This window comes from Kistimonas scapharcae (assembly GCF_039540975.1).
Lineage (GTDB): Bacteria > Pseudomonadota > Gammaproteobacteria > Pseudomonadales > Endozoicomonadaceae > Kistimonas > Kistimonas scapharcae.
In genome coordinates this window covers 1-57,671 of sequence record NZ_BAABFL010000074.1, presented here as the reverse complement: position 1 = coordinate 57,671, position 57,671 = coordinate 1, and the positions used below count along the sequence as shown (strand labels likewise).

At 52.4% G+C, this 57,671-nt stretch carries 54 protein-coding genes (1 of these 54 running past the window's edge); 38 read left to right on the top strand and 16 right to left on the bottom strand.

The features are described 5' to 3' along the window. Positions 1-922 carry the 5' portion of an LPS O-antigen chain length determinant protein WzzB gene (locus ABD892_RS04215; RefSeq protein WP_345194111.1) on the bottom strand. The gene continues 308 nt to the left of window position 1, outside the view, so 922 of the gene's 1,230 nt are visible here — the first part of the coding sequence; its start codon is at positions 920-922; its stop codon lies off the left edge, out of view. Positions 923-1,065: 143 nt separating this feature from the next. On the opposite strand from ABD892_RS04215, the gene ABD892_RS04210 reads away from it, so the two are divergent. From ABD892_RS04210 to ABD892_RS04160, 11 genes are all read left to right on the top strand, one after another. Further along, positions 1,066-1,449, top strand: coding sequence for a gamma-butyrobetaine hydroxylase family protein (locus ABD892_RS04210; RefSeq protein ID WP_345194134.1), 384 nt, complete (start codon positions 1,066-1,068; stop codon positions 1,447-1,449). 99 nt (positions 1,450-1,548) lie between these two features. Further along, positions 1,549-2,307 carry a bifunctional demethylmenaquinone methyltransferase/2-methoxy-6-polyprenyl-1,4-benzoquinol methylase UbiE gene (gene ubiE / locus ABD892_RS04205; RefSeq protein ID WP_345194110.1) on the top strand — a complete coding sequence of 253 codons (759 nt, stop codon included), beginning with the start codon at positions 1,549-1,551 and terminating at the stop codon, positions 2,305-2,307. Then, positions 2,304-2,951, top strand: coding sequence for a ubiquinone biosynthesis accessory factor UbiJ (locus ABD892_RS04200; RefSeq protein WP_345194109.1), 648 nt, complete (start codon positions 2,304-2,306; stop codon positions 2,949-2,951). Before ubiE ends, ABD892_RS04200 begins: the two co-directional genes overlap by 4 nt. Positions 2,952-2,954: 3 nt before the next feature. Then, the gene (gene ubiB, locus ABD892_RS04195) at positions 2,955-4,568 is read left to right on the top strand and encodes a ubiquinone biosynthesis regulatory protein kinase UbiB (protein WP_345194107.1); all 1,614 of its coding nucleotides are present in this window, start codon (positions 2,955-2,957) and stop codon (positions 4,566-4,568) included. 2 nt (positions 4,569-4,570) lie between these two features. Further along, the gene (gene hisI / locus ABD892_RS04190; protein ID WP_425559168.1) at positions 4,571-4,969 is read left to right on the top strand and encodes a phosphoribosyl-AMP cyclohydrolase; all 399 of its coding nucleotides are present in this window, start codon (positions 4,571-4,573) and stop codon (positions 4,967-4,969) included. A 13-nt stretch (positions 4,970-4,982) separates the two neighbouring features. Further along, positions 4,983-5,312, top strand: a complete 330-nt coding sequence (locus tag ABD892_RS04185) for a phosphoribosyl-ATP diphosphatase (protein ID WP_345194105.1) — start codon at positions 4,983-4,985, stop codon at positions 5,310-5,312. A gap of 38 nt (positions 5,313-5,350) precedes the next feature. Further along, entirely contained in the window at positions 5,351-5,686 is a 336-nt protein-coding gene (locus ABD892_RS04180) for a histidine triad nucleotide-binding protein (RefSeq protein WP_345194104.1), read from the top strand. A gap of 53 nt (positions 5,687-5,739) precedes the next feature. Then, complete coding sequence (gene tatA, locus ABD892_RS04175; RefSeq protein ID WP_345194103.1) at positions 5,740-6,003, top strand: Sec-independent protein translocase subunit TatA; 264 nt, start codon at positions 5,740-5,742, stop codon at positions 6,001-6,003. Between the two features lie 14 nt (positions 6,004-6,017). Next, positions 6,018-6,383, top strand: a complete 366-nt coding sequence (tatB, locus tag ABD892_RS04170; protein WP_345194101.1) for a Sec-independent protein translocase protein TatB — start codon at positions 6,018-6,020, stop codon at positions 6,381-6,383. Then, positions 6,380-7,141, top strand: coding sequence for a twin-arginine translocase subunit TatC (gene tatC / locus ABD892_RS04165; RefSeq protein WP_345194100.1), 762 nt, complete (start codon positions 6,380-6,382; stop codon positions 7,139-7,141). Before tatB ends, tatC begins: the two co-directional genes overlap by 4 nt. 36 nt (positions 7,142-7,177) lie before the next feature. Beyond that, positions 7,178-7,891 carry a 16S rRNA (uracil(1498)-N(3))-methyltransferase gene (locus tag ABD892_RS04160; RefSeq protein WP_345194099.1) on the top strand — a complete coding sequence of 238 codons (714 nt, stop codon included), beginning with the start codon at positions 7,178-7,180 and terminating at the stop codon, positions 7,889-7,891. Positions 7,892-7,994: 103 nt separating this feature from the next. Here ABD892_RS04160 and ABD892_RS04155 read toward each other — a convergent pair whose 3' ends face one another. After that, entirely contained in the window at positions 7,995-10,250 is a 2,256-nt protein-coding gene (locus ABD892_RS04155) for a primosomal protein N' (RefSeq protein ID WP_345194097.1), read from the bottom strand. Positions 10,251-10,474: 224 nt separating this feature from the next. Between ABD892_RS04155 and rpmE the strand changes: the two genes are divergently transcribed. Next, complete coding sequence (gene rpmE / locus ABD892_RS04150) at positions 10,475-10,690, top strand: 50S ribosomal protein L31 (RefSeq protein ID WP_345194096.1); 216 nt, start codon at positions 10,475-10,477, stop codon at positions 10,688-10,690. 203 nt (positions 10,691-10,893) lie between these two features. Beyond that, positions 10,894-12,156, top strand: coding sequence for a malic enzyme-like NAD(P)-binding protein (locus tag ABD892_RS04145; RefSeq protein ID WP_345194094.1), 1,263 nt, complete (start codon positions 10,894-10,896; stop codon positions 12,154-12,156). A gap of 78 nt (positions 12,157-12,234) precedes the next feature. On the opposite strand, the gene ABD892_RS04140 is transcribed toward ABD892_RS04145, so the two are convergent. After that, positions 12,235-14,715, bottom strand: coding sequence for a penicillin-binding protein 1A (locus ABD892_RS04140; protein ID WP_345194093.1), 2,481 nt, complete (start codon positions 14,713-14,715; stop codon positions 12,235-12,237). Between the two features lie 186 nt (positions 14,716-14,901). Between ABD892_RS04140 and ABD892_RS04135 the strand changes: the two genes are divergently transcribed. The 10 genes from ABD892_RS04135 to ABD892_RS04090 all read left to right on the top strand — a co-directional run bounded on the left by ABD892_RS04135 (position 14,902) and on the right by ABD892_RS04090 (position 28,575). Next, complete coding sequence (locus ABD892_RS04135; RefSeq protein WP_345194092.1) at positions 14,902-15,966, top strand: pilus assembly protein PilM; 1,065 nt, start codon at positions 14,902-14,904, stop codon at positions 15,964-15,966. Then, positions 15,966-16,520, top strand: a complete 555-nt coding sequence (locus ABD892_RS04130; RefSeq protein WP_345194090.1) for a PilN domain-containing protein — start codon at positions 15,966-15,968, stop codon at positions 16,518-16,520. Before ABD892_RS04135 ends, ABD892_RS04130 begins: the two co-directional genes overlap by 1 nt. Further along, entirely contained in the window at positions 16,517-17,131 is a 615-nt protein-coding gene (locus tag ABD892_RS04125; RefSeq protein ID WP_345194089.1) for a type IV pilus inner membrane component PilO, read from the top strand. Before ABD892_RS04130 ends, ABD892_RS04125 begins: the two co-directional genes overlap by 4 nt. Beyond that, positions 17,131-17,658, top strand: a complete 528-nt coding sequence (locus ABD892_RS04120; RefSeq protein ID WP_345194088.1) for a pilus assembly protein PilP — start codon at positions 17,131-17,133, stop codon at positions 17,656-17,658. Before ABD892_RS04125 ends, ABD892_RS04120 begins: the two co-directional genes overlap by 1 nt. 71 nt (positions 17,659-17,729) lie before the next feature. Beyond that, complete coding sequence (locus ABD892_RS04115) at positions 17,730-19,742, top strand: type IV pilus secretin PilQ (RefSeq protein ID WP_345194086.1); 2,013 nt, start codon at positions 17,730-17,732, stop codon at positions 19,740-19,742. Positions 19,743-19,750: 8 nt separating this feature from the next. Further along, on the top strand, positions 19,751-20,263 hold the full coding sequence (gene aroK / locus ABD892_RS04110; protein WP_345194085.1) for a shikimate kinase AroK: 513 nt from the start codon (positions 19,751-19,753) through the stop codon (positions 20,261-20,263). Positions 20,264-20,278: 15 nt separating this feature from the next. Next, the gene (aroB, locus tag ABD892_RS04105) at positions 20,279-21,358 is read left to right on the top strand and encodes a 3-dehydroquinate synthase (RefSeq protein ID WP_345194084.1); all 1,080 of its coding nucleotides are present in this window, start codon (positions 20,279-20,281) and stop codon (positions 21,356-21,358) included. A 447-nt stretch (positions 21,359-21,805) separates the two neighbouring features. Then, positions 21,806-26,263, top strand: a complete 4,458-nt coding sequence (gene gltB / locus ABD892_RS04100) for a glutamate synthase large subunit (RefSeq protein ID WP_345194083.1) — start codon at positions 21,806-21,808, stop codon at positions 26,261-26,263. Positions 26,264-26,421: 158 nt separating this feature from the next. After that, positions 26,422-27,840 (top strand): FAD-dependent oxidoreductase, encoded by a 1,419-nt coding sequence (locus ABD892_RS04095; protein WP_345194082.1) that lies wholly within the window; start codon positions 26,422-26,424, stop codon positions 27,838-27,840. A gap of 234 nt (positions 27,841-28,074) precedes the next feature. Then, complete coding sequence (locus ABD892_RS04090; RefSeq protein ID WP_345194081.1) at positions 28,075-28,575, top strand: hypothetical protein; 501 nt, start codon at positions 28,075-28,077, stop codon at positions 28,573-28,575. 53 nt (positions 28,576-28,628) lie between these two features. Here ABD892_RS04090 and ABD892_RS04085 read toward each other — a convergent pair whose 3' ends face one another. Then, positions 28,629-29,003 carry a RidA family protein gene (locus ABD892_RS04085; protein WP_345194080.1) on the bottom strand — a complete coding sequence of 125 codons (375 nt, stop codon included), beginning with the start codon at positions 29,001-29,003 and terminating at the stop codon, positions 28,629-28,631. 230 nt (positions 29,004-29,233) lie between these two features. Here ABD892_RS04085 and hemE point away from each other — a divergent pair, with 230 nt between their 5' ends. Continuing rightward, the gene (hemE, locus tag ABD892_RS04080; protein WP_345194079.1) at positions 29,234-30,313 is read left to right on the top strand and encodes a uroporphyrinogen decarboxylase; all 1,080 of its coding nucleotides are present in this window, start codon (positions 29,234-29,236) and stop codon (positions 30,311-30,313) included. 20 nt (positions 30,314-30,333) lie between these two features. Here hemE and ABD892_RS04075 read toward each other — a convergent pair whose 3' ends face one another. The 12 genes from ABD892_RS04075 to ppa all read right to left on the bottom strand — a co-directional run bounded on the left by ABD892_RS04075 (position 30,334) and on the right by ppa (position 44,931). Beyond that, positions 30,334-32,727: a response regulator gene (locus ABD892_RS04075; RefSeq protein ID WP_345194078.1), complete on the bottom strand. Its 2,394-nt coding sequence runs from the start codon at positions 32,725-32,727 to the stop codon at positions 30,334-30,336. A gap of 104 nt (positions 32,728-32,831) precedes the next feature. Next, the gene (gene purD, locus ABD892_RS04070) at positions 32,832-34,118 is read right to left on the bottom strand and encodes a phosphoribosylamine--glycine ligase (protein ID WP_345194077.1); all 1,287 of its coding nucleotides are present in this window, start codon (positions 34,116-34,118) and stop codon (positions 32,832-32,834) included. A 134-nt stretch (positions 34,119-34,252) separates the two neighbouring features. Further along, positions 34,253-35,839, bottom strand: coding sequence for a bifunctional phosphoribosylaminoimidazolecarboxamide formyltransferase/IMP cyclohydrolase (purH, locus tag ABD892_RS04065; RefSeq protein ID WP_345194133.1), 1,587 nt, complete (start codon positions 35,837-35,839; stop codon positions 34,253-34,255). Positions 35,840-35,998: 159 nt separating this feature from the next. Beyond that, entirely contained in the window at positions 35,999-36,307 is a 309-nt protein-coding gene (gene fis, locus ABD892_RS04060) for a DNA-binding transcriptional regulator Fis (protein ID WP_345194076.1), read from the bottom strand. Further along, positions 36,304-37,293, bottom strand: a complete 990-nt coding sequence (gene dusB / locus ABD892_RS04055) for a tRNA dihydrouridine synthase DusB (protein WP_345194075.1) — start codon at positions 37,291-37,293, stop codon at positions 36,304-36,306. The genes fis and dusB overlap by 4 nt, the downstream gene beginning before the upstream one ends. Before the next feature lie 200 nt (positions 37,294-37,493). Beyond that, entirely contained in the window at positions 37,494-38,579 is a 1,086-nt protein-coding gene (locus ABD892_RS04050) for a DUF3426 domain-containing protein (protein ID WP_345194074.1), read from the bottom strand. 78 nt (positions 38,580-38,657) lie between these two features. Beyond that, entirely contained in the window at positions 38,658-39,536 is an 879-nt protein-coding gene (prmA, locus tag ABD892_RS04045) for a 50S ribosomal protein L11 methyltransferase (RefSeq protein ID WP_345194073.1), read from the bottom strand. Between the two features lie 159 nt (positions 39,537-39,695). Then, a complete protein-coding gene (gene accC, locus ABD892_RS04040; RefSeq protein WP_345194072.1) occupies positions 39,696-41,036 on the bottom strand; it encodes an acetyl-CoA carboxylase biotin carboxylase subunit in 1,341 nt (446 codons plus the stop codon). Between the two features lie 17 nt (positions 41,037-41,053). Beyond that, positions 41,054-41,533: an acetyl-CoA carboxylase biotin carboxyl carrier protein gene (gene accB / locus ABD892_RS04035; RefSeq protein WP_345194071.1), complete on the bottom strand. Its 480-nt coding sequence runs from the start codon at positions 41,531-41,533 to the stop codon at positions 41,054-41,056. A gap of 165 nt (positions 41,534-41,698) precedes the next feature. After that, complete coding sequence (gene aroQ, locus ABD892_RS04030; protein WP_345194070.1) at positions 41,699-42,139, bottom strand: type II 3-dehydroquinate dehydratase; 441 nt, start codon at positions 42,137-42,139, stop codon at positions 41,699-41,701. A gap of 252 nt (positions 42,140-42,391) precedes the next feature. After that, entirely contained in the window at positions 42,392-44,230 is a 1,839-nt protein-coding gene (gene dsbD, locus ABD892_RS04025) for a protein-disulfide reductase DsbD (protein WP_345194069.1), read from the bottom strand. A 170-nt stretch (positions 44,231-44,400) separates the two neighbouring features. Further along, the gene (ppa, locus tag ABD892_RS04020) at positions 44,401-44,931 is read right to left on the bottom strand and encodes an inorganic diphosphatase (protein ID WP_345194068.1); all 531 of its coding nucleotides are present in this window, start codon (positions 44,929-44,931) and stop codon (positions 44,401-44,403) included. Between the two features lie 158 nt (positions 44,932-45,089). On the opposite strand from ppa, the gene ABD892_RS04015 reads away from it, so the two are divergent. From ABD892_RS04015 to ABD892_RS03950, 14 genes are all read left to right on the top strand, one after another. Next, positions 45,090-45,503 (top strand): CBS domain-containing protein, encoded by a 414-nt coding sequence (locus tag ABD892_RS04015; RefSeq protein ID WP_345194067.1) that lies wholly within the window; start codon positions 45,090-45,092, stop codon positions 45,501-45,503. A 239-nt stretch (positions 45,504-45,742) separates the two neighbouring features. Continuing rightward, entirely contained in the window at positions 45,743-47,986 is a 2,244-nt protein-coding gene (locus ABD892_RS04010; protein ID WP_345194066.1) for a hypothetical protein, read from the top strand. Positions 47,987-48,063: 77 nt separating this feature from the next. Next, a complete protein-coding gene (locus ABD892_RS04005; protein WP_345194065.1) occupies positions 48,064-48,690 on the top strand; it encodes a hypothetical protein in 627 nt (208 codons plus the stop codon). Between the two features lie 27 nt (positions 48,691-48,717). After that, entirely contained in the window at positions 48,718-49,200 is a 483-nt protein-coding gene (locus ABD892_RS04000) for a SycD/LcrH family type III secretion system chaperone (RefSeq protein ID WP_345194064.1), read from the top strand. Positions 49,201-49,205: 5 nt separating this feature from the next. After that, positions 49,206-51,044: a type III secretion system translocon subunit SseC family protein gene (sctE, locus tag ABD892_RS03995; protein WP_345194062.1), complete on the top strand. Its 1,839-nt coding sequence runs from the start codon at positions 49,206-49,208 to the stop codon at positions 51,042-51,044. Positions 51,045-51,069: 25 nt separating this feature from the next. Next, positions 51,070-52,509, top strand: a complete 1,440-nt coding sequence (locus ABD892_RS03990; protein WP_345194061.1) for a hypothetical protein — start codon at positions 51,070-51,072, stop codon at positions 52,507-52,509. Between the two features lie 27 nt (positions 52,510-52,536). Beyond that, positions 52,537-53,529, top strand: coding sequence for a hypothetical protein (locus ABD892_RS03985; protein WP_345194060.1), 993 nt, complete (start codon positions 52,537-52,539; stop codon positions 53,527-53,529). A gap of 67 nt (positions 53,530-53,596) precedes the next feature. Continuing rightward, the gene (locus tag ABD892_RS03980; RefSeq protein WP_345194059.1) at positions 53,597-54,061 is read left to right on the top strand and encodes a TyeA family type III secretion system gatekeeper subunit; all 465 of its coding nucleotides are present in this window, start codon (positions 53,597-53,599) and stop codon (positions 54,059-54,061) included. Positions 54,062-54,073: 12 nt separating this feature from the next. Further along, positions 54,074-54,451, top strand: a complete 378-nt coding sequence (locus tag ABD892_RS03975) for a type III secretion system chaperone family protein (RefSeq protein WP_345194058.1) — start codon at positions 54,074-54,076, stop codon at positions 54,449-54,451. A 123-nt stretch (positions 54,452-54,574) separates the two neighbouring features. Further along, positions 54,575-55,003 (top strand): type III secretion system inner rod subunit SctI, encoded by a 429-nt coding sequence (gene sctI / locus ABD892_RS03970; RefSeq protein WP_345194056.1) that lies wholly within the window; start codon positions 54,575-54,577, stop codon positions 55,001-55,003. Positions 55,004-55,053: 50 nt separating this feature from the next. Next, positions 55,054-55,869: a type III secretion system inner membrane ring lipoprotein SctJ gene (gene sctJ, locus ABD892_RS03965; RefSeq protein WP_345194055.1), complete on the top strand. Its 816-nt coding sequence runs from the start codon at positions 55,054-55,056 to the stop codon at positions 55,867-55,869. 6 nt (positions 55,870-55,875) lie between these two features. Continuing rightward, positions 55,876-56,529, top strand: coding sequence for a SctK family type III secretion system sorting platform protein (locus ABD892_RS03960; protein ID WP_345194054.1), 654 nt, complete (start codon positions 55,876-55,878; stop codon positions 56,527-56,529). After that, positions 56,526-57,182 (top strand): HrpE/YscL family type III secretion apparatus protein, encoded by a 657-nt coding sequence (locus ABD892_RS03955; RefSeq protein WP_345194052.1) that lies wholly within the window; start codon positions 56,526-56,528, stop codon positions 57,180-57,182. Before ABD892_RS03960 ends, ABD892_RS03955 begins: the two co-directional genes overlap by 4 nt. A 187-nt stretch (positions 57,183-57,369) precedes the next feature. After that, positions 57,370-57,609, top strand: a complete 240-nt coding sequence (locus ABD892_RS03950) for a hypothetical protein (RefSeq protein WP_345194051.1) — start codon at positions 57,370-57,372, stop codon at positions 57,607-57,609. Positions 57,610-57,671: the final 62 nt, after the last annotated feature.

Here is a 57,671-nt window from a genome sequence, read left to right as displayed (position 1 = left end):
GCCCTGTACGAGTAATGCTGCGGTAGTGGTTGAGTGTGGATTGAGTCTGAGCCAGTTCTGCGCGGAGTGTATCGGTACCGAGCAGAAAGAGGTATTGCGGGCTGTCATTACCTGAAATGTTGTTCAATTGTGGCTTGGTGATGCTACCGGCTTCGGCCATGGCAATTGCCTGCTTCAGTTGATTCTGTCGGTTCAGGTTGGTGTTGATATAGCGCTGCTCGATCACCTGGATGTCGTTCATTAATGTGATTTTCTCACGGTTCAGTTCTGCTGTGATGGCCTGCTCTTCATCTTCAATGACCTTTTGTGTGGCAAGGGGTATCAGGTAGTCATTGATAATGGTGGCAGCCATCGCCGGGTCATGGCTTGTCAGAGTGACACTGATGCGAGGGACGTCTGATTTTATCAGCTTAATCTTGATGTTATTGCGCAACTCGTCGTAAAGCGCTGCAGTGTTTTGTTCGCCCAGGCTGTTAGCACCAGAACGCATTTGGACATAGTTGCTATCCCTGAAAACTGCTTCGATTGTGTCTGCGGACGTCAGCGCCTTGTAGAAGAGCTTGAAACTTTTTTCTGGTGTCAGGCTGTCGTCTTCCAGGTAGACCGCGTAGATGTTGTGGGTGGGTTGTATCTGCTGACTTGAACTATTTTGATCGGATTGCTCTTGTTGTGTTCCGGAAATGGTGTAAGAGGGAGTTTGAGAGGCGCTGAATCGATTAATGGGCGCTAATGCCGCTGCACTGGTCTCGGAGATGATAGCCTCACTTTTATAGGTAGGAGGAATCATGAAGGCTGCGGCGGTGGCTATTAGTGTGATGACGGCGGTGATGCTGATAATCATCCATTTTTGCTGCCACAGGTTCTCAGCCAGCTCAAACAGATCAATTTCATCATCATGAACAGGGTATGGGGGATGTGACATCGCTACTTCCAGGGTTGTAGTTAGTGTATAAGGGAGTGCTTGATGGTGATTAGTATGTCATAGCCTGCTAAAGATGATACAGGGCTATGGGATTCATTTTGTGTGTCGGTTGGTTTTATCAAGGTCGTTGTTTTATGGCAGAAATGCACAGTGTTCCGTCTGATATTCGGCTACGTCGCAAAAGCGGCATTCTTGAATTAGGTTACGCCAGTGGGATGAAGCACGAACTGCCCGCAGAATTTCTGAGGGTTTATAGCCCGTCGGCAGCAGTGCGTGGGCACGGTGCGGGTCAGGAAGTGCTTCAGACAGGTAAAAAGCATGTGCAGCTAACCGGTGTCGAAGCCATTGGCAATTACGCGATTAAGCTGATTTTTGATGATGGCCATGACTCAGGCATTTATACCTGGGAATACCTTTACAACCTGGGCGCTCATTACGAGAGTTACTGGCAGGATTATCTTGAGCGGTTGCATCAGGCAGGGGCTTCGCGTGATCCGGATCTCGGTGTTGTGAAGTTCATGGAGTGATGCGAGTCGCTAGGTGGTGGTACGTATGTCAAGACATTGCCCGGCGGTAACGCTAGAATAAGTCGCCCGATATCCGCACAGTAGTTTTCTGGATGAACCATGACTGACAAACACTCAAAAGAGACCACCCATTTCGGCTATAAAACCGTTGACAGGGATGACAAGCAAAAGCTGGTGGCTGAGGTGTTTCAGTCGGTGGCCGGCAAGTACGACCTGATGAATGACCTGATGTCCATGGGTGTTCACCGGTTGTGGAAGCGTTTCACGATCGAAATGAGTGCGGCCCGTCCCGGTCAGAAGATCCTCGATATTGCCGGTGGTACTGGTGATCTGACGGCCAAATTTGCCAAAATCGTGGGTGATCAGGGACAGGTGGTGCTGGCGGACATCAATGATGCCATGCTTGAGGTGGGGCGCGACAAGCTGACGGATGCCGGTGTCTGTGGCAATGTCGATTATGTTCAGGCCAACGCCGAAGACCTGCCGTTTACGGATAATACGTTTGACTGTATTACCATCGCCTTTGGTCTGCGAAATGTCACTGACAAAGATAAGGCGCTGCGCTCCATGAACCGGGTGCTGAAACCCGGTGGTCGTCTGTTGGTTCTGGAGTTTTCCAGAACGGATAATCAGCTGTTGAGTAAATTGTACGATGCTTATTCCTTTACTGCGTTGCCGTTGATGGGCAAGTTAATTGCCGATGATGCGGAAAGCTATCGTTACCTGGCAGAATCCATTCGCATGCATCCCGATCAGGATACCCTGGAGCAGATGATGAAATCCGCCGGATTCGTCCAGACCGGCTACCACAATATGACCGGTGGCATTGTGGCGCTGCACAAAGGAATCAAGCCATGACCTCGCTGCTGGAAACCATGCCCGGTACCGCCGCACGCATGGCGCTGGAGAAGGGTCTGAAACAGGTGTTGAAGCTGGATCCGGTTACCGCGAGACGCTTTGCCGAACTGAAAGGGCAGGTGTTGCAGGTGGCTGCTACGTCCCCTGTTGTGGATATCTGGCTCGTGTTTACTGAAGAAGGCATAGAGCTCCGCGCCTGTCATGAGTCTGAGGTGGATTGTGTGATTCGTGGAACCGCACCGGCTCTGGCGCGACTGGCAGTCAGTGATGAGCCTATGGCGACCCTGTTTAACGAGGGCATTACCCTGACCGGCAATTCGGATCTGCTGTTAACGGTTTCAACCATCGTCAAGCACAGTGAGTTTGACTGGGAAGCGTTGTTGGCCCGTTACAGTGGTGGTATTGCCGCGCACGCCGTGGGGCAGGTCAGCCGTGTGAGTGCAGCCCTGTTTGGCGATATGGCGGCCACGGCACGTCTGAACCTGTCAGAATACCTGCAGGAAGAGCTTCGCGTGTTGCCGCCGAAGAATGAAGTCAGTGCGTTCCGGGATGATCTGGATACGCTGCGACTGGCTGCCGACCGGTTGCAGGCACGAGTGGATCGTCTGACGGCAAAGACGCAACAGCAGACACAGGATGCCTGATCGGTGCAGCAGGTTTTTCGATTTATCAAGATAGTTTCCGTGGTGGCGCGTTATCGTCTGGATAACCTGGTTGATAGCGAGCCCTTACCCTTTTATATCCGCTGGTTCCTCAAGCTACTCCCCTGGCGTTTTATTCCCAGTCGACTTTCTCGCGGAGAACGACTGCGGCTGGCACTGATCGAGCTGGGGCCTATCTTCGTCAAGTTTGGCCAGATTCTTTCTACGCGTCGGGATTTGCTGCCGAATGATATCGGTGATGAGCTGGCGAAATTACAGGATCGTGTACCACCTTTTTCCGGAGAAGTCGCAGAAGCGATTATCCGGAAAAGTCTTGGACGACCGCCTTCCGAATTATTTGCCACTTTTAATCGCGAACCGATGGCATCGGCGTCGGTTGCCCAGGTGCACGAAGCGACACTGCACAGCGGTGATTCAGTCGTCGTCAAAGTCATCCGTCCGGGTATTGAGAAAACTATCCGTCAGGATATGTCGCTGCTATTCCTGCTGGCGCATATTCTGGTGCGAATATCCAGTGATGGGCGACGGCTGCGTCCGGTGGAAGTTGTCGCGGATTATGAAAAAACCATTTTCGATGAACTGAATCTTCAGCGTGAGGCAGCCAATGCTTCTCAGTTGCGTCGTAATTTCCTGGGTTCACCTTCGCTGTATATCCCCCGGGTGTATTGGGATTATTGCAGTCAGAAAGTGATGGTGATGGAACGCATTTATGGCGTGCCCGTGACTGATCTTTCTGCGCTGAAAGCGCAGGGCACCAATATGAAAAAACTGGCGGAGCGGGGTGTGGAAGTTTTCTTCACCCAGGTATTCCGTGACAGTTTCTTTCATGCCGATATGCATCCCGGGAATATCTTTGTCTCCTATGAGCATCCGGAAGATCCACAGTATATCGGTGTGGATTGTGGCATTGTCGGTTCGCTCACCCCTGAGGATTTGAGCTATCTTGCCCGCAACCTGCTGGCGTTTTTTCATCGGGATTACCGGATGGTGGCACAGCTGCATATTGATTCCGGCTGGGTGCCCCGTGAAACCGTGGTTAATGAGCTGGAAGCGGCCATTCGTACAGTCTGTGAGCCTATTTTTGAAAAACCGCTGGCGGAAATTTCCTTTGGGCAGGTGTTGATGAATCTGTTTTCCACCGCGCGCCGCTTCAATATGGAAGTGCAGCCGCAGCTGGTGTTATTGCAGAAAACGTTGCTGAATATCGAAGGATTGGGGCGACAGCTTTATCCCCAGTTGGATCTGTGGGCCACGGCGCAACCTTTCCTTGAGCAGTGGATGAAAGAACGAGTCGCGCCTCGCGGTGTGTTGCGTCGTCTTAATGAACAGATGCCGCAACTGATCGAGCAGGCGCCTATGGTGGCCCATCAGGTGGTGCGTGATCTGCACGAATTGCGGGACCAGCAGGAACGCATGCTGAGTCAGCGGCCGTCGCCTCTGCAGGATGGCTGGTCGCGGACATTGGGTGCCGGATTGCTGTTACTGGCCATAACGGCCTGGATCCAGCCGTCTTGGGTGGCAGCCATTCGTTGGGAGCCCGTGCTGCTGGGGGTTGCCGGCATCTATTTGTTGAAACCGGGAAGAAGAAGAGAACGGTAATGATGAATCCTGCATGGTTGGACGCGGTTTGCTGGAATGAAGATGGGCTGGTGCCGGCCATAGCACAGGATGCGGTAACGGGGCGCGTCCTGATGATGGCGTGGATGAACCCTGAAGCGCTGGAGCTGAGCGTACAGGAGAAGCGGGCAGTGTACTGGTCCCGGTCGCGCCAGTCCCTGTGGCGAAAAGGCGAATCATCCGGCCATGTTCAGCAGCTGGAAGATATTCAGCTGGATTGTGATGGCGATACGTTGCTGCTGAAAGTGAAGCAGCTTGGTGGCATTGCCTGCCATACAGGGCGTGAGTCCTGTTTCTACCGGTCCCTGTCGGAAGGGGGTTGGCATCAGACAGAACCGGTTCTGCAGTCACCGGAACAGATTTACGGCAAACCGTCACAGTAAGGAGTAGGTGGGGATGAGTGACATTCTGGAACAGTTGGCAGAAGTACTGGCACAACGTCGGCAGGCGTCACCGGACAGCTCCTATGTGGCAAGCCTGCATGATAAGGGCTTGAACAAAATATTGGAGAAAGTGGGCGAAGAAGCCACTGAGACGATTATTGCGGCTAAGGATGTCTCCGACGAAGCATCCGCAAAAGCGCTGCTTGCAGAGACCGCAGACCTCTGGTTTCATTGCATGGTGATGTTGTCGCATCTGGGACTCAGTCATGAAGCTGTACTGGCAGAGTTGGGGCGACGTTTCGGCTTGTCCGGTCTTGAAGAGAAGGCGGCCAGGAATCAGTAGTTACCGGTTTGCCCGGTATGGAACAGGAAGTGAATGCTATGAGTGACTGTATCTTTTGCAAAATCTGCGACGGTACGATTCCAGCTGATATTGTCTATGAAGATGAGCACTGTCTGGCGTTTCGTGACATACAGCCGAAGGCACCGGTTCACTTACTTGTCATTCCACGTAAACACGTGGCAAGCCTGGACGACCTCTCTGACGCGGATCGTGAGCTGGCTGGTCATATGCTGTTGACTATTCCGCGCATTGCTCGTCAGCAAGGGCTTGAAGGCGGCTATCGCACTGTGGCGAACACCGGTAAAGGTGGTGGTCAGGAAGTTTTTCATCTCCACTTCCACATTCTGGGTGGTGGAACACCGAAGCCTCTGTAAAGGGGGCTGTGATTATTTGATCAGGGCCGGTAAGGCCGCTAAAGGAAGTGTTTATGGGTTTGGGTGGAATCAGTATCTGGCAGTTGTTGATCGTACTGCTGATTGTGGTGATGTTGTTCGGCACCAAGCGGCTGCGCAATATCGGTGGTGATCTTGGGAGCGCTGTGAAAGGCTTCAAAAAAGCCCTGAACAGCGATGAGGCTGATGCCAAGGCAGACACGTCGGCCGATGAGAAGCGTCATCTGGAACAGGATGCGACCTTTGCAGCGCAGGATGACAAGTCCGGAGAGAAAAAATCCCGGGAAAAACAGTCGTAACCAGGTAGCTGATTGTGTTCGATATTGGCTTTCTTGAGTTGTTGGTCATCGCCGTGATTGCCCTGATCGTACTGGGTCCGGAACGGTTACCGGTGGCCATCAAGGTGGTCGCTGTCTGGATCGGCAGGTTGCGTCGGAGTTTTCAGTCGATTCGTCAGGAGATTGAGAAAGAGATCAATGCTGACGAGATTCGGCGTGAAATCCATAATGAATCAGTGATGGCTGAGCTGAAAAAGACCCGGGACAGTCTGCAGAATGAGGTGGACGGCCTGAATCAGCAGATTGATGCGGAATCTTCTCCATCATCCGAACATCGGCAGACGGTGCCAAACAGTACGCCGGGACAGGCGAGCAGCGGTAGCAGTAAGACAGACCCATGACCAAATCTTCCTCAACGGATAAGGAACAGCCGCTGGTACAGCACCTGCTGGAGCTACGCACTCGCCTGTTAAAAGGCTTTGGCGTCATCCTGGTGATTTTTCTCAGCCTGTTTTATTTCGCTAACGATATCTATGTTTTCGTCTCTGAGCCGCTGAGAGTGTATTTGCCGGAAGGCGCGAGCATGATAGCGACGGATGTTGCGTCGCCTTTCCTGACACCCTTTAAACTGACGTTGGTGGTGGCGGTATTCCTGTCGATCCCCTTTCTGTTGCACCAGGCGTGGGCGTTTATCTCGCCGGGGCTTTATCGGCATGAAAAGCGTATAGCGATTCCGCTGTTATGCGCTAGTGTTCTGCTGTTTTATGCGGGCGTGGCATTCGCATACTTTGTGGTATTCCCATTGGTGTTTGGTTTCTTCACCAGTGTCGGGCCCGAAGGTGTCGCGATCATGACCGATATCAATCGGTATCTCGACTTTGTCCTGAAGATGTTTTTTGCTTTCGGACTGGCGTTTGAGATTCCCATTGCAACGGTGTTGCTGGTATGGTCCGGCGTCGCGGATGTTCAGTCACTGAAGGCAAAACGCCCTTATGTTGTGGTGATATGCTTTGTGTTTGGTATGTTGCTGACACCGCCCGATGTCATTTCCCAGTCACTGCTGGCAGTTCCAATGTGGCTGCTGTTTGAGGTGGGAATATTGTTTTCCGGCCTGGTTCAGCGCCGTGATGATACCTCCGATCAACAGCCTCAGGGTTGAGGCTGTTCCTCCTTCTTCTGCCAAATTCTCTATTGTATGAATCTGTTATTACTGGAAGAGAGCGATTTCGTCTCGGACGCCCGGGTTGTAATCAGTGGGCGTCGTTTATCTCACGTGACGGATATTCACCAGGCTAGCATTGGCGATACCCTGCGGGTAGGGCGCGTTAATGGCTTGATGGGAGCAGGCGTGATTCAGGTGCTGGATACCCACCAGATGGTGCTGGATGTCACGTTGACGGAAACACCTCCGGTGTCTTTGCCGTTAACGGTTCTGCTGTCTCTCCCTCGCCCGAAAATGCTCAAGCGCAGCTTGCAGACTATGACAGCCATGGGCGTCAAGCGCATCGTCTTGATGAACAGTTACCGGGTAGAAAAAAGTTTCTGGCAATCGCCATGGTTGGCAGAAAATAAATTACGGGAGCAGCTGGTGCTGGGGTTGGAGCAGGCGCGGGATACCCTGCTACCTGAAGTTGTCTTTGAAAAACGTTTCAAACCGTTTGTCGAAGATCGTCTGCCTGCGATGCTGCAGGGAAAACGGGGGCTGGTTGCGCATCCCGGTGATAGCGGGCGTTATTGCCCACGACAGTTAACGGAAGAAATTGTCCTCGCCATCGGGCCTGAAGGTGGCTTTATTCCCTACGAGGTGGAAAAGCTGGAAGCGTGTGGCTTTGAGCGTATCCATCTGGGGTCACGAATTCTGCGAGTAGAGAATGCCATTCCAGTACTGATCAGCAAGTTGTTTGACTGACTTGGGAGCTATCTGTGAAGAGTGTCTCAAGCTGCTGGCGATGATGTCGAACAGAGGCTGTGTGACATCATCCGAACCATGGATGTTATTAGAGGGTAAATCCTTAGCCTATCTCCAGTGGATCAACATCCACAGACCAGCGGATTTTTCTGCCCAGCGGTGATGATTCCATCGCAGGAACCAGATGGTTGAGGAGTGTATGAAGTGGTCCGCGACTGACGCCCTGAAGAAACAGTTGCATGCGATAACGGCCCTGACGTTTTTCCATCGCTGCAGGCATGGGGCCCAAAACTTTTACACCCATCGGTCCCGCGAGATTCTGTGTTTGGATTATCTGTTGCGCATGGCTGGCAACAGTTTCCAGAAATTGATGGGCATCGTTCGCATGGGTTGCTTCTGCCGTTAATAGCGCCATATAGCCGAATGGCGGCAGACTGATGGATTGACGCTGAACGAGCAGACTTTCCGCAAACGCATCGTAGCCTTGGGTAACCAATTGCTGCAGTTGCTGATTTTCCGGGAACTGGGTCTGAATGATAACGTGCCCTGGTCGTGTGCTTCGTCCAGCGCGTCCGGCAACCTGCAGCAGGAGTTGGCCCACTTTTTCCGGACCACGGAAGTCTGCACTGAAAAAACCGCTGTCAGCATTCAGGATGACGACCAGCGTGACTTTGGGAAAGTGATGCCCCTTCGCCAGCATCTGGGTGCCTACCAGAATGGCGGGTTCGCCCTTGTGGATAATAGTGAGCATATCGCTGAGTGCCGTTTTGCGACGTGTACTGTCCCGGTCAATGCGGAGCACTTTGGTATTACGAAACTGTCTGGCCAGCACTTCTTCTGAACGTTCTGTTCCCTGGCCGACAGGTGCCAGATGGCGGCTATTGCAATGGGGGCATTGCAGAGGGATGGGGCGCTGCAGATCACAGTGATGGCAATGCAGATGAGGTGGTGTGCGGTGCAGGGTCAGATGTGCATCGCACTGTGGACAATCCATCAAATGGCCACATTCATTGCACGACAATGTTGGCGCATAACCCCGTTGATTCAGAAAGACCAGTGCCTGCTCGCCACGTTGCAGGGTTTGATGGATGGCCTGTTCGACGGTTTCACTCAGCCCCGCGTTCAGCTGTTTTCCTCGGATATCCACAAGTTCCAGATAGGGTGGTTTGGCGTTGCCAGCCCGCTGGTTCAGCTTCTGATAGCGGTAGCGATGGTTTTTGGCATTGTGAAGTGATTCCAGTGACGGTGTGGCACTGCCTAACACGACAGGAACATCCCGCAGTTTTCCACGGTAAATGGCAAGATCCCGGGCTGAGTAACGGATGCTGTCCTGCTGCTTATAGGAGAGGTCATGCTCTTCATCGACGATGATAAGCCCAAGATAAGGCATGGGCGTGAATATGCTGGACCGGGTGCCAATGATAATGCCGGCTTCCCCATGAAAGGCGGATAGCCAGCCATTCAAACGTTCTCTGTCGTTCAGTCCTGAGTGCAGAACGGTAACCGGAACATTAAAACGGTTGCGGAATCGCTCCAGTGTTTGAGGTGTCAGTCCGATTTCGGGTACCAGCACCAGCGCCTGTTGCTGTTGCTTCAGCGTGTTATGAATGGCCTGCAGATAGACTTCGGTTTTTCCGCTGCCGGTGACGCCATGCAGTAGTGTGGTACTGAACCGGTTGGCATCACAGGTAATGGCTTCCAGTGCCTGCTGCTGTTCATGGTTCAATACCAGTTCAGACGTTTTCAGTATCGGGTCATAACTGTGGAAGGGGCGCTTTTCTGGTATATGGGAATAGGATTCCGTCAGACCTTTCTCGGCCAGCTTTTTCAGCATGGCGGTTTCCGCTCCCAATGCCTTGAGGGCGACTTCGGTTGCACCTGTGGGGTGTGTCTTTACGATTTCCCATGTCGCTTGCTGGCGGGGAGCACGATTGAGTTTCCCGAGAATGGCTGGATCGATATCGGACGCTGGTCGCCAACAGGTGTGTGCTTCCTTGCTGAGGTCATAACCCTGCCTGAGCATGACCGGTAATGCCTGGCTCAGTGTGTCGCCGAGGGAGTACTGGTAATAGGTGGCCGCCCATCGACACAGTTGAAGAATGTCATCCGTTATTACAGCTTCCTGATCGAGAGGAACGTCTGCGCGCTTCAGTTTTTCGATAGGAAAATCACTGTGGGTGGCGGTGTCGATCAGGATGCCTGTCACCTTGCGTCGGCCAAACGGAACTGTCAGCCGCATGCCGGGTCTTACTAGTGACAGATCACCGTTCTCCGGTGGCAGATAATCGAACAATCGCCGCAGGGTAACCGGCAGGGCAATCCTGAGAATCAGGGGAGAGTCGTTAGAAGTGGTTGACATGGTTTCGGTAAATCGCGTTCCGGCAGGCCCTTAATTGCAAAAAATGGTAACAGATTGCCGGTTCAACTGTCTTTGCTTGGCGTTTGCTCTCTGGTAGTATTCGCGCTCTTCCGGACAGGATCCGGCGATTCCCCGTGGATGGCCGGACCTGAAACCTGCATGCGGTGCCTGTTGATCAACACATTAACGGGTGGCGGCATGCCGAAACACAGAGGTGAGCTCACATGAAACAGGATATCCATCCTCAGTACGAAGAAATTACCGCTACCTGCAGCTGCGGCAACGAAATCAAGGTTCGTTCCACCCTGTGCAAGGACCTGCAGCTGGACGTATGCTCCAAGTGCCATCCGTTCTACACCGGCACTCAGAAGGTGATGGATACCGGCGGCCGTATCGAACGCTTCCAGCAGCGTTTCGGCAAGCTCAGCACCCGTCGCTGAGTTTTCGGACTCTGTCAAAAAAGGCGCCCTTACCGGCGCCTTTTTTGTTTCTGATACGTATTATCCTGCAGAAAAACACTTTCGGAATGGACTTACCTGCTTGCCAAATCCCCTGAAATGGCCGTCATTGCGGTTGTTCACCATTTCCCTTTCCTATATTCTCATGGCTCCGCGCAGGTACAACAACATCGGAAAAAAATACAATGGCTGAGGACATGAAGCAAGCCGCTCTTGACTATCACGCAAACCCCAAACCCGGCAAAATCAGTATTGAGCTGACCACGTCGGCTGAAACCGCACGTGATCTGGCACTGGCCTACAGTCCCGGCGTTGCCGAGCCGGTCAGAGAAATCGCCAAAGATCCCGAAAACGCCTACAAATACACCGCAAAAGGCAACCTGGTTGCTGTTATCAGTAACGGTTCCGCCATTCTTGGCCTGGGCAATCTGGGCGCACTGGCCAGTAAACCTGTTATGGAAGGCAAGGCGCTGCTGTTCAAGCGATTTGCCGGTGTTGATTCCATCGATATCGAAGTTGAATCAGAAAGTCCCCAAGCCTTTATTGATACGGTCAAGCGTATTGCTAACACGTTTGGCGGTATTAACCTCGAAGATATCAAGGCGCCTGAATGCTTTGAGATTGAGCGTGCACTGATTGAGCAGTGTGAAATTCCCATTTTTCATGATGACCAGCACGGTACAGCGATTGTGACTGTAGCAGGTATGCTGAATGCCCTTGAGCTGGCAGGTAAGGACATCGCTTCCGCCAAGCTGGTCTGCCTGGGCGCCGGTGCAGCCGCTATTGCCTGTACCAAACTGTTGATCAGCTGTGGTGTGAAACCTGAAAATGTCAGCATGCTCGACAGCAAAGGTGTTATCCATTCTGGCCGTACTGACCTGAATGAATACAAGGCGGCCTTTGCCATTGATACGGATAACCGGACCCTTGATGACGCTATCGAAGGTGCGGATGCATTCCTGGGGCTTTCTGGTCCTAACCTGCTGTCAGCGGAACAGCTGCTGAAGATGGCTGAAAACCCGATTGTTTTCGCCTGCTCTAACCCAGATCCGGAAATTAACCCGGATGTGGCCCGTGAGGTTCGCCCTGATGTCATCATGGCAACCGGCCGCTCTGATTTTCCGAACCAGGTGAATAATGTTCTGGGCTTCCCCTTCATTTTCCGAGGTGCACTGGATGTTCGCGCCAAGGCGATCAATGAAGAGATGAAGATTGCAGCGGCCCACGCTATCCGTGAACTGGCGAAAGAGCCTGTTCCCCAGGAAGTGCTCGATGCTTACGGTGCTGATGCGCTGGAGTTTGGTACAGAGTACATCATTCCCAAGCCAATGGATGTGCGTCTTCTGGGTGTGGTTGCAGCCGCTGTGGCCAAGGCTGCAGTCGATACCGGCGTCGCTCAGCTGCCTTATCCGGCCAACTATCCGCTAAAGAGTGTTGACGATATCTGATCGTTGATATCGGACTGACTCTCACCAACAAAAAAACCCGCTTAGCGGGTTTTTTTGTTGTCTGGTATCCCTGCAGTTTTAGAAAATTTCGTCAGGATTGAAGGTTTCAGTCTCCAGGGTCGGCATCTGCTCATCAGAGAAGTCGGCCTTTGGCGCCTTTTCTGTGCGGAATATTTCAAAAATGGCATTCGGGTCGTCAGGGCGTGCCGGCTTGCCGGTTTCCGGATTGATCTTGATGGTCGTGATGCCTGCTGGTTGTGGCAGGTAGGACTCTGGTACGTCTTTCAGTGCCGTACGCATGAATTCAACCCACATTGGCAGTGCGGCATTGGCGCCGTATTCCCAGCGTCCCAGTGGTCGTGGTTGATCAAATCCTAGCCAGACGGTGGCCAGAAGGTCAGGATTGTAACCCGCAAACCAGACGTCTTTCTGGTCGTTGGTCGTCCCTGTCTTGCCGGCCAGATCGTCACGCGTGAGTGCCAGGGCGCGGCGTCCCGTCCCCTTACGAATGACATCCTGCATAATGCTGTTGATGATGTAGTTGACCCGCTCACCCATCACCCGTTCCGCGTAGTTGATGGTGAACGGGGCGCTGGTAGGCAATGCTGACATCAGCGCAAAATCATTGATAGTACTGGCAATACTCGGCGACAAGGTTTCGTTAGGCATCAGATCACTGATAGCCTGCTCTGCATCGGGCTGGCTCTTGTGAATGTCGGCACAGTCCCGGCAGGCCGTCGGAGGATTGGCCTGGAAGACCGTTTTTTCGAGTCGGTCGATTCGCTGGATCAAATGGGGCTCTACCCGGAAGCCGCCATTGGCAAGAATGGCATAGCTGGTTGTTAGTTCCAGGGGCGTGAGGTCGGCACTTCCCAGTGACAGCGAAAGGTTGCGGGGTAATTTATCTCGTGGAAGTCCCAGCTTTTCCATGTAGTCAATGGTGCGTTGGATGCCAGTGCGTTGCAGTACACGTATAGAGACCAGATTGCGGGAGCGATACAGACCCTTTCGCAGGCGAGTGGGACCATAGAATTTCATGTTGTCATTCTGTGGCCGCCAATGGCTTTCGAGTTTGTCATCACTGAAGACGATGGGGGCATCATTGATGAGTGTCGCAGCGGTCATGCCATTGGCAATGGCGGCACTGTAGACAAAGGGCTTGAAGGCGGAGCCAGCCTGACGACTGGCCTGAGTAACCCGGTTGTATTTACTGTCGTAGAAGTTGAAGCCGCCAACCAGAGCCTCAATTGCACCGTTTTTGGGTGAGATGGCGACCAGGGCCGCTTGGACATCAGGGATCTGGCTGAGTCGGTAGCTTCCATCCGGCTGTTGTCTGACGCGGATGAGGTCGCCCACAGCCAGGATGTCTTCCGGTTTCTTGGGTTTGGGGCCTTGACGGTTGACTGTGATGTAGGGGCGAGCCCATTCGATGCCTGTCCAGGGGAGTTGAGCTGTCTCGCCTTTCTTGAACAGAATTTCGGTGGAATCACCATTAAAGGCGGTGACGATGGCAGGTTTAAGCTGTCCAATACGGCCAGTGCTCATGAGTGCCTGGTGCCAGTTGTCTGGTGAGTCGCCCAACTGGGCTTCAGGGCCTCGGTAGCCGTGGCGCTCATCATAGGCCTGGATGCCGTTGTCGATGGCTTTATTGGCTGCTACCTGATTGTTGCTGTTAACGGTGGTATAAATTTCATAGCCGTCTGTATAGGCTTCCTGCCCAAATTGCTCCACGATTTCCTGACGAACCATCTCTGCGACATACGGTGCCTCCAGTTCAATGGGGAGGCCGTGATATTGCGCCGTGACAGGTTGCTCGATAGCCGACTGCATATCTGCCTGGGTGATGTAACCCAGGTCGTACATACGGGACAGTATCCAGTCTCTCCGAATCAGGGCGCGACGGGGATTGGCAAGTGGGTTGTAACGGGATGGCGCTTTGGGCAGGCCGGCAATCATGGCCATCTCGGCCAGAGTCAGTTCACGGGAGGGTTTTCCGTAATACACTTGTGCAGCCGCTTCTACGCCATAGGCTCTGTTGCCTAGATAAATTTTGTTCAGATACAGCTCAAGAATCTCGTTTTTGCTCAGCTTTCTTTCGATTTCCAGTGCCAACAGGATTTCATTGAACTTGCGGGAGAATACACGCTCATGGCTGAGAAATAAGTTTTTGGCAACCTGCATGGTGATGGTACTTCCGCCTGACTGGATCTTGCCGGTGGAAACCAGCTGGACGGTGGCGCGTAGGAGGCCCATGACATCGACGCCATTGTGGGAGTAGAAGCGGTCATCCTCCGCAGCCAGAAACGCTTTGATCAGTGGTCTTGGCAGGTCCTCATACTGGATGGGACTTCGGCGTTTTTCGCCGAACTCGGCAATCAGTTTGTTGTCTGCCGAAAATACCCGTAGAGGGGTTTGCAGGCGGATGTCTCTCAGGCTGTCGACCGAAGGGAGCGCCGGACTCAGATAGAGAAAGACGCTGGCGGAAATGAGTAGTGCACCACAAAATGCAGCAATGCCGCACCATAAGCCAAATTTCGCCAGTTTTACCGCTGTCTTCATAATTTCTTCAGTTAAATTAAAGAGTTACGCTTCTGTTGAGCGTCATTTAGCGTGAAAGAGTGGCCATTATAAGCCCGTGACGCCCCGATAGCACAATTGCGCTCATGTGCTGTCTGTTATTTAATGAAAAAGGTAACATAAGATAATGATATAAAAAGATATACTAACACTTACGGGATAAAAACAGTGCTGGGGCTGCTGAATAAGAAATCGAACTCCCTGCTGGGGATTGATATCAGTTCCACATCCGTGAAGTTACTGGAGCTGAGCCGGGGCAGCAAACAGTACAAGGTTGAGGCCTACGCTGTGGAGCCTCTAGCGCCGAATGCGGTTGTCGACAAAAACATTAACGATCTTGACGCTGTCGGTGAGGCGATCAAGAAACTCGTGTCCAAATCCCGAACCTCGCTCAAAAATGCGGCGGTCGCCGTTTCCGGTGCGGCTGTTATCACCAAAACTATCGATATGGACGCCAGCCTGAATGATGATGACATGGAAAGTCAGATCATGGTTGAGGCGGATCAGTATATTCCTTACCCGCTTGATGAAGTCGCAATTGATTTTGAAGTACAGGGGACGCACGAGAATAATCCGGGAACCGCTGAAGTTCTGATTGCCGCCTGCCGTCGGGAAAATGTTGAGATGCGTGAGGCGGTGCTCGATCTGGCGAGCCTAGCGGCCAAAGTCGTTGATATTGAAGCCTATGCTATGGAACGAGCTTTTGAAATGGTTTTGCCCCAGCTCAATGTCGATGCGGCTGATCCCACCGTTGCGGTAATGGATATTGGCGCGACTATGGCGACACTGAGTGTGTTGCAGGACGGCAAAACAATTTATACCCGCGAACAGATGTTTGGTGGTCGGCAGCTGACTGAAGAGATTCAGCGTCGTTATGGGTTGAGCGCTGAAGAGGCCGGTTTGGCCAAGAAAACGAACGATTTGCCCGATGATTATGGTCCAGAGGTGCTGGAACCTTTCAAGGACGCGGTGGTGCAACAGGTTTCACGCAGTCTTCAGTTTTTTTATTCAGCCAGCCACTATAACGACGTTGACTGTATCGTGCTTGCCGGCGGTACGGCTTCTACGACGGGGCTGGCTCAGTTGATTGAAGAAAAGATTGGTACGCCTTGTGTCGTGGCTAACCCGTTTGCCGATATGGCTGTTGCCAGTCGTGTGAATGCCAGTGCGCTGACCAATGATGCCCCGGCGATGATGATCGCATGCGGGTTGGCCATGAGGAGCTTCGACTGATGGCAAAGATTAACCTGTTGCCCTGGCGAGAGGAGCTTCGCCAGGAACGGAAACAGCGTTTTCTCATCATGCTGGGGGCATCCGCTGTTGCGTCGCTCGTCCTCGTGTTCTTTATGGGGACTTATATTGATGGTCAGGTTGATACTCAGCGTTCAAGAAATCAATTTGTTCAGAAGGAAATCAACGGGCTGAATTCGCGCATTGCGGAAATAAAAAACCTCAAGAAACGCCGTGAAGAGTTGCTGGAGCGGATGGGGGTTATTCAGAGCTTACAAGGTAATCGACCTGTTATTGTTCGAGTGTTTGATGAGCTGGTTCGTGTGGCGCCGGATGGCGTGTATTTCACGTTTCTGGATATGCGGGGCAACAACATCACAATAAAGGGAATAGCGGAATCTAATAACCGTATTTCAGCCCTGATGCGACAGTTTGACGAGTCTGAATGGTTTGACGGTCCGAATCTGACGGCGGTTAAGGCCTTGGGGGATGGACGTGGTAGTAGTTTTGATCTCACCGTATTACAGGTGACCCCCAAGCGGGAGGATGAGTCATGAGCCTTGGTGATTCATTACAGAAACTCAACGAATTTGATATCAATGACCTGGACTTTGAGAACGTCGGTTCATGGCCACCGGTTGTCAAGATTATTGCTTGTGTGTTGGTTTTTGTTGCCGTGATAGGTATTGGTTATCCCCTCTATCTGAGCGATATGCAGAGTACCTTGGATCAGGTGGTACGGAAGGAGCGTCAGTTGCGCGAGGAGTTCCAGACCAAAGCGTTTCAGGCAGCCAATGTGGAATCCTATAAGCAGCAGATGGTGGAGATGGAGACATCGTTTGGTGCTTTGCTCAGGCAGTTACCCAGTGATACTGAGGTACCTGGCTTGTTGGAAGACATTACTTATCTGGGTGTTGGGTCAGGATTGGAGTTTAACTTTATCAATCTCCAGCCTGAGGTGGTGAATGCGTTCTATATTGAGTTACCGATCAGTATCAGTGTGAAAGGGGGGTACCATGATATTGGCAGCTTCGTCAGTGGTGTGGCTAACCTCCCCAGAATCGTTACTTTACATGACTTCAAGCTGACCCCAGGTAGTTCTGGGGGAGTACTCACGATGCAGATTCTGGCCAAAACCTATCGTTATAACGATAAGGGGGCACAGTGATGAAGCATACAGTGACGGGTATTGCAGCTATTTTGGGAGCGGTTTTGCTACTCAGTGGTTGTTCCGGTGGCGCGAATCATGATGATTTATCACGATTTATGGACGAGGTCAGGGCAAAGCCCAAGGGGCAGATCAAACCATTGCCAACGTTTACCCCTTATGAAAGTTTCACTTACAGTGCTGGTGGCATGCGAAGCCCTTTTGAGCCACCCATCAAGATTCAGACAATCAAGCAGCGGGTGAACAGTGATATCAAGCCTGATTCAAACCGCGTGAAGCAATTTCTGGAAAATTTTCCGGTTGACAGTTTCTCTATGGTTGGGACTCTCAGCAATAGTGAGGGAATCTGGGGACTTGTTCGCACGGAGGGCAGTGTTTACCGGATTCGGGTGGGTGACTATATTGGCCGGAATCATGGGCGTATTATTGCTATCACTGAGGCGGGTATTCAGCTTCTTGAAATTATACCAAGTGGCCCGGAAAGCTGGGTGGAAAGGCCGAGAACACTGACCTTGACTGAGCAATAACTACGGCCTGCTCAAGACATGCCGATAACAAAAACAGAATTACGAAAATGACAAGTGTGTGGGTAGGGCTGATGAAAATAATACTGGGTTCAGCTGCAAGGGCGGCGGCTCTTTTTCTGATTCTAGGGTTTGGCGGGATGACATCGGCCGTTGCCGCCATCCTTGAGAGTATAGATGCCGCATCCCTGCCGGGGGACAAGGTTGAACTCAAGTTGGAGTTCGATGGTCGTCCTCCTCAAATCAAGGGATATACCATTGAGCAACCCGCTCGGATTGCCATTGACCTGCTTGGCACACTGAGCAATGTACCCAAGTATAATGAAATTGGATTTGCCAATGCCCGAAATGTAGCGGTATTGGAAACAAATGAGCGTACCCGCCTGATCGTTAGTCTTAATAATCCTGCCGGCTATAGCACACGAACTGAGGGTAAAAACCTCTATATCATGATTGGAGATGGTCGTGAGGGAACGGCAGAAAGCTTCCCCGAACCGGAATCCGGTATGGAGGGCGCTAGAGGCCGCTATGGCGTCAAGGAAATCTCTGATATCAACTTTCATCGGGGTGAGGCCGGCGAGGGTAATATTGTGATTACTCTGGCGTCTTCGGATGCAACCATGGATCTGGATGAGACCGGAGGGCGACTTGAACTCTCTTTCCCGGGTGTCAGTCTGCCGGAAGGGTTGAATAATCGTCTTGATGTGGTGGATTTTGCAACACCGGTCAAATTCATTGATGCCAGGGTTCGTGATGGCAATGCGCTTGTTGTGATTGAGCCGGAAGGTGAGTATGACTACCTCGCCTGGCAGGCAGAAAACAAGCTGACGGTGAGTGTTAAGCCTCTAACGAAAGAAGAGTCAGAGGAGCTTAAGAAAGAGCGTTTTGCTTATGAAGGTGAAAAACTTTCATTGAATTTCCAGGATATTGAGGTTCGTTCGGTGTTGCAGCTCATTGCTGACTTCAAAGATTTGAACTTGGTTGCCAGCGATACCGTCGGTGGGAATGTCACCTTGCGCCTCAAGAATGTGCCTTGGGACCAAGCGCTGGATATTGTTTTGAAGTCCAAGGGACTTGATAAGCGTTTGGAAAGCAATGTGTTGACCGTGGCTCCCGCTGAAGAGTTGGCTGCCAGAGAGCGTCAGGAGCTGGAATCCAAGCAGCAGATCAATGAGTTGGCCCCCCTGGTTAGCCAGATTTTACAAATCAATTATGCCAGCGCCGATGAGGTTGCCTCCGTGCTATTGGGTGGTGAAGGTAATCGTACGCTGTCAGATCGGGGGAGTGTTCAGGTCGTCGAGCGCACCAACAGTCTTTTGATTCAGGAAACCCGGGAAAAGCTGGATGCTATTATGGATCTGGTTGAAAAGATTGATGTACCGGTAAAACAGGTTCAGATCGAGGCTCGAATCGTCACTGCTGATACCAGTTTTGAGAAAAATATTGGTGTCAAGTGGAGTGGTAGCAAGGGGCAGGATGGAGACAAAAACAAAATCGACAATATGTTCGTTGACCTGAGTACGGCCGGTTCCAGTGGCTTTACGTGGGGTTTTGTCACCGATAATACGACATTGAGTCTTGAGCTTTCAGCATTGGAGGCTGACGGTGGTGGTGAGGTGATCTCTCAGCCCAAGATTGTCACGTCAGACAAGCAAAAGGCGACGATCAAAAACGGTACAGAGATTCCTTATCAGGAAGCGTCATCCAGTGGTGCTACCAGTACTTCGTTCAAAGAGGCGGTTCTGTCTTTGGAGGTGACGCCTCAGATAACACCCGATGGTCGGGTTATCATGGATATCAAAGTGACAAATGACTCTGTAAAGAGTACAGGGGGGAGCTCCAGCTCTGTGCCCTCAATTGATAAGAACGAAGTGCAGACGAAAGTACTGGTCAATGATGGTGAGACATTGGTTATTGGCGGTATTTTTAATAATATACAGACACAGGGTAAATCAAAGGTTCCACTGTTGGGGGATTTGCCGGGTGTCGGGGCTCTGTTTAGCCGTACAACAAACTCTAATATCAAAAAAGAAGTCTTGATTTTTATTACCCCTAAGATTATTTCTGACACACTAGCGTTACGCTGATGGGTTATATGCAGTCACGGATTATCTATCTGGTGGGGCCGATGGGTGCGGGAAAGAGCACCATCGGTCGCCTGCTTGCCAACGATCTCGGGCTCTCCTTTACTGATACGGATCAGGAGATTGAAGCCCGTTGTGGTGCTGAGATTGCCTGGATTTTTGATGTGGAAGGTGAAGAAGGATTCAGGAAACGTGAAGCTGAGGTACTGAGGGATCTCAGTCAGCAACCCGCGCAGATTATTGCCACGGGCGGCGGGACGGTGATGTATGCTGAGAACCGGAAGATTATCAGTGCCACTGGTTTTGTGGTTTTTCTGGATGCTGCTGTTGATACACTGGTCCGGCGTATGGAAAAGGACAAGAGTCGGCCGTTACTGCAGAAACCAAACCGAGACGAAGTGATCCGAGACCTTTATGCCGAGCGTGAGCCGGTTTATCGTGAGCTGGCCGATGTGGTGGTTTCGACCAGTCGCGGTAATCCCCGTCAGGTGGTGAACAAAATTGTCGATGCCCTGAATCAGTGATTATCGAGGTTGTAGATGAAAACGCTGACTGTTGACCTGGGGGATCGATCCTACCCGATCTATACCGGTTCTGACCTGATTTCCCGCTCTGAATTCTATACGCCTCATATCCGGGGGGGCGATGTTGTCATCGTTACCAATGAAACGGTGGCGCCTCTGTATTTATCACAGGTTCAGCAGGCGCTTTCTGGTTTCAATGTGATTGATGTGGTTCTGCCGGATGGAGAGCAGTGGAAAACGCTGGATACTGTCAATCGCATCTTTGATCATCTTCTGGAAGCGCGCCACACAAGAACCACCACACTGGTTGCATTGGGTGGTGGCGTGGTTGGTGATATGACTGGATTTGCCGCTGCCTGCTACCAGCGGGGAGTCGATTTTATTCAGGTGCCAACAACGTTGTTGTCTCAGGTTGATTCTTCTGTCGGTGGAAAGACCGGTGTGAATCATCCGCTGGGTAAGAACATGATTGGCGCATTCCATCAGCCCAACTGTGTGATTGCGGATATCTCTACGCTGAGCACCTTGCCGGATAATGAGCTATCTGCCGGTTTGGCTGAGGTGATTAAGTACGGTCTGATTTGTGATGGCGAGTTCTATCAATGGCTTCAGGATAACATGGCGGGCCTGCTGGCACGCCAACCGGAGCTGTTGACCGAAGCCGTCATCCGCTCCTGTGAGAACAAGGCCAGGGTGGTTTCAGAGGATGAGAAAGAGTCAGGGCGTCGCGCTATTCTTAATCTTGGGCATACTTTCGGTCATGCCATTGAAACGCATCAGGGCTACGGCAAATGGTTGCATGGTGAAGCTGTGGCGACCGGTATGATTATGGCGGCGGATCTTTCTGCCAGACAGGGCTGGATTGATCGTAATGAGACTCAGCGTCTTGCCGTGTTGCTGGAATCTGCCCGTTTGCCGGTGCGACCGCCATCGGATATGTCTGCGAATGATTTCCTGTCCCTCATGCGGGTCGACAAAAAGGTGTTGGATGGCACGTTGCGACTGGTGTTGTTGCATGCTGTGGGTGATGCAGTGGTTACGTCTGATTTCTCAACGGACTATCTCGATGCAACACTGGCAGAATTTGTCGATTAAATAATCATCTTCCTCCGGCAAGGTTGTAGATTGATTCAGCCTTGCCCCTTTCTTTGGGTCTCACCTCCTTCTAACAAATTGATTCTGGTACGACTTTTCCCGTATTGAAAGCAGGGTTGGTTTGTGGTCTTCCGTCTTGATGTGTAAAATGGCGGCCGTTTGCCCCGACAATGATTGTCTCCGATGGACCTATAAAAAAATCGGATCGGGGCAGCAGACTTCGCGATCACTGGCATGGTAGACGCTTTGAGGGGAGCAGCCACGGCATGCAATTGAGGCCTGCTCATGCCATCGCCAGGCAGCCATTGACGGCTCAGAATGCTATCGGGCGAAGTTTTTGCGGACCATAACAGGGCAAACCGGCAGGGGAATCGCCGGTACCAACACCTGACAGGAACGCAGATTGCCGAATAATGATTACCAGAATTGGCTGATGAGAGTGTGCCTATGAATGCAGGTCTGTATCATCCCGAGCAGTTCAGGGATAACTGTGGTTTCGGGCTCATTGCCCACACCGAAGGCATAAAAAGCCATCATCTTCTCCAGACAGCCATCCAGGCGCTGACCTGTATGACCCACCGTGGCGGTATCGCTGCCGACGGTAAAACCGGGGATGGCTGTGGTCTGTTGATCCAGATACCGGATCACTTCTTCCGAACCATTGTGAATGAACAGCTGGGACTCACCCTGCCGTCGCTGTATGCGATCGGCATGGTGTTCATGAACCGTGATGAGCAGGTTGCACAGGCAACGCGTCAGCGAGTTGAAGAGGAACTGGTCGCTGAAAATATCCGGGTGCTGGGTTGGCGTGATGTGCCGGTCAACAGTGAGTGTCTGGGGCCGATCGCCCTTGAGCAGCTGCCTCGCATCGAGCAGGTGTTTATTGCCCCAGATAACGAACAGGATGAGGTTCAGCTGACGGCATCGCTGTTCATGGCACGACGCCGGATAGAAATCGCACTGGCAGACGATGAAGAATTCTATATCTGCTCACTATCCAGTCAGGTTGTGACCTACAAAGGCCTTATGATGCCGGTAGATCTGCCACAGTTCTATCCGGATCTGGGCGACTCACGCTTTGAAACGGCGATCTGTGTTTTCCATCAGCGATTCTCTACCAACACCATGCCCCGCTGGCCGCTGGCGCAGCCGTTCCGCATGCTGGCCCATAACGGTGAAATCAACACTATCATGGGTAACCGAAACTGGGCTGAAGCCCGGGCCAGCAAGTTCAAGTCGGAATTGTTGCCAGATCTCGAATCTGTCCGGCCGCTGGTGAACCGGACCGGTTCCGATTCCTCCAGCCTGGATAATATGCTGGAAATTCTGGTCACCGGCGGCGTTGATCTTTATCGAGCCATTCGCATGCTGGTGCCGCCGGCCTGGCAGAATGTCGACACAATGGATCCCCAGCTTCGGGCGTTCTACGAATATAACTCCATGCATATGGAACCTTGGGACGGTCCTGCTGGTTTGGTCATCAGCGATGGGCGCTATGCGGTCTGTGCGCTGGATCGGAATGGTTTGCGCCCATCACGCTGGGTTAAGACCAGAAACGGTTATTTAACGGTAGCCTCCGAGATCGGGGTTTATGATTACGAACCCGAGGATGTCATTGCCAAAGGGCGTGTGGGCCCCGGTGAAGTGTTGGCGATTGATACCCAAACCGGTGAGATTCTTGAAGCACATGATATTGATAACCACCTCAAGTCGCGTCAGCCCTATAAGCAATGGCTGAAGAAAAAGGCTTATCGAATCCAGTCAACGTTCATTGAGAATGAACACCGCGTGGAGCATTTTGACAAGGCGGTGCTGAATGAGCACCAGAAAATATTCCAGGTCACCTTTGAGGAGCGTAATCAGATCATTCGTCCCTTGGCGGAGAATGGCCAGGAAGCTGTTGGCTCCATGGGCGACGATACGCCAATGGCGGTCTTGTCCCAGCGGGTGCGTCCTGTATACGACTATTTCCGCCAGCAATTTGCCCAGGTGACGAACCCGCCTATCGACCCACTGCGGGAAGCGATTGTCATGTCGCTTGAAACCTGTCTGGGCGCCGAAAAGAACATGTTTCAGGAAACCCCTGAACACGCTGAGCGGGTGATTCTCAAATCCCCAGTGCTGTCGACCACCAAGTTCCTGAACCTGACCAATGCACACCATGAGGTGGGCAATCTTGAAGTGGCCAGAATTGAGCTGAACTATGATCCGGCGACCGGGCTTGAAGATGCGATTGTGGCGGTCTGTGATGCTGCTGAGCAAGCGGTTCGAGACGGCAAGGTGCTGCTGCAGCTGACAGATCGCTCGATTGAAAAAGGCAGGTTGCCCATCAATCCGGCCATGGCTACAGGTGCAGTCCACCATCGACTGATTCAGGTTGGGTTGCGCAGTGATGCCAACATCATCGTGGAAACTGGCACGGCTCGGGATTCGCACCACTTTGCAGTTCTGATCGGGTTTGGGGCCACGGCCGTTTATCCCTACCTGGCCTACGAAATCATTCATGATCTCATTCAGACCGGTGAGCTGATTGCTGATCCGATTGACGCTTATAAGTCCTACCGGAAAGGGATTGGTAAGGGACTGCTCAAAATTATGTCCAAAATGGGCATTTCCACCATTGCATCCTACCGTGGAGCACAGCTGTTTGAGGCGGTTGGACTGAGTAAACCTGTTGTCGACCTCTGTTTCTGTGGTGTGACCAGTCGTATCAGCGGTGCTGGATTTGTGAATTTCCAGGAAGAGCAGCAGTTATTGGCTGATGACGCCTGGAAAGCCCGGAAACCCATCCAGCAGGGTGGATTACTGAAGTATGTCCACGGTGGTGAATATCACACCTTCAATCCGGATGTGGTGCAGACGATTCAGGCGGCAGTGAAAACCGGTGACCGGGCCAAGTACCGGGATTATGCCGGGATGATCAACCAGCGCCCTGTCGCTGTGATCCGCGACCTGTTTGCCCTGGAGAGTGACAGAAAGCCCATTCCGTTGGATGACGTTGAGCCTGTCGAAGCGATTTTGCGTCGATTTGATTCTGCGGCCATGAGCCTTGGTGCGTTGTCACCCGAAGCCCATGAAGCACTGGCTGAGGCCATGAACCGACTGGGTGGGCGCTCCAACTCGGGTGAAGGTGGTGAAGATCCTGCCCGGTTCGGCACCAATCGTGTCTCTAAGATCAAGCAGATTGCTTCGGGTCGATTCGGTGTAACGCCCCATTATTTGGTGAATGCAGAAGTATTACAGATCAAGGTCGCACAAGGTGCGAAACCAGGTGAAGGTGGCCAACTGCCGGGCGGCAAGGTAAACAGCCTGATTGCCCGCTTGCGGTATTCAGTACCAGGCGTCACGCTGATTTCGCCGCCTCCTCATCATGATATCTATTCCATTGAGGATCTGGCTCAGCTGATCTTTGATCTCAAGCAGGTCAATCCTGAAGCATTGGTCTCCGTAAAACTGGTCTCTGAGCCAGGTGTCGGAACGGTCGCCGCCGGTGTGGCTAAAGCCTATGCGGATCTGATCACGATTTCTGGCTATGACGGCGGTACGGCCGCCAGTCCTTTGACCTCCATCCGCTATGCGGGATCCCCTTGGGAGCTGGGCCTGAGTGAAGCGCAGCAGGCTCTACGTTCCAATGATCTACGCGGCAAGGTGCGGCTGCAGACCGATGGTGGTCTGAAAACCGGCCTGGATGTCATCAAGGCCGCCATGTTGGGCGCGGAAAGCTATGGCTTTGGTACCACGCCGATGGTGGCAATGGGCTGTAAATACCTGCGGATTTGTCATCTGAATAACTGTGCGACCGGTGTGGCGACCCAGAACCAGAACCTGCGGGATGAGCACTTCATCGGTACGGTTGAAATGGTCATGAACTTCTTCACCTTTGTGGCAGAGGAAGTCCGTGAATGGCTGGCAATCCTCGGTTATCGCAGTCTGGAAGAGGTGATTGGACGTACGGATCTGTTAAAAGTGAAGGAAGGGCAGACGTCTAAGCAGTCTCAGCTGGATCTTTCACCGATTTTGGGTAACAGCTATGTCGCGGCAGATAAACCCAATACCTGCCTGCAGGCACGTAACCCGCCCTTTGACCAAGGCGAACTGGCAGAGCGGATGGTCAGCGATATGCTGCCGGCGATTGAAGCCGCGAGTGGTGGTGAGTTCAGTTATACGGTCGGTAACTGTGATCGTTCGATTGGTGCCCGCCTGTCTGGTGAGATTGCACGTCGGCATGGCAATCTCGGCATGTCTGATTCGCCGCTGACGGTTCGCCTGAAGGGGAGTGCCGGGCAGAGTTTTGGTGTCTGGAATGCCGGTGGCTTGAACCTACGCCTTGAAGGCGATGCCAACGATTATGTCGGAAAAGGCATGGCGGGCGGCAAACTGGTTATCTGCCCCCCCCAAGGGAGTGCATTCCCATCGAACGAAAGTACCATTATCGGTAATACCTGTCTTTATGGTGCTACGGGCGGCAAGCTATTCGCTTCTGGTCGTGCCGGCGAGCGGCTGGCGGTGCGTAACTCTGGTGCCCATGTCGTGGTTGAAGGTACCGGTGATCACTGCTGTGAATATATGACCGGTGGGCTGGTGACGGTTCTTGGTAAGACCGGGCACAACTTTGGCGCGGGCATGACCGGTGGTTTCGCCTATGTGCTGGATATGGACCGCCAGTTTGTTGATCGCTACAACCATGAACTGGTCGATATCCACAGGATTGACGCCGAGTCTATGGAAGACCACCAAACTCACCTGCACGGCATTATCGCCGAGTTTGTGGCGGAAACCGGTAGCGAGTGGGGATGCACGCTACTGGAAGACTTTGAAGATTATGTGGGCCGTTTCTGGCTGGTGAAGCCCAAGGCGGCCAGCATGAACAGTCTTCTGGCCACAGTAAGAGGCCGTCCTGAATAACCGTGATCGTCGGGCCGGCTGTCACAGGCAGCCGGTTGAATAAAAAAGGGTGTGAGCAAGCGTTACCCGGGCAATGCGAAGCATAACCAAGAAGATGACAGCTTACGCAACCCGATGCTCATACACCGGAGAAGGACGACAAGTTTCATGAGGTGTATATGGCTGAACGACTGAACAATGACTTCCAGTTTGTGGAAGTCGGCCGTAAGGATCCTGATAAAAAGCCGCTCCGGATTCGCAAGCAGGCGTTTGAGGAAATCTATAAGCCGTTCTCGCAGAAGCAGGTGGCGGCCCAGTCCCATCGCTGTCTTGCCTGTGGTAACCCCTATTGTGAGTGGAAGTGTCCGGTTCATAACTATATTCCGGACTGGCTCAAATTAGTCGCTGAAGGCAATATCATTGAAGCCGCTGAGTTGTCCCACCAGACCAATACTTTGCCGGAAGTCTGTGGCAGGGTGTGTCCCCAAGATCGTCTTTGTGAGGGTGCATGTACGCTGAATGACGGTTTTGGTGCAGTCACGATTGGCTCGACAGAAAAGTACATTACGGATACGGCTTTGGCGCTCGGCTGGAAGCCGGATATGTCAGAGGTTGAGTGGACTGAGCGCCGGGTGGCGGTGATTGGCGCCGGCCCAGCTGGCCTGGGATGTGCTGATGTCCTGGTGAGGAATGGCGTTAAACCGGTTGTCTTCGATCGTAACCCGGAAATCGGTGGATTGCTGACGTTTGGTATTCCGGAATTCAAGCTGGAAAAGACCGTCATGCAGCGCCGGCGCGAGCTCTTCACTGAAATGGGGGTCGAATTCCGCCTGAATACTGAAATTGGTCGTGATATCACCATCGAAGCGCTGTTGGATGAGTATGATGCAGTCTTCATGGGGATGGGAACATACACCTATATGAAAGGGGGCTTTCCCGGTGAAAGCCTGCCAGGTGTCCATGAGGCGCTGCCTTATTTGATATCCAATGTGAATCGTTGCCTGGAGTTTGAAAAATCCCCAGATGATTTTATTGATATGAAGGACAAGAAGGTTGTCGTACTGGGTGGTGGTGATACAGCCATGGATTGCAACCGTACGGCAATCCGTCAGCAGGCGGCGAAAGTCACCTGTGCGTACCGGCGTGATGAAGCGAATATGCCGGGATCACGGCGCGAAGTGAAAAATGCCCGACAGGAAGGTGTCGAATTCCTGTTTAATCGACAGCCTGTTGAGATTGTCGGTATAGATCGTGTGGAGGGCGTCAAGGTTATCACTACCCAGATGGGGGAGCCCGATGAGCGTGGTCGCCGTCGGCCCGAACCCGTGCCGGGCAGCGAAGAAATCCTGCCTGCGGATGCGGTGTTGATAGCCTTTGGTTTCCGGCCGAGCCCTGCGGCATGGTTTGAAACACAAGGTGTTGCAATGGACGACTCTGGTCGCGTGATAGCGCCAGAAAATGGACGCTACAAATTCCAGACCGATAATCCGAAGATCTTTGCCGGAGGGGATATGGTACGGGGCTCAGATCTGGTGGTCACTGCTATCTGGGAAGGGCGTCAGGCTGCGGAAGGGATACTGGATTACCTGGAAATCTGAACAATAGTTATGACCTGAGTAAATAAAAAACCGGCTTATGCCGGTTTTTTATTCTTATGCTTTGTGCTGATTACGCTTATGGGCGGCTCTGGATGGCCGATACTTCAAGAACCGGGAGCGGAATATTCAGGGTAATGACCCGGCTTGCACAGGGATGTAATTATGGCAGTTGGCAGGAAACTCGGAATAACAGTTGGGGCGATTTGTGCCTTGTTGTTTTCAGGATGTGCATCGGTGCTCCCCAGTGACCAGAATAGAACGTTTACTGCCTGGACAACCTTTGAAGAAGCCAAGAAAGCTTACGATAGCATTATTATTGGTCGGACTGATTTCAAGGCACTGACCAAGCTGGGATTTGATCCTTTCCGAACTCCGAACGTACGACGCCTCACTTACCTTGATGTCATCAAAATTTTCATGCCGAACCCGACAATTGGCATTGAACGCTTGGATAACGGTGTCAGGCGCTGTATCGAGCAACGTGAAAACTGCTATGCAATAGAGGCTTATCCCCGTTACCGCAAAAAGCGTCGCTATGGTAACGCGGCGCTTGATTTGCTGAATTTCAGGAAAGAAACTGAAATCAGTGGCTGGGAGTTCCGCTCAGTGGTAGTTCTGGTCGATGATGTAGTGGTTTACAAAATCTGGAGTGGTGTGCCGATTTTCCTTGAGCATGGCACGAGGAAAAATCCGCTGGGTCCAATTGAAGGGGCGCGGGACTTCCTGCTGGATTAGCCCCGCACAGAATTGCGGAGAGATAAAAAAGAGAGCATTGGCTCTCTTTTTTATTAGCAATCTGCGATGACTTCAATCTCGACGCGAGCATCCTTAGGCAGTCGGGCGACTTCAACACAGCTGCGGGCAGGAAAAGGCAGGGAGAAGTACTGCTTGTAGACTTCGTTAACATCAGAGAAGTCATTCATATCTTTCAGGTAAACCGTCGTTTTCATGACGCGATCCATGCTGGATCCGGCCGCTTCCAGGATGGCTTTGACGTTTTCCAGGGATTGACGAGCCTGCGCCTTGATGTCTTCTGGCATTTCACCGGTTTCAGCGTTGATAGGCAGCTGGCCGGAGGTCATGATCACGCCGTTGAAGCGCATGGCCTGAGAGTAAGGGCCGATAGCGGGTGGGGCATCATTAGTTTCGATGACTTGTTTCATAGTGGTCTGTATACCTTTTGAACAATCTGGATGGGCTGTCTCAAAGCAGCCTTTCAATGTGTGACTTGAATTCTAGTGCGGGTTTTTCAAGTATTTTTGATTCTGGTCAAGGGAGTGGAGTTTAACTGTCAATCATTTTGACGCTGCCACCTGTTTATAGCAGAGAGGACGTAGCATCGTACGGGTTTATTGGTATAGTTGCTGTCTTGTTACTGCCGTATGGATTGGACATGACAGCACTCAAGAATGATCGTCTGCTGCGGGCGCTGCTGAGAGAACCGGTTGACCGGACGCCGGTATGGATGATGCGACAGGCAGGCCGTTATTTGCCTGAATACCGGGAAAGTCGCAGCCGGGCGGGGGATTTCCTGTCTCTCTGCAAAAATCCCGAGCTGGCCTGTGAGGTGACCCTGCAGCCGCTGGAGCGCTATCCGCTGGATGCCGCCATCCTCTTTTCCGATATCCTGACGATTCCGGATGCCATGGGGCTTGGGCTCTACTTTGAAACCGGAGAGGGGCCGCGTTTCCGTCATCCGGTACGTACCGCGGAGGATGTTGACCGTCTGGAGATAGCGGATGTTGAGCAGTCATTGGATTATGTCATGGGCGCTGTCCGCACCATCCGCAAGGCGCTGGATGGCCGGGTTCCGCTGATTGGTTTCTCTGGCAGCCCCTGGACGCTGGCGACCTATATGGTGGAAGGTGGCAGTACCCGCGATTTTCGAATCATCAAGGCGATGCTTTACGATCAGCCCGCACTGCTCCATGAGTTGCTGGCGAGACTCGCCGATACCGTGACAGCCTATCTGAACGCCCAGATCCGGCATGGCGCGCAGGCAGTCCAGATCTTTGATACCTGGGGTGGTGTACTGGAATCCGGTGCGTATCGTGAGTTTTCACTCCAGTATATGCAAAGGATTGTGAGCGGACTGATTCGGGAACATGAAGGGCGCCGTGTCCCTGTTATCCTGTTCACCAAGAATGGCGGTCAATGGCTGGAATCGATAGCTGAGACCGGTGCTGATGCCTTGGGACTTGATTGGACAACGGATATCGGTGATGCCCGTCGCCGGGTGGGAGAGAGGGTGGCGCTGCAGGGGAATATGGATCCCTGCGTGCTGTATGCCTCACCCAAACGGATTCGGGAAGAGGTCAGCCGCATTCTGACAGCCTTTGGTTCCGGTTCCGGGCATGTTTTCAACCTCGGTCATGGTATCCATCAGTTTGTTGATCCGGCCCACGCGGGTGCCTTTATTGATGCGGTTCATGAACTGTCGCCGGCTTGGCATAGCCGTGTTGCGGAGGGCTGATACCTATTTTTCGGCTGTCACTATAGGGTGGCAGCCGACACTTTTTTCCTCGGCGTTTGACTGAGTTCTCTCACCAGTACTTTACCCAGCCGTTTACTGCTGACCGGTTTGGTCAGAATACAGCGAATACTGGATGTTTCGGTTTGCTGTGTCGTAGGGATGGAACTGCCTGTCAGCATGATGACCAATAGTCTGTCTTTCAGGAGAGGGTCATCCGCAATCCGGGTGGCAAGCTGCATGCCGCTGGTACCGGGCATGTTTTGATCGAGGATCGCCAGGTCAAAGGGGTTGGACAGGCTGGCCTCTGTCCGCAATAAGGCCAGTGCTTCGGTCGCGTTGCGGGTTTGATAGACATCCAGTCCTAAATGCATACATTGCCGGACCAGTACTTTTCGGCAGGTGTCATTGTCGTCCACAACCAGCACCTTGCGATGGCTTAGTAGCTGGATGGCCTTTGGGTCATCTGCGCTTTCGGGTGTCAGTTCAGGGAGGATGGTTAGGGGAAGCGTAAACCAGTAAATCGTGTTTTGACCGTCTGTCATCAGGTTAAAGCTGCCCCCCAGCCTTTTTAGCATGTTACGGGCAAGCAGTATGCCGACCGGTGGGTGTGTGTCATTCTCGATCAGGGTGTCTGCCATGCTATCGGCATAGGGCCGAAGTGTACGATAGCCAATGCCGTTATCTGAGCATTTCAGGGTGAATCTCGCCAGCGTTTTCTGGTCTTTCGTATTATCGGGATCATCTGTGGCGCTGAGTGTTTGCGGGCTGACCGTCAGGAGTATTTCGCCGTCAGCGATGTGGTTGAAGTTATAGGCCAGAAGCGCCAGCAGGATCTGGCGGATGCGCTCTGTATCTCCGGCAAGGAATTCTGGCATATCGGGCTGAATGAAGCTGATCAGTTCAATCCCCAGCTGTTCTGATTTGTAGCGGTAGCGATCCATGCAGGCCTGCACCAGTTCCGTGATCTCGAAAGGAAAGGATTCGGTTTGCGGTGGTTCCACCTCCGTCTTGACGTTATCAACCACCTGGTTGACCAGGTTCAGCATTTCCCGCCCCGATAACTGTATGGTGTTGACATAATCCTTCTGGCGTGGCGTCAGAGAGGTGTTCTGCAGCAATTCCGACATGCCCAGAATACCGTTCATTGGGGTTCGGATGTCGTGGCCTATATAGCTCCAGAGAGGGCGGGCTGGTTTGTCGGTGGGCTGCTGGTCTGATTCATGTGCCAGATCTCTATAGTGCGAAACCGGGGCAGCGGAACGCATTAAAAAGCTCAAGGACAGGCCCGTGACCAGTAGCAGTACGCTGAACACCAGCGTGGACTGCATCATCCATATATCAAACGGCAGGATGCCGAACTGGCACAGGACAAAGGTGATGAAAATCATGGTGTAGGGCACAACAACCAGCAGCCATCGCCAGGCGGCAATGTAGCCCTCATAGAGCCGTATAACGCCGGCAATGATGCTGCTGGCACAGCTCATGAGGGACAGAATGACGATGGCATTTTCCGGTAATACGTAACCTGGAAACAGCATGGTCAGCGCAGTGATGAAACTACCGGTACTCATCAGTAGCAGCAACCGGTCTGCAGCACGACTCTTGCTTGTTTCAAGGAGTGTCCGTGATAGCAGGCAAAGCAGACCATAGCCAGCGGAAATGCTGGCAAAATGAACACGGTTCTGTGCGTCAGGAAACAGGCGCCATAATGATGCAGGAATCCCTTGCCAGCTTAACAGAAACACCAGGCAAATCAGGCTGATACCAAAGAGTTGCAGGCAATCAACCCGCCGTCTTGTCAGAAACAGGGTCAATGTGACCAGTATCAGGGCAATATTGATGCCTGCCCAAATGCCGAAGAACCAGTGGGTTTGCTGGATCGCATGGTGCTCATTATTGGGTTTGCTAAGCCAGGCGGAGATACGTTTGTGAAACGACGAATGCATTCTGACATAGAGCGTCAACTGTTCGCCAGAATGGTACTCAAAGGGAATCAGGTGTTGGTTATGGCTGAATTGGGGGTGAGACGTCAGTTCGCTTATCTCATCGGCACCTTTCGCCGGCCTGCCACGGTGCAGGTAGTAGGTAATATCATCATCGCCAAAGGTCAGTGCCCGGATTTCATAAGGCTGAGAGGCTGTTTCACTGATTGGCAGGGTGAACCGGAGCCAGACTGTGCTGTCCTGCGTAAAGTAAAAGTTTGTCCGATCCCACGGGATAAAACGGTGGCGGTATTGGTTGGAAACCAGTTGCTGTGGGGTCAGGCTGCCTGAGCGATCGAACAGGACATCCGCATTCTCCAGAGCATATTCAGAGAGCGCATGACCCATTACCTGCAGTGGGGTGAATACACACAACAGAAGTAGTAACAGGCGTATTAGCTGAGGGTGCCGCGGTTGTTTTTTCTTCTTCACAGCGACTTCCGTTGACGTCCGGCATTCCATTATACCCGTGCTGCACGAAAATCCCATGCGGCCTGAGCGGGAAGGGGCGGCCAGTATTGGCAGCCCCTCGGGGGTTAAGCGTCCTGTTGTTCCCGGGCTATGGCGCGGTGGCCAATGTCATTCCGGTAATAGCAGTCCTGCCAGTCAATGGATTTAACCCCTTTGTAGGCGTTTTCCTGTGCCTGGGCGACGCTATCCCCCAGTGCGGTGACACATAGCACTCGGCCGCCATGGGTGGTGACCTGATCGCCTTCCAGGCGGGTGCCAGCATGGAACACTTTGGCGTCGGCCGTGTTTTCCAGACCCTGGATAACATCACCTTTCCTGTAGGCTTCAGGGTATCCGCCGGCGGCCATCACCACACCCAGGGCAACCTGTGGATCCCACTCTGCCGAAACTTCATTGAGTCGGCCTTCTGCACCGGCCTGGCAGAGTTCAACGAGATCGGACTTCAGGCGCATCAGGATCGGCTGGGTTTCCGGATCGCCGAAGCGGCAGTTGTATTCCAGTACCTTGGGCGTGCCATCTGCGGCAATCATCAGCCCGGCATACAGGAACCCGCTGTAGCGGTGGCCTTCAGATGCCATACCTTTGACGGTAGGAACGATGACTTCCTCCATGGCACGTTTGTGGAGTTCCGGTGTTACGACCGGGGCTGGCGAATAGGCACCCATACCGCCGGTATTGGGACCGGTATCACCGTCATCACGGGCCTTGTGATCCTGGCTGGTGGCCAGTGGCAGGATGTTTTCACCGTCTACCATGACAATGAAGCTGGCTTCCTCACCGGTCAGGAATTCTTCGACAACCACACGGTGACCCGCATCACCAAACGCATTGCCCGCGAGCATGTCCTCGACGGCAGCGACGGCTTCTTCTTCTGTCTGGGCTAATATTACGCCTTTCCCTGCAGCCAGACCGTCAGCCTTGACGACGATAGGCGCGCCCTGTTCACGGATATAGGCTTTAGCGGGCTCAATCTCGGTGAAGTTGGCGTAAGTGGCGGTGGGAATGTTGTGTCGGGCCAGAAAGTCCTTGGTAAAGGCCTTGGAACCTTCGAGCTGGGCAGAGCCTTTGTCAGGCCCAAAGATGGCCAGGCCTTCCTGACGGAAGCGATCTACAATGCCGGCGACCAGCGGCGCTTCCGGGCCGACGATGGTCAGGTCAATGCCCTTGTCCTTGGCGAAATCAACCAGTCGGTCGAAATCGAGTACGTCGATAGCGACGTTACTGACCCCAGGCTCCAAAGCGGTACCGGCATTGCCTGGTGCAACATAGACTTCGTTAACGCCTTGGGAGGCTGCTGCTTTCCAGGCCAGTGCATGTTCGCGACCGCCACTGCCGATGATCAGTATGTTCATGTCCTGTTTCCCTTATTGTGTGCCTCCGGGTCACCCGGAGGTGTAGCCTGATATGATTTCCCACAAACTGCTGGCAGCCATTGGTAGTGTGACCATTACCGGCATAGGCTGCGTATGGCTGCCAACAGCAGGTATCAATGCCGGAAGTGGCGCATACCGGTAAAGACCATGGCCATACCCGCTTCATTGGCGGCTTCAATGACTTCTTCGTCACGCATGGAGCCGCCAGGCTGAATCACGGCGGTGATGCCCGCGCTGGCCGCGGCGTCAATACCGTCACGGAAGGGGAAGAATGCATCGGATGCCATGACCGACCCTTTGACTTCCAGTCCTTCATCAGCTGCCTTGATGCCGGCAATGCGGGCGCTGTAAACGCGGCTCATCTGACCGGCACCAATACCGATTGTCTGCTGGTTACGGGCATAAACAATGGCATTGGACTTAACGAATTTTCCGACTTTCCAGGCAAAGACCAAGTCGCGGAGTTCGTCTTCAGTCGGCTGGCGTTCAGTCACCATCTTCAGTTCTTCTTCGGTGACGCGACCCAGATCGGCATCCTGCACCAGTAGACCGCCATTGACGCGCTTGAAGTCCAGCCAGGGCGTGGCAATGTTTGGCAATTCACCACAGGTCAAAACGCGGATGTTCGGCTTGGCAGCCAGAACGGTCAGGGCATCTTCCTGGGCAGAAGGCGCAATAATGACTTCGACAAACTGACGGTCAAGGATCGCCTTGGCGGTCTGCGCATCCAGCGTCCGGTTGAAGGCAATGATGCCGCCAAAGGCTGAGGTGGGATCAGTCGCATAGGCGCGATTGTACGCTTCAAAGCAGTCTGCGCCCGTGGCCACACCACAGGGGTTAGCGTGCTTGACGATGACACAGGCCGGCGTGGTGAAGCTTTTCACGCATTCCAGTGCCGCGTCGGTATCGGCCACGTTGTTGAAAGAGAGTGCTTTCCCCTGTAGCTGGCGAGCTGTGGAGACACTGGCTTCTTTGGCGTTTTTGTCCACATAGAATGCTGCTTTCTGGTGCGGATTCTCACCGTAGCGCATGTCCTGTGCCTTCACCATCTGAAGGTTGAAGGTGTTGGGGAAATCCTGCTTTTGTTCCGGCTGTTCCGGGTTTATGCAGCCCAGATAGTTGGCGATAGCCGCATCATAACCGGCGGTATGCTCAAACGCTTTCACGGCCAGCTCGAAGCGGCGCTGTTGTGACAGTCCCTCCTGGGCCTTCATTTCGTTCAGCAGGCCGTCATAATCGCTGTTGTTGACGACAATCGCAGTGTATGCGTGGTTTTTTGCGGTGGAACGAACCATGGTCGGGCCGCCAATATCGATATTCTCAATCGCGGTTGCCAGGTCGCAGTCTGGGCGGGCAATGGTGGCCTCGAAGGGATAGAGGTTGACGACCACCATATCGATAGGCTGGATGTCATGGGCTTCCATGACGGCCTCATCCTGCCCACGACGGGCCAGGATACCGCCATGAATTTTCGGGTGCAGGGTTTTGACCCGGCCATCCATCATTTCCGGAAAACCGGTGTAGTCCGATACCTCGACAGCAGGAATATCGTTGTCCCTGAGCAGTTGCCAGGTGCCCCCTGTTGAGAGAATCTCGACGCCCAGCCCGTGCAGTCCCCGGGCAAACTCAACAATACCGGTCTTGTCGGAAACGCTGATCAACGCACGACGGACAGGACGGATGTCGGTTGTTTGTGCCATTGTTGCTTCGCTCATTGCTGTTTTTACCGTGAATGCTTCAGTCCTTCAGGGAAGGAGCACTAACCATTACATGCACTCAATCTGTTGCTTTGTTATTCGCTGACGGTCCCTGTGATAAAGAAAAAGGCGGAATACGTCCGCCTTTTTCTGATGAGCTCCTTACAGTAAGCCGTGCTGCTTGAGCTTTTTGCGCAGTGTCCCGCGGTTCAGTCCCAGCAGATTGGCTGCCCGGGTCTGGTTGCTCTTGACGTAGGTCATGACGGTTTCAAGCAGTGGCGCCTCCACCTCGGAAAGCACCATGTTGTAGACATCAGTGACATCCTGTCCGTCCAGATGGGCGAAATAGTTGTTCATCGCTTTTTCAACACTATCCCGCAGGGTCTGGGTCTCCTGCGCCACCGGGCTGGCCAGATGGCGTCGGTGGTCAGTGCCGGCAATGTCCTGACCTAAGGCTTCAGATGCCGTCATGCCGCGATTTCCTCTCCATTAATTAATCTCTCAAAATGCTCCCTGATACCGTCGCATTGGGCAGCACTGCACTCCAGACGGTTGAATACACTGCGGAAAGACTGGCCGCAGTCGTTGGCCTGAAGGTACCAGCCAACATGTTTCCGGGCGATACGGACGCCGGGTAGTTCACCGTAGAATTCATAAAGCTGGGCCAGGTGGTCCAGCAGGATATCCCGAATGTCTTCCAGCTTTGGGGCGGGCAGATGAGTGCCTTGTTTCAGGAAATGGTCGATTTCCCGGAATATCCAGGGGCGTCCCTGGGCGGCGCGGCCCACCATCACGGCCTGGGCGCCGGTATGATCCAGCACTGACCGGGCTTTTTCAGCGGAAGTGATATCCCCATTGGCAATCACCGGTATGGAGATCGCCTCGCAGATTTCAGCAATCGTGTCGTATTCCGCTTCGCCCCGGTACATGCAGCTACGCGTACGACCATGGACAGCCAGCGCCTGGATGCCGCAGTCTTCGGCAATACGCGCGATGGTGACGCCATTGCGGTGCTCGGGGGCCCAGCCAGTGCGGATTTTCAGCGTGACCGGAATGGACACCGATGCGGTGACACACTCAAGAATCGCGCGAACCAGTGCTTCATCTTTCAACAGGGCGGAACCAGCGGCTTTGCTGCAGACTTTCTTGGCCGGGCAGCCCATGTTGATGTCGATAATCTGGGCGCCCATCGCCTCGTTCTGTCGGGCGGCCTCAGCCATCATCTCGGGATCACCGCCGGCAATCTGGACGGAGCGGGGTTCCGCTTCGCCATCATGCACCAGACGCAGCCGGGTTTTCCGGGTTTTCCACAGGCGAGTGTCGCAGGTGACCATCTCCGACACCACCATGCCGGCGCCCAGCCTCAGGCAAAGCCTGCGAAAGGGGCGGTCGGTAACACCTGCCATGGGCGCAAGGATAACCGGGGTTTCAATGTCGTAAGGGCCAATTGTCAGCAAGGCTGGGTCTTCACTTTGTCTTCATGGGCGTTGGCTGCTCAAAAAAGCAACGGTAAACGGGGGCGCTATCATAACTGTTCAGCTGGCCGGATTAAAGCCATAACTGCCATTTGGTCAGCGATGCCAGCGCACTGGTTCGCCCCCTTGACAGGATGGCTGGCAGGTCACCATTTATACAGCGATATGATGAGGGTTCCTGATTATGGTGAAGGATCGGGGTAAAAAAACAACTGGTAATTGGTTGCTTCTTGGCCAGGGTCAACGATTTGTAAAGAGAGATGGATTGGTTGTCCGGGAGGGATCAGGGTGCTGCCGGCGAGTTCCCCTGCCAGGTATTCGTCGGGGGCAAACTGGCGACTTGCGATCACCTTGCCCTGATCATTGGTAAACGACAGTTCAATCAGCGGAAAGGGCTGGCTGAAACTGGCCCGGTTGCTGATGATGGCGTCGACTGACAGTGCATTCTCATAGTCGCTGGTGCTGCGGACTACCAGGTGACTGGTCTGTATCTGGCTGACATCAGACTTGCCGGGAAGTTCGCAGTTCAGGATATTGCAGGTTGTCGCAAAGAAGGGCCGCCAGTTGTCCTGGCGCGCCAGTGTGTCGAAATTAAAAAACAGTAACTGCCCGGCGAGCGTCACAATGGCGACGAAAGTCAGGCTGCCCCAGAGAAACAGGTGTTTCCATTGCCTGCGTTCCCCGTAATGCAGTGCGACGGGGGTATCTTCCAGTGACTGAAGCTTTTCTGTTGGCTTTTCGTGTTGAGATTGCTCCTCAGGCTCTGAGGTTTCCTGAGAATTGTCACTGGTTTGCGATGGCTCTGATGGCGCCTCTTTCAGTAACCCCGCCTCTTTTTCCAGTTCGCTGAGAATGTTGCGAGCCCAGGACTCGTCAGGCTGTTCATCCTCATCGTGATGGTCAATGTCATTGCCTGACGATCCTGTGTCGTCTGGCGACAGATTCATGAATTCTTCATTGAGCTCAAGCTCGTCCTGATCACTGGCATGATCATGGATCAGTTCGTCATCATAGTATTCGGGGGCGGGGTCAGGTTGCCTGGTGGTGGCCTCAGGCTTAACTGGCGTTTTAGTGGTCAGGGATTGCAGAATGTCATCTGGCAGCTCACCCGATGCCAGGTTGTCGGGTGCTTTGAACACTTGCAGGCAGGAGCCACAGCGCACAGAACCCCGAGCGGCCTGAAGGTGCTTCAGGCTGACTCGGAATGCGGTCTGGCAGTTGGGGCATCGGGTGACCCAGGTGTTTCTGGCGGCCTGCATGCTTTCCATGACAATCAAATTGTTGTTGTGGCTGTAGGCGCTATTTTGCCAGCTTGTCCCGGGAATGACTATTGTAGGGTTTTCGGCTTATTTGCGAATGCCGTCGAGGCGCACCCAACCTTCCTTCTCAACCGGTGGGGACATGGTAAACCACTCGCTATAGGCTTCACTGACCGCTTCGGCTTGCTCGGCAAGAATGCCGGATAATGCTAGGTGTCCACCGGAGCGGGTGAGTTCAGCCAGTGTTGGCGCAAGGCTGGTCAGTGGGCCAGCCAGGATATTGGCGACCATGACGTCGGCCTTAATGGCTGGCGTCGCATCCGGGTAATGCACATCAAACCGGTCATGGCTGATATGGTTTCGTTCGGCATTGATGGTAGAGGCTTCCAGTGCCTGAGGGTCAGTATCGACACCCACGAAGCGGCTGGCGCCAAGCAGCAGGGACGCGATGCCAAGAATGCCTGAGCCACAGCCATAATCCACAACCAGCTGGTTCTCTATATTGAGGCTTTCCAGCCACTCCAGGCACAGTGCCGTGGTCGGATGGGTGCCGGTGCCAAAAGCCAGGCCGGGATCCAGCATCAGGTTGACGCCGTCAGGGTCAGGAACATCTTTCCAGCTGGGACAGATCCACAGTCGCTGGCCGAATTTCATGGGATGGAAATGCACCATCCATTCCCGCTCCCAGTCCTTGTCTTCCACAATTTCTACGCGATGGGCGCTGAAGTGATCGGCGGCTGACGCTTTCAGCGCTTCAACCACGCTATCCATATCAGTGGCGGCATCAAACAGGCCGATGATACGGGTCTGATTCCAGAGGGGAGTGGTGCCCAGCTCGGGTTCATAGAGGGGTTGGTCACAGGCATCCTGCAGGGTGACGGCGCAGGCGCCCAGCTCAAGCAGGCTATCTTCGAGATGTTCTGCCTGCTCGGCGGTAGAGTCCAGTTTGATCTGTATCCAGGACATAGTGTGCTAGCTACCTGAAGGGAAATAGAAGCCCCGGTTGGGGAAGTGGCGGCAGGGTAGAGTGTTTGCTCTGGGCTGTCAAAGCAGTAGGCGGTAGGTTGTTATATGCGGCAATGTTAATCAGGACAGTCTGTGTGAAGACTGTCCTGTAACTTACGGTTATTCCGCGAGTTTCTTTTCCAGATAATGGATGCTAACGCCGCCTTTCTGGAATGCGTTGTCACGCATCAGTTCATGATGGAGAGGGATGTTGGTGCGAATGCCTTCGATCACAAACTCGTCCAGCGCGTTACGCATTCTTGCCATGGCGGTATCCCGATCCGGTCCCCAAGTGATTAGCTTTGCGATCAGCGAATCATAGAAGGGCGGGATAGTGTAGCCATTGTACAAGTGGGAATCCATGCGTACGCCGTTACCACCCGGAACGTGGAATTGCTTGATTTGTCCCGGTGATGGCATGAAGGTCTTGGGATCTTCAGCGTTAATCCGGCACTCAAAGGAATGACCGGTGAAACGGATATCGCTCTGTTTGATGGAGAGCGGCTCGCCGCCAGCAATCAGCAGCTGCTCTTTCACAATATCGATACCTGTGATGTATTCAGATACAGGATGTTCCACCTGAACCCGGGTATTCATCTCGATAAAGTAAAATTCACCGTTTTCATAAAGGAATTCAAACGTACCGGCGCCGCTGTAACCAATGTCGATACAGGCCTTCACGCAGCAGTTGGCAATATGCTGGCGTTGTTCTTCCGGTATGCCTGGCGCTGGCGCTTCTTCAATGATTTTCTGATGGCGACGCTGCAGGGAGCAGTCACGGTCACCCAGGTGGATAGCGTTGCCTTGGCCATCAGCCAATACCTGGATCTCGACATGGCGCGGGTTTTCCAGGAATTTTTCCAGGTAAACCGTACCGTTATTGAAGGCAGCCTGGGCCTCTGACTGTGTTACACCAATAGCGTTGATCAGCGCCTGCTCACGGTGTACAACGCGCATACCTCGGCCACCGCCGCCGCCGGAGGCTTTGATAATGACCGGGTAGCCGATATTACGGGCAATCTGGAGGGTGCGGGCGTGGTCGTCTGTCAGTGGGCCATCAGAACCGGGTACCGTTGGAACGCCTGCTTTCTGCATGGCGCGAATGGCCGACACTTTGTCACCCATCAGGCGAATCACATCCGGGCTTGGTCCAATGAAGGTGAAGCCGCTGCGTTCCACCTGCTCGGCAAAATCCGCATTTTCTGCGAGAAAGCCGTAGCCGGGGTGGATGGCGTTGGCATCTGTGACTTCCGCTGCACTGATGATGGCAGGGATGTTCAGGTAGCTCTCCGTCGGGCTATTGGGGCCAATGCAGACGGTTTCATCGGCCAGCCGGACATGCATGAGGTTGGCATCGGCCTTGGAATGTGCCGCAACGGTCTTGATGCCCAGCTCCTTGCAGGCACGCAGGATGCGGAGGGCGATCTCACCACGGTTGGCGATAAGGACTTTTTCCAGCATGAATACGCTCTCCGTTGTCAGACGATGGTAAACAACGGCTGGTCGTATTCTACCGGTTGCCCGTTTTCAACCAGGATGGCCTCAATCACGCCGGATTTGTCCGCCTTGATCTGGTTCATCATCTTCATGGCTTCAACAATGCACAGGACATCACCTTCTTTGACGTGTTGCCCCGGTTCCACGAACGGTGCGGAGCTGGGGGATGGTGACCGGTAGAAGGAGCCCACCATGGGAGAAAGTACCTGGTGGCCACGCATGGGGTCTTCGGCGGGTTTTTGCGAACTGCTACTCTGCGGGGCGGCAGAAGGGGCTGCTTCTGTCGCTGCAGGCTGAGCTGGCGTCGCAACCGGCTGCTGTACTACGGCCTGTTGTACGGGCACGGTACGGTGAGAGTAACGGCTGATGCGGACGGACTCTTCGCCTTCCTGGATTTCCAGCTCATCAATACCGGACTCTTCGAGAAGCTCAATCAGTTTTTTTACTTTTCGGATATCCATGCTCAGTCTCTGTATTCGGTCGTTGGCTGTCGAATGGGGGAAACGGTGAGCAGGGTGAATTCCATTGCCTGTGGGATCATGCTGATGGAATCGGGTCTGCCTGCTCGCTCGTTCAGGGCATTCAATCCGGTTGGGATTCAATGCAGGTATTCTTTAACAACGGTATTATCGGTTCAGTCGGTCAATGGCGGCGTTAAGGGCCAGTTCATACCCCATCGCCCCGAGTCCGCAGATCACGCCTTCGGCGATGTCGGAAAAATACGAATGGTGGCGGAAGGGTTCACGTTGATGAATATTGGACAGATGAATCTCAATAAACGGGATGTTAACCGCCAATAATGCATCTCGGAGTGCCACGCTGGTATGAGTAAATGCCGCAGGGTTGAAGAGGATGTAATCAATTCCCTGACGGCTGGCATCGTGGATGCGATCAATCAGTTCGTATTCGGCGTTACTCTGCAGAGCCTGCAGGTGATGGCCTGCCGCCACGGCCTGTTCCGTCAGGGTGTGAATGATGCCGTCGAGTGTGGCAGCGCCGTAGACATCCGGTTCCCGGGTTCCCAGTAAGTTCAGGTTGGGTCCGTTAAGCACAAGTATGCTGGCCATTCGACGCCCCTGTGTGGCGATGCGAGTGCCCTTGCCTGAGCCATGGGCTTCAAGGGGCGTAATATCGCACTGCGCTTGTCATTGATGAATGATGCCAGTCAATAAATGACGGAAAGCAATGGCTGGCATCACGATTGATTACAGCATTCTGCCGTATGGAAATAAGGGTGTCCAGTTTGCGCGTGTTACAGGAAGTTAACCGCAAGTTACAGTGGATTTCGTGACAGTTTCCAGATTCTGTCAGTTGGGGCTTCAGGAAGACGAAAGGGCTTGATCAAGCAGTGCAGCCATTTCTTCAACCGTGACCTCGCCCTGTAAACGCAGAGGTATGATTTCCTGGCCATCCCGGTCAAAAAACAGGAAAGCGGGTGGCCCAAACAGTTGGTACTGGTTCAGTAACTGGGTCTGCTCCGGTGTGTTTCGGGTGATATCCATCCGGATGGTGCTGAAGGCTTGCAGTCGTTTGGCAATACCGGGGTTGGCCAGTACCTCGCGTTCAATCACTTTGCAGGAAATACACCAGTCGGCGTAAAAATCCAGCAGAAGGAGACGGTTGTCCAATATGGCCTGTGCTTTCGCCGCTTCCAGTTCGCTCAGCGTGCTAATAGTTTGAAAGCTGGAATGGGCTGGATTGTTGGATGTCATACTAGGGGGCGGCGTCATCGTCTCTGACGCGAGTGGGCGAAGTGGATCCGTATTGCCCTTTATTCCGCCGATAAAGAGTGCGGCGCCGTATATCAGCAGCAGTATGCCAAGGACCTGTTGGAAGGCGTTCCAGCCTTTTCGCTGGTTAAAATCCAGGGCGCCAAGGTAAACTGCAGAGCCAATCAGCAGGCTGCCCCATAACAACAGAGTTACAGGCGCCGGGATGACGCGCTCGAGCAGCCAGACCGCGACACCCAGCATCAAAACGCCAAAAACGGTCTTGACGCCGTTCATCCATGCTCCACTTTTCGGCAGTAGTGTACTGCCACCGATGCCAAGCAGTAGCAGCGGTGTTCCCATGCCAAGACCCAGACTGAACAGCGCAGTACCACCCAGAGTTATGTCAGAGGTGCTGCTGATGTAAATGAGCGCCCCGGCGAGCGGCGCTGAAACACATGGTGATACCAGCAAGGTGGCAAAAATACCCATCAATACCGCGCCGAGGTAAGTGCCGCCCCGTTTCTCGCCAGCGGACTGGTCAGCCTTAAGCAATTTGTCCCGCAGTTTTTCCGGTAGCTGCAGTTCAAACAGGCCAAACATGGACAGTGCCAGCAGTGCAAACAGCAGTGCGAAGGGCACAAGAATCCAGGGGGATTGCAATTTCGCCTGCAGGTTAAGGCTGGCACCAAAGTAACCCATTAACATACCGGCCAGCGCAAAGGTGATGGACATACTGAGCACATAGCAGATAGTTAACAGAATAATGCGCAGACGGTTGCTGGTTTTCCCAATGACGACGGTCGAGAGAATGGGGATCATTGGCAAGACACAGGGGGTGAACGTCAGTGCCAGACCGCCAAGAAAGAACAGGGTAATGAGGGACCAGAGGCTGTTGCCGCTCAATAATGAGGCCAGAAAAGTGTCCTGTCTGGTTTCTGTTGTTATAACAGGCGGCGTTGTGGTCGTAGGGAGAGTTGTCTCACCGGTTGGCGTGTTTTCGCTGATCAGAATCAGGTTGGTTGTATGTGGCGGATAACACAGTCCGGCATCAGCGCAGCCCTGAAAGGTAACAGCGATTTCTGGTAGTGTTTCACTGGTTTCTATTGGTATCCGAATGTCTATGTCTTCGGGATACGTTTCCAGCTCGGCCTGCTGGTAAGGGTCGAATTTGACAATGCCCTCAGGAAGAACCGGGGTTCCCAGCTTCGTAGTACTGTCAACAGCCTGGAACCGGAACATATGCCGGTAGAGATAATGCCCCGGCGTGACGGTGAACTGGAGAACCGCCTCCTTGTCCGTGTGGTAGCCATTCAGCTGAAATGCTTCTTCTACCGGCAAAAATTCGTTCTCGGAGGCCTGTCCGAGCTGCGTCTGTAGCCCCGTTGCCATGACAGACTGGGACATGAGGATGAGCAGAAAAATAAACGGTCGAAAAAGCGTTTGCATGGTTTGGACAGACATTTATTGGTATTTAACTGATAGGTCAGGTTTGTTTATTGTCGTCCGTAATGGGAGAGAATGGCAATCCCGCAGGGATAAGTGGCTTTAATCAATGGGGCGTATGGTGGGGCATCGCTGGGAGAATGAGCCGGGCGAAAGCCCGGCTCATACGATGATCAGGCTTTCTGGTAAGCTTCAACGGACTGAACGATGGCTTCCCTTGCAGCCTCAGGGCCTTCCCAGGATTCCACTTTAACCCACTTGCCTTCTTCCAGATCCTTGTAGTTTTCAAAGAAGTGCTGGATCTGACGGACCAGCAGCTCGGGCAGGTCACGGTAATCCTTCACATCCTTGTACAGGCTGGTCAGCTTGTCGTGGGGAACCGCCAGCAGTTTGACGTCTTCGCCTTTTTCGTCGGTCATGTTCAGAACGCCAACGGCGCGGCAGCGAATGACAGAACCGTGGATCACCGGGTAAGGCGTCACAACCAGCACGTCGATGGGATCGCCATCATCCGCCAGGGTCTGGGGGATGTAGCCGTAGTTCGCCGGGTAGAACATGGGGGTAGCCATGAAACGGTCAACAAACACCGCGTCGGAATCCTTGTCAATTTCATACTTGACCGGATCACTGTTGGCCGGGATTTCAATGATAACGTTGAAATCGTTGGGGATATCTTTACCCGCAGGAATCTGCTCAAAGCTCATGTGCTTACCTTAAATGCGCAGTATCAATAAAGCCGGCAATTATAAGGGCTGAAGGGGATGCAGGCCAGCCCCCTGGTGCCGCGGAGTTTGCCAATCTCGCAGGGGACAGCTATACGAAACTAAAGGGGAAAAAAGTATTCCAACATGAGGAAGCAACCATGCGATCAATTACCGTGGCCGACTGTATGACCCGACGGGTGGTATCACTGGCGCCAAATATGGAAGTGGTAGAAGCCATCAGAATATTGCTCAAACACAAGATTACAGCGGCTCCGGTTCTGGATTCTGAACATAAATTGGTCGGTATTTTGTCGGAATCGGATTGTCTCTCTGCTACGTTGACCAGTAGCTATTACTCTCAGGATTTCGGGCTGGTTTCGGAATATATGACGGCGAGTGTCATGAGTGCGGGGGAAGACGATAGTGTGCTGGATGTTTATGAGCGGTTCATGAAGCAGCGCGCGGTGCGAGTACCGGTTTTGGATGATCAAGGGCGTTTGGTGGGTATTCTGAGTCCGAAGGATTTAATGCGAGCTGTGCTCGAATATTATGAAAAACCTGCGGGAAAATAAATGTCAATGGTATTTATTGATAGTTAACAATCTAAGGCTGTAAGTATAGTGTTATTACAAAAGCGTTGTTTGTGTTTTTTTCATAACTCTTAGAAATAGAAAATATTTTTTTTATTTTAAGGATACCTCCAACGCTTTTTAGGTGTTGAGGAGCCGTGTGCTTGTTCAACTAAGCTTTTTGTATATAAGCGTTTAGTGTTTAGTGATGAATAAGCGCGCGTGCTTCAGGGAAGAATGGTATGGCAAGTTCTTCAGGTTCTTCAGGTTCTCTTGGTATTAATAGGGCGGGTTTTAGAGCTCATCCACCGGATGGTAACGATACGCCTTTAAAAGGATCCGGTGTGTGGGGGAAAAGTTCAGTGGGATCTGTTCCTCACTCGCTTTCGTCCCAGTTGGCAGCAAGTAGATCGAATCCTGATATAGCAGAAGGACCACTATTAGGGGAGACCAGTTTATCCGACAGAGCCACTTCAGATGCTTCAGAATTGTCATCGTATAGAGAATTGGGCTCTGCTGAATTAGATATTGATGTGACAGGGAAATTCGATGAGAACACTGTGCAAGACTTACTCGGAGAGAAAGTAAACCAAAGTGACTTGAGTGATGACCAAAAGCAAGCCGCTCGTGAAAATATCAATCAAGGTTTCAGTTTTATCGGCTTTCTTAAGAAACATGCTGCGAAAATTGCTGGCGTTGCGGTAATTATCACAATAGGCATTGTTGCTTTCCCTTTTCCAGGTGTTGGTCTAGTCATTACTACCGTATGCATTGTTACACTTGTTGGTATCGCGACAATGTTAATTTTTGATGATAATACGGCTCTTATTCAGCCTGATAAAGAAAAAACGGATACATCTACGGATCAAACAGAACCACAGAAATCAAATCAATCTACAGAGCCAGACGATAAAAACGTAGCGAGTACACACTCAAGGGCGCAACCTCCAACAAAGGAACATTTAAAGGAAACAGAGCGGCTAAAAGAGATAGACCGGTCTCATTATCCCCCGGGCAGTAGCAAGCCGTATGGACAAGGGGGCAGTGATGAGGGACGGAGGCGCTCCCCAATTCCGGACTGGCAGCACAAACCCTATCAGCCCAATCTTAGTGACGCGGATCCAGATAGAAAAGATGTAGAGTTTCCCGAGTGGAAGCATCACCCATATACAGTCAATGAGGATGTTGATTTCGGTCCACGGAGTCGAGGTCCGTCCGTAGAGCCAGGTAAAGAGGGTGATGGGCGTGGGGCGCCACCGCCGCCCTCACTGAGGAGAACAGGCCGGCCTCAGAGCAGTCCGGACAGGCCGGATGGACAAGGACCTGACGGTGAGAAGCGAAACCGTCAGCCGATTCGGGACTGGCAGCACAAACCCTATCAGCCCAATCTTAGTGACGCGGATCCAGATAGAAAAGATGTAGAGTTTCCCGAGTGGAAGCATCACCCATATACAGTCAATGAGGATGTTGATTTCGGTCCACGGAGTCGAGGTCCGTCAGTTGAGAGAGCTGAAGAGGATGATGGGCGTGGGGCGCCACCGCCGCCCTCACTGAGGGGAACAGGCCGGCCTCAGAGCAGTCCGGACAGGCCGGATGGACAAGGACCTGACGGTGAGAAGCGAAACCGTCAGCCGATTCGGGACTGGCAGCACAAACCCTATCAGCCCAATCTTAGTGATGCGGATCCAGATAGAAAAGATGTAGAGTTTCCCGAGTGGAAGCATCACCCATATACAGTCAATGAGGATGTTGATTTCGGTCCACGGATTCGAGGTCCGTCCGTAGAGCCAGGTAAAGAGGGGGATGGGCGTGGGGCGCCACCGCCGCCCTCACTGAGGGGAACAGGCCGGCCTCAGAACAGTCCGGACAGGCCGGATGGACAAGAGCTTGATGAAGAGCTGAAGCCAGATAGTGGGGACGAGCTGCAATTTCACCAGGCAAGTCAGTCGATAGATGATGAAATACAAGCGTTAGGTGATCTATTGGCTGGGATGGAAGATGAAATGGAACCCCAGCAAGACACTGGATATGTCAGCGATCTTGATGATTCGTCACTCAATCCTGACGGGCATAGGCAGGAAGAGGACTACTCAGACTATGGCAGTGAATATGGTGATGACGCTGGGGCGGATTTTAATCTGCGAATGCAAATACACAAGGCTGCGCAATCTCAATCTGGAGCGTTGGAACAGGATGGCTTCCAGCATGGAAGTTTGGCGAAACCACTGCAAAGTGATGTGGTTTCCCCCAAATCAGTGTTAACAGAATTGCAAGAGAAAATATTCAAACATGGTATGAATTCTCCAGGGTTTGCTGCCTCATTAAAACAAATACATAAAGATGGCACGTTCCTTGGACAACGGGAAATCTGTCAATTTGCGAGAAAAGAAATTCTTAAAAGAAACAAAGAGATGGGGATGGTAGAGACTGATCTTGATGACTGGTCGAAGGTTTGGGATGCACTTAATAATAAAAGTTTATACTGAATGCTGTCAGTGTAACGAAATGATAAATCAAGTGGACAATAATAGTTTTTAAGACGTTATCTGAAGAGGAATAGTCCGTGGGAACTAAACCAATATCAGCATCCCAGGTGAATCAGCAGGATCAAATGGCGCAGGCGGCTAATAATAAGCGTCCCATGACGGGTCAGCAGATGATGAAAAAATCCGTTCAGCTGATTAATCAGGCCGCTGGCGCATCCAAAAATGTTAATTTCCTGAGTGTGGCCAGTCTTGATGCATTGATGCTCGCCATTATGAGTGAACGTGCAGAAATTCTGGAAGAAACCCTTCGGGAACAGGTGCAGGAAGTGCGGAAAAAGAATGACAAACTGAAGGAATCCAATCAGATTCTCGCCAAGGCTCGTGCAGCGAAGTCCGGTTCCAAGGAAAGCGTTAAAACGCAGATGCCGGAAGAAGTGAAACAGTTTTTCCTGAACAATGATATTGCCTGGGAGAAAAACGGCGGCAAGATTGATCCCAATAAAACCTATAAACTCAATTCTGCGCAGTGGGATCTTGCGATTGAAAATATGAAAGGCTTCACAGAAAGCTTGACCAGTACCTCTCAGCTGGATATGACCAAGCTACAATCGACATCCGGTAAATTTAACCAGACCTTTGAAATGATGTCCCAGTTTGTCGCCAAGTACTACCGGACCGCCGACAACCTTATTCGAAATATTTGATAATGCTTTTGTCATGGAGGACAGGCCGTGGAAACAGAACAACAGGATTTTAGCGCGGGTGATTATGAAGGCATGCTGTCGGATTTTCTGAGTCGGGGGGGGACTTTCAAAGATCTGAAAGATATGAGTGAAGACTCCATGGAGGCGATATACAGTGTTGCCTATAACCTCTATGAAGGTGGTAAATATGACGATGCCATCAAGGTTTTCCAGTTTCTCTGTTTCTATGACCATTATTGCAAGAAATATTTTCTAGGCCTTGGTGCCTGTTTGTTAATGCAAAAGGAATACGACAGGGCCATTGAAGTCTTTGGTTACGTCTGTGCGATAGATACCTCTGATCCGCAGGCGATGCTCTATATTGGTGATTGTCACTTGGCTGCAGGTGATTCAGAGGCTGCCTGTGTGGCGTATCAGGCGGCAGTGGACTGGGCTGGGGATCAAGCGCAGTGGCGGGATGAGAAGCAGCGTGCCCAGGGCATACTGGACAGCCTCAAGGATGGAGAGTAGTCACCATGGCAGATGGGATCAGGATAGATTCCACAGCGGCGTCGCAGTCAGCGAATAATGTACCGCTGGACGGAACAGAAAATGCCAAAGAAGTGGTTGGACGAGGGTTTACTGATACCAACTCGGTATCGCATCAGGGGCACCGTTCTGTTGACGGGAAAGTGGCGGAGAGAAAGATTGCGCTGCCATCCCCTCGGCTGACAGCGGCCGATACAACACCTCGGATCTTGCAGGAAGTCGATGGCAGCCTGAAAAATATCAATCCTTACGAAGCACTCGGTGAGCTGTTTACAGGGCTTCAGGATGATCTGGATGAAGGCGAGGTCGCGACAGGCACTGAAGAGGGTGAGGCTGTAACGGGGCAGAAGCATGCCAAATCACGTATTCGCCGACAGAACGTGTTGGCTGAGGCGGTCAAACAGCAGATCGCTAACCCCGGAAAAGCTGACTTACCAGCGATGGGGCAGCTGACACAGGATGATATTGCGCATTTCCAGTCCATTGAGCCTAAGAGCGTTCAGACGCTGTCAGATACGGCGCTGGATGTCATGGCGCATGTAGGGGCAATTGAAAGTGCGCCTAAAGAGCTGATGGATGACATTAAGGCCACAGCCACCAAAGCCTTCAATGCCCTATTGACCGGTGATGTTGAGGATGCCGCCAGATGGCTGATGGAGGTGCAGACCAAGCTGCAGGATAACCGAATCAAGTTTGATTCTGAGGCAATTCAGGCCAATAAACTCAGGCAGCAGCAGACTCATGAAAATCGCATGGACAAGTTGTTCAAGCAGTTGGAAAAACTGCGTGAAGCGAAAAAAATGGGTCCTATCATTCAAGCGCTCAGCATTATTGCCTTGCTGGTCACCTATGTCATTGCTGCAGCGACCATTATCACACCGGGGGCGCAGGCCGCCGGTGCCCTTCTATTTGCAGCGGCAGCTGTGATGACAGCTTCCATGGTTATCAGTGAAACGAAGGTCATCAAGGATGAAAAGGCGGCATTGGCGGTCAGCATTTCTCTGACCGTGCTGGCTGCAATCCTGTCACTGGGTGCTGGTCTTGCAACAACGGCAGGATCCGGTGCAACGACTGTTGCCTCGCAAGCAGCCCGGACGGCTGCAGAAACCACTGCGAAGACAGCCGCCAAGGAAGCCGCCAAGGCCGCGTTGAAAGAGGCTGCTAAAGGCGCTACGGATGATGTGATTAAGGCTGCTGCACGGGAGGCGTCGAAAAGGGTTGCGGAGCGGGTTGCCCGGGAGACAGCCGAGGCCGCGATCACCGAAGGGATGAAGCCGATGGCCAAGGAAATCCTGTTCCGGTCAACGCAGAAAGCGGCAGAGCAGGCTGCTAAGAAAGTCACAGATTCTGTCATCAGGGAATCCACTAAAGCTGCCACCAAAGCGACTGTCAGAGGGATGACGCAGCAGCAGATGCAACCCACGGTGAACCAGATTACCAATACAGCCAGAAATAGCTTGAGTAATAACGCGATCAAAAATATCGGCCAAAATGCCGCTCAAGAGGCAACCCGCGAAGCTAAGATGGGAGCCATGTATAAAATCGCAACCTATGGCCGTTACAGCGCCCAGTTTGTTCAAGGTGCCACGATGACGGCCCAGGGGGGCGTAGAGATCAAGTCAACCATTGTGAAAAAAGAGGCCGCTGATTACGGTGCAGATGCCAAAGAGGATATGGCGCGACTGGCACGACTTCAGTTCCTCATGGAAACATTAATGGAAAATATCAGGGAGATTTATGAGCAACTGACTTCGGGTCAGCAGATTGCATCAGATACCCTGAAATCAGCACTGGATACCAAGGGTTCCATTATCAGTCATATCTGATTGGATCAGATGAAGGAGTTCATGGATGAGTATTGATGGCGTTACACCTGGAACCAGTGGGGTTCCTACCGAGAAACTGCCTCCTGAAGGGCAGCCGATCACGTCAAGTAAAACAGTGAATGCAGGCAATTTGAAAGGGGGGAATCTCCAGTTCGGTGAGCCGGTTTCGACACAGAAGTCGCAGTCTACCGGTATGCCGAAGCCCGCATTACAGAGTCCCGCCTCTGAGCCTTCCATGAAAAACTACCAAAATACCATGAATGTGTTTAACAGCGTGGCATTGCAGCTGGATGCTGAACAGCAGGCAGGCGTTTTGGCAGCGCTGGCGGAAGAACTGGAGGCCGGCGGCGATGATGGTGAAGGCGGTGTTTTGATTGGGCAAAAAGGTGGTCGGGTAAGGCGACAGAATGTGCTGGCCCGAGAAGTGCGTCTGAAAAATACCACGCCGGAGCAGGCGAAGGACATGGCCAACCAGTTGCGAAACGTGGAACGTGAACTCACAACGCTAAAGTCCGCTAAATCGGAAGCGTTTGAGCAGACCAAGGCTGCGATCAGTAAATTCCAGCAGGCCCTGGCCAGTGGTCAGCTTGATGCGGGTGAAGCGGCAGAATTGCTGAAAGATATTCAGCAAAGCATGGAAAATGGGGCGTTTACCTTTGATCAGTCTAAAAAGACGCATATGGATCGCCTTATGAAGCAACTGAGCCCTTTCTCCCCGCCTGGCGCAAAGGAGATTAATCTTAAATCCACGGACAGTGGGCTATCTGCCAAGCTGGACAACAAAACGTCTGTTGATGCCGACTTTAAGAATGGCAAGATGGCGCTGAATATTGACGGGCAGAAAGTCGAATACCAGTTTGGCCCGAAAGACACGTTCAAGGCCACAATTAACGGTCAGCCCATGGAGTTTGATCTCCATGAAACCAAAATTCTGACGGATTTCTTCCAGATTATGTCCCTGTTCCATGAGATGGGCGTTGCCATGCGCAGGGTGCACCGGGAAGGTCGAAACGCCTCGCAGGAAATGGTGGTTGAAAAGATCAAGATGCAGGCTGAGAAACAGCGTACAGCCGCCATGCAGCAGTTTGTTGCCGGTATGGTGAGTGCTTCTGCGAAAGTGACGTCCGGCTTGATACAAATGCGTGGTGCGACGCAGGCGATGAATGCGTCACGGGCGGGGAATAATGGCATGGCGGAAGCCATTTCTGCACGGCATCGTGGTATTTCCGGGTTGTTTGAAGGTCTGGGCGAAGCCGGCGCCTCTGTGGCTCGTTACCAGGCGGGTATCACGGAATCTGAAATTACTTTGCTACGTGCTGAAGAAGAACAGGCCCGGTTCACGAAGCAGACCGAACAGGACCAGATGGAAGTGGCTAAGGAACTGACCAGTAAGGCCAGGGATACCTATATGCAGGTCTGGAATTCGTTCCTGCAGGCCCAAACGAAAATCAGTGGGAATATCTGATTACCGATAGCGGAATGGATACGCGGCATGTCTATCGATGCGCTGAACAGCGGTTCGGTCAATACGACGGGCTTAGACGGTTCTGATAAAGCAGGGGCCGGCCGTCCGGTCAGTCCCTTCAGCCATTCCCAGTTGGGCAGCGGCAAAGTGCTTTTTAACCCAAGTCTTTTTGTCGATGCCAGTGATATTCAGGATGTCCTGGAAGGTGGGGCAAACCTGAAAAAACTCATGGCTACCTCCAAAAAAACGGAAGAGACGGGCGACGATTTTCTGGAAACGCTGCACAAGAAGCTGCAAGCACTCAAGAAGGTTCAGGAAACCGGGCAGTCCCAGCTGGATCCCGAACAGCTGGGGGCGTTACTAAAGCAACTTCAGACCCTGCATGAGAACGGTGAGCTTAATGAAAGTGCCATCAAGCGGGCACTTGGGGGCATGTCGGGACAAGACCAGTACGAAGCCCTGGGATTGATCATCGAAACCCTCCGGGAGTCGGACAGTGAAGCGTTGGCCAATAATCTGGCCAATACGCCCGTCATAGATCATAACGGACAGTCGGTTACCTTCTCTGAAATGCGTAATGGGTTGCAGGGCTCGATGAGCCGTGTGGTCGATTTCACGACCTTGGCAGAAGCCATGTCATACATTCATGAAGAAATGAAAACGTCCGGTGGTTTTTATGAAACGGTACTTGCCGGTATCGACTGGCTACGTTCCGGGCTGGTAGTTGAAATGGCCATGATGGAGGGTGCCGGGGCCGCATCATCCAGCAGCGATGCCGGTAAGCCGACCGCTCAGGCCGCTGAAAAGCTGTATCTTTCAGGGAATACCGATGGTGCACTAGCGCTTATTCATCGAATGTCTGACAGGAATGAGTTGCTGTTGTTGCAAGAGAAAATGAAGCAGGTACCGCTTAATACTCCACAGCAAGCAACCGTACTGACATCGATAGAAGAACGGCTGAACCGGCTACAGCCAGAGAAACCCAAGGCCCCTTCGGGGCGTTCAGCCCGACAAGGTTAAAGTCTGGTTATTGATACGTGGAACACCATTCCAGTGATTTCCACGAAAGGAGTTACGTTAACTCGTCATGGATGCCACACAGTTAATACACATCAGAAAACGGCTGGAAGTCCTGTTTGGCCTCAACACCTTTATCCGCAAGTTTCAGGATGAAGAGCAGGTTGTTGATAAGTTCCTGAAGGAATCTGACGCGCTGCCCAAACCACTGTTGAAAGAAGGCGTAATAGCCCGGGAAGTGCTGAAGCTGCTGGATCAGCGCTGGGTGTCTGTGGCTGATACGGAAGTGATTCCTGAAAAAATGGGGGTGCCGGAAGACCTGCTCGCTATTCGCATTTATGTGCTTAACCAGGTACTGGAAGCCTACCGAAAGATTCCGGATCAATATTTTAAGGAAAGTGACCACCGTGAGAATGTGCTGGAAGCGGTGCAGGAAGCCCTTGACGACCTGATCGAACAGGAAGAAGCCGAAGAGATGGGTGAAGAGTTCGATGATGAGGATGAAGACGACGATGATCTGGATTTCGATTTCTGACCAGGAGGTGTCATGAAGGATATTGTTGCCAGCGCAGTTGTAGATTTTGCTCGTACCATGGATGTAGATAATCTGGAGCTGCCTGATAATGGCGATGCCGTCTGTTTTGCCTTTGACATTGCCGGACAGTTTTTTATTGAATACGACGATCAGGGTCTTTATCTGTGTCTCGCCAGAGAGATCGCGGAGTATGACGCGGCCGAGAAGGCGGCCAGCGCATATCAACTCTGTCATTACAAAAATAGCCGGAAATATGACACCCAGATGGCGATCAAGGATGGTAATCAGATGATTCTGCTGGCTTTTCTGGCGCAGGAGCAGGTCACTGGGCCCGAAGTAGAAGCCGTTTTGCAGCATCTGGTTCAGATGCACGATCGAATTCAGGGCTGAATGCGATTACCGTCGTTTTTTTTATTTCGAATCATGTAGTTAGTCGGATATTTTTTCTGGACGTAAGTCTTATTGACTAAACTTTCTTAATAACAGTAGCCATTAAAAGTCGAGGCAGTAGTTATGACAACCAATATTAATGGCGTTGGCGGCGTTACCGAGAAAGGCTTACAGAAGTCCGACGAACAGGATCTTGAGAAACTCAAGGAACAGGCGGATTCTGACGATACCGCGCAATTTGATGCATTGATGAATGAAGGTGGTATCAAGAGTGAGAGTGAGACGAATGTGGCAGGTGAACCCGTGGTGTTCAAGGAAGCCCCTGCCAATGCCGGCGACAAGATCCTCAATGCTTTCATGGGCATGAAGGACAACATCGAAACACGGCACAGTGACATCAATAAAATGCTGGGCGGGGAAGGGTTCATGTCCATGAAGGACATGATCAGTTCCCAGCGGGCGATCACCAACCTGACCATGACGGAAGACCTGATCGCGAAGATTGTGGGTAAGGCCACCCAGAATATCGATACCCTGATGAAACAGCAGTAAACCAGCAGGGCGACCGGTAAAAACAAGGACGCTTTTACAGGTACATAGCGGTGCAAAAATCCAGATTATTAGCCTGCCTGGCATTTATACTGCTGTTGTCGGGATGTGAGGTGAAACTGTATACGGGGCTGACCGAGCGGGAAGGCAATGACATGCTGGCCATCCTGCTGGAAGGCGGTATCAACGCCCGCAAGGAATTGGATAAGGATAAGAACCTGACGCTCTTTGTGGGGCAGGATCAGGTGTCCCGAGCCATCCGAATGCTCCGGAATGAAGGTTTCCCGAAGGATCGTTTTTCGTCTGTCAGCGATATTTTCCCCAAAGATGGTCTGATCTCGTCGCCTACTGAAGAGCGCGCTCGTTATACCTATGCCATGTCACAGGAACTGGCCGCCACGTTGTCGATGATTGATGGTGTGCTAACGGCCCGGGTACATGTCGTACTGCCCCAGGATTCCGCTGGTATGCCTGAGGATGCTTTCCCCTCGTCTGCCTCGGTGTTTATCAAATACACTCCCGAGCTTGAGTTGGGTGGGTTTGTGCCCAAGGTAAAAACGCTGGTTGCAAACAGTATTGAAGGGCTGAGTCTGGATAAAATCACGGTTTCACTGTTCCCGTCCTCACGTATTGAGGGAAAACCGACGGAGGTTGTCAGTCCGGAATTATCATCTTTCCTTTCCATTCGGGTCAGTCCGGAAAGCAAGTCCCGTCTCTACCTGTTGTTAGGCAGTCTCTTGGTCTTGCTGGTAGGTGTTTCGGCCTTCTGCGGCTGGATCATCTGGCAAAAAATGCAGCGTAAGCGTCGGGGTAGTGATGAAGACGATGAGGGCTTCATGACGCCTGTTGAGCTGGATCGGGAACCATAAATTGTCATGGGCATGCAGCAGCTGGTGCAGTTACTGGATTTCAATTACGCCCCGGCGGCGTATATCGATGCCAGCTGGTTGCAACCGCTTGACCATGGTGATGTAGCCGCCGCGTTGTTAGGTAACCCGGTCGCTCAGCCCTGGATGTCGAAGTTTATTTTGCGTACGTTCAACCTGACCGATGATGTGGACTTCAACTTTGAAAGTGACGTGAAGCAAATTGCGTTACTGGAACGTCCCAGGCTGGCACAAACTGTTTACCATGCCGGGTTGTCATTAAATTCGGCCATGCTGCGAGGTATTGTCAAACGGCAGGAACGCAGCGCCATAGAGGCCTGTATCGGTGCGGATGCCTTTATGTTTGCGGTCAAGAAAGCGCCTTACATCGCAGGAGCTTTGCCGGAAAACTTCCCCTGTGATTTCCAGATTGACTGGAATAACCCGGAAGAAATGAAAAAACACCTGTTCCGGTCTGGCGTGAAACTGTTGGGAACCGTGCTGAAAAAGGAGCCTGAATGCTATAAGCGTCGTTTGTTATTCAAGTTTCCCGTGGCCAGTAAGGAATATTTTTATTCGGCCTCTGCCATGCAGAGCAGTGATGAGGTGATCCGCCAGGGCGGCATCATGTTGAAAAAACTGATGAAAGAGTTTTCAGGATGACTATTCGTGTCGTTGGCATTAACCACAATGCGATTCAGTTGCCTCAGGGAACCAAGGTACTGAAGGCTGCGGAATATCAGACCATCGCCCAACTGGCATCCATGCTGGATATTGCCAAAGAAAGGGCTGACTCCATTATTGAGCAGGCCAGAAAAACCTTTGAAAAAGAAAAGGTGCGTGGTTTTGATGAAGGCATGATGGAAAGCAAGATCGAGCAGTCTGAACAAATGCTTAAGATGGTAGGCCGCAGCATCAACTATCTGGCGGAAGTCGAAGGTGAAATGGCGGATATTCTGATGAATGCTGTTAAGAAGATCATTGACGGTTTTGATGATCGGGAGCTGACTGTTGGGTTGATACGCAGTGCACTCCAGCATGTCAGAAATGAGCGGCAGGTCAGTGTTCGCATTCCTCCGGGGCATTATACGTTTGTCAAAGAACGGATTGCCGAGATTCTTGCAGACTACAAAGGGGTTGGATTCATTAATCCGGTGTCTGATCCACGGCTGGATTCAGGCAGTTGCATTCTGGAAAGTCAGATCGGCGTGGTGGATGCCAGTATTGATATTCAACTCGAGGCTTTGAAACGACGCTTTGAAAGTATTTCTGCAGAAACAATGGGCGCCATTAAGCGTTCGGAAGCAGATATCTGATCGTTTAATCTTCATGCTATTAGGTTGTTTTCCCGTATTGCTTTTCTTCTGTTTTTGTAATCGCCAGAGGAATTAAAGTTTCATTTCTTCGGCGATTACAATGCTAACTCTTCTCCCAATATCCTCTCTTTGTAGGGTTTCCCTATTCAATTAACCCATTGCCGCTTTAAACAGGGTGTAATATATAATGCAAATGAAAAGTGATGTTTTGGAAGGGTGTGCGTTTTATATCTGTGAAAAGGGAAATACTATTTTTGATCAGGGCAGAGAGCTTGTTCGCAAGGTCTATTCGGATATATGGGGTACAACACAGTTCAATGATGATATGGATCTTGGTGTTGTTGCAATCAATCGTGATGGTGACACGATAGGGAATGTGAATATAGTCATCAGGCATCCACAGATACTGTTGTCAGCACCGATTTAAAATGTCCACTTTCCACCGATTGGATTTGACCTCCCGATTAACCCTTTCATGGCCGATATTTC

Bases quoted from the DNA above. Each gene is read 5' to 3' on its own strand.
- prmA (WP_345194073.1), bottom strand. From the start codon at position 39,536: ATGTCCTGGATACAGATCAAACTGGACTCTACCGCCGAGCAGGCAGAA.
- ubiE (WP_345194110.1), top strand. From the start codon at position 1,549: ATGACTGACAAACACTCAAAAGAGACCACCCATTTCGGCTATAAAACC.
- dsbD (WP_345194069.1), bottom strand. From the start codon at position 44,230: ATGCAAACGCTTTTTCGACCGTTTATTTTTCTGCTCATCCTCATGTCC.
- ABD892_RS03985 (WP_345194060.1), top strand. From the start codon at position 52,537: ATGTCTATCGATGCGCTGAACAGCGGTTCGGTCAATACGACGGGCTTA.
- ABD892_RS04145 (WP_345194094.1), top strand. From the start codon at position 10,894: ATGGCTGAGGACATGAAGCAAGCCGCTCTTGACTATCACGCAAACCCC.
- hemE (WP_345194079.1), top strand. From the start codon at position 29,234: ATGACAGCACTCAAGAATGATCGTCTGCTGCGGGCGCTGCTGAGAGAA.
- ABD892_RS04095 (WP_345194082.1), top strand. From the start codon at position 26,422: ATGGCTGAACGACTGAACAATGACTTCCAGTTTGTGGAAGTCGGCCGT.
- purH (WP_345194133.1), bottom strand. From the start codon at position 35,839: ATGGCACAAACAACCGACATCCGTCCTGTCCGTCGTGCGTTGATCAGC.
- gltB (WP_345194083.1), top strand. From the start codon at position 21,806: ATGAATGCAGGTCTGTATCATCCCGAGCAGTTCAGGGATAACTGTGGT.
- ABD892_RS03980 (WP_345194059.1), top strand. From the start codon at position 53,597: ATGGATGCCACACAGTTAATACACATCAGAAAACGGCTGGAAGTCCTG.
- ABD892_RS04120 (WP_345194088.1), top strand. From the start codon at position 17,131: ATGAAGCATACAGTGACGGGTATTGCAGCTATTTTGGGAGCGGTTTTG.
- ABD892_RS04130 (WP_345194090.1), top strand. From the start codon at position 15,966: ATGGCAAAGATTAACCTGTTGCCCTGGCGAGAGGAGCTTCGCCAGGAA.
- accB (WP_345194071.1), bottom strand. From the start codon at position 41,533: ATGGATATCCGAAAAGTAAAAAAACTGATTGAGCTTCTCGAAGAGTCC.
- aroK (WP_345194085.1), top strand. From the start codon at position 19,751: ATGCAGTCACGGATTATCTATCTGGTGGGGCCGATGGGTGCGGGAAAG.
- aroB (WP_345194084.1), top strand. From the start codon at position 20,279: ATGAAAACGCTGACTGTTGACCTGGGGGATCGATCCTACCCGATCTAT.
- ABD892_RS03975 (WP_345194058.1), top strand. From the start codon at position 54,074: ATGAAGGATATTGTTGCCAGCGCAGTTGTAGATTTTGCTCGTACCATG.
- tatA (WP_345194103.1), top strand. From the start codon at position 5,740: ATGGGTTTGGGTGGAATCAGTATCTGGCAGTTGTTGATCGTACTGCTG.
- ABD892_RS04085 (WP_345194080.1), bottom strand. From the start codon at position 29,003: ATGAAACAAGTCATCGAAACTAATGATGCCCCACCCGCTATCGGCCCT.
- ABD892_RS04185 (WP_345194105.1), top strand. From the start codon at position 4,983: ATGAGTGACATTCTGGAACAGTTGGCAGAAGTACTGGCACAACGTCGG.
- accC (WP_345194072.1), bottom strand. From the start codon at position 41,036: ATGCTGGAAAAAGTCCTTATCGCCAACCGTGGTGAGATCGCCCTCCGC.
- ABD892_RS04010 (WP_345194066.1), top strand. From the start codon at position 45,743: ATGGCAAGTTCTTCAGGTTCTTCAGGTTCTCTTGGTATTAATAGGGCG.
- ABD892_RS03990 (WP_345194061.1), top strand. From the start codon at position 51,070: ATGAGTATTGATGGCGTTACACCTGGAACCAGTGGGGTTCCTACCGAG.
- tatC (WP_345194100.1), top strand. From the start codon at position 6,380: ATGACCAAATCTTCCTCAACGGATAAGGAACAGCCGCTGGTACAGCAC.
- ABD892_RS04155 (WP_345194097.1), bottom strand. From the start codon at position 10,250: ATGTCAACCACTTCTAACGACTCTCCCCTGATTCTCAGGATTGCCCTG.
- ABD892_RS04210 (WP_345194134.1), top strand. From the start codon at position 1,066: ATGCACAGTGTTCCGTCTGATATTCGGCTACGTCGCAAAAGCGGCATT.
- ABD892_RS04115 (WP_345194086.1), top strand. From the start codon at position 17,730: ATGAAAATAATACTGGGTTCAGCTGCAAGGGCGGCGGCTCTTTTTCTG.
- sctE (WP_345194062.1), top strand. From the start codon at position 49,206: ATGGCAGATGGGATCAGGATAGATTCCACAGCGGCGTCGCAGTCAGCG.
- ABD892_RS03960 (WP_345194054.1), top strand. From the start codon at position 55,876: ATGGGCATGCAGCAGCTGGTGCAGTTACTGGATTTCAATTACGCCCCG.
- ABD892_RS04160 (WP_345194099.1), top strand. From the start codon at position 7,178: ATGAATCTGTTATTACTGGAAGAGAGCGATTTCGTCTCGGACGCCCGG.
- fis (WP_345194076.1), bottom strand. From the start codon at position 36,307: ATGACGGCATCTGAAGCCTTAGGTCAGGACATTGCCGGCACTGACCAC.
- rpmE (WP_345194096.1), top strand. From the start codon at position 10,475: ATGAAACAGGATATCCATCCTCAGTACGAAGAAATTACCGCTACCTGC.
- ABD892_RS04180 (WP_345194104.1), top strand. From the start codon at position 5,351: ATGAGTGACTGTATCTTTTGCAAAATCTGCGACGGTACGATTCCAGCT.
- ABD892_RS04200 (WP_345194109.1), top strand. From the start codon at position 2,304: ATGACCTCGCTGCTGGAAACCATGCCCGGTACCGCCGCACGCATGGCG.
- ABD892_RS03950 (WP_345194051.1), top strand. From the start codon at position 57,370: ATGCAAATGAAAAGTGATGTTTTGGAAGGGTGTGCGTTTTATATCTGT.
- ppa (WP_345194068.1), bottom strand. From the start codon at position 44,931: ATGAGCTTTGAGCAGATTCCTGCGGGTAAAGATATCCCCAACGATTTC.
- ABD892_RS03955 (WP_345194052.1), top strand. From the start codon at position 56,526: ATGACTATTCGTGTCGTTGGCATTAACCACAATGCGATTCAGTTGCCT.
- hisI (WP_425559168.1), top strand. From the start codon at position 4,571: ATGAATCCTGCATGGTTGGACGCGGTTTGCTGGAATGAAGATGGGCTG.
- purD (WP_345194077.1), bottom strand. From the start codon at position 34,118: ATGAACATACTGATCATCGGCAGTGGCGGTCGCGAACATGCACTGGCC.
- sctI (WP_345194056.1), top strand. From the start codon at position 54,575: ATGACAACCAATATTAATGGCGTTGGCGGCGTTACCGAGAAAGGCTTA.
- ABD892_RS04125 (WP_345194089.1), top strand. From the start codon at position 16,517: ATGAGCCTTGGTGATTCATTACAGAAACTCAACGAATTTGATATCAAT.
- ABD892_RS04140 (WP_345194093.1), bottom strand. From the start codon at position 14,715: ATGAAGACAGCGGTAAAACTGGCGAAATTTGGCTTATGGTGCGGCATT.
- ABD892_RS04050 (WP_345194074.1), bottom strand. From the start codon at position 38,579: ATGGAAAGCATGCAGGCCGCCAGAAACACCTGGGTCACCCGATGCCCC.
- ABD892_RS04015 (WP_345194067.1), top strand. From the start codon at position 45,090: ATGCGATCAATTACCGTGGCCGACTGTATGACCCGACGGGTGGTATCA.
- aroQ (WP_345194070.1), bottom strand. From the start codon at position 42,139: ATGGCCAGCATACTTGTGCTTAACGGACCCAACCTGAACTTACTGGGA.